A 50,882-nucleotide genomic window follows, 5' to 3' on the forward strand; every position below is an offset into this window, starting at 1 on the left:
CCAGGGCATCGACAAGGCCTACGGAATGAACAAGCTCGCCGAGCTCACGGGCATCCCGCTCGACGACATGATCTTCGTGGGCGACGAAGGGGGCGAGGGAGCCGCGGTCGGGGCCGGCGGCGGCCCATTCTTGGGCGGCGGCGACGAGGGCGCTGGTGAACGAGTACGCGATGGTGCGGGGGAGAAGGGCGGCGGGGTCGAGCCCGAGGCGAACTCCGGCGAAGGTCGCGAGGATGCCCGCCCAGCGCGTGAAGCGGGCGAGTGCTGACGCCTGCACTTCGCCGACGGCACCGATGAGGGGGTGTTGGGTGAGGATCCAGGGCACTCGTGACGGACCGAACTCCGCGGCAACCGTGGTGAGGGCTCCGCAGAGGGCATCGGTGACGGGATCGGCGGCGGGGCGGGCATCCAGAGCCGATGTCAGGGCAGCGAAGGTGGAGTCGACGTCGACCCAGAACACGTCGCTCTTGCCTTCGAAGTAGTTGAAGAAGGTGGTGCGGCCGACGCCCGCGCGCTGCGTGATCTGGTCGATGGTGGTCTTGGCGTAGGTGTTCTCGAGAAAGAGCTCGAACGCGGCGTCTTCGAGCAGCTCGCGCGACGACGACCGCGGGCGGCCCCTCGACGGCTTCGGATTCTGGTGCACGAGCAAAGTCTACGAGCGACGAGGGGCGTGTAAGATTGCTGCCAAAAGACTATGAGCCGGTCATCACCGGGGAGTCGCCGGAAGAACGGTTGAGCCGCAAGGTTCAGCCCAGTAGAACCGGCCGGGTCTGGCCCGTCACAGCCAAAGAACAAGCGATTCGCCGGGCCGAGAGGTACGGGGAGTAAGCGGGCTGGTACCGCGCCGCGCACGAGAGTGTGGTGGCGTGCTCGTGGAACAGGCAGCAGCAGAAACAGCCTTCCAGGAGAATCATGACCTACCCCAAGCAGTCACCCGCATCGGCCTTCGGCCGCGCCGCCACGAACGGCCCCGCCGCCGCAGCCGCCCCACAGCCCGTCACCCCGAGCCCCAGCTTCCCCGCCATCGAAGAGCAGGTGCTCGCCTTCTGGAAGGCCGACGGCACCTTCGAGGCATCCCTTGCCGAGCGCGAGGCGCAGAATGCCCCCGAATGGGTCTTCTACGATGGCCCTCCCTTTGCGAACGGTCTGCCGCACTACGGCCACCTGCTCACGGGTTACGCCAAAGACCTCTTTCCCCGTTTTCAGACCATGCGCGGCAAGCTCGTGCACCGCCGGTTCGGCTGGGACACCCACGGCCTGCCGGCCGAACTCGAAGCCATGCGCCAGCTCGGCATCACCGAGAAAAGCGAGATCGAGGCGATGGGCATCGCCGAGTTCAACGCTGCCGCGCGACAGTCGGTGCTGCAGTACACCGGCGAGTGGGAAGACTATGTCACCCGCCAGGCCCGCTGGGTCGACTTCGAGAACGACTACAAGACGCTCGACACCACCTTCATGGAGAGCGTGATCTGGGCATTCAAGCAGCTGCACGACAAGGGACTGGCGTACGAGGGCTTCAGGGTGCTGCCCTACTGCTGGCACGACGAGACCCCGCTCAGCAACCACGAACTGCGCATGGACGACGACGTCTACAAGATGCGCCAAGACCAGACCGTCACAGTCACCTTTCCCCTCGTGGGCACGAAAGCCGAGGCGCTCGGCCTCACCGCCGTGCGCGCCCTCGCCTGGACCACTACCCCGTGGACCCTGCCCACCAACCTCGCCCTCGCCGTGGGCCCCGGCATCTCGTACGCCGTCGTGCCCTCTGGCCCGAACGGCACGCCCGACGCCGAAGTTCAGCGCGAGACGGCGACTCCGGATGCCCTGACCGACGTGCTCGGTGCCGAGTACCTTCTGGCCGAAGACCTGGTGGGCAACTACGCCAAGGAGCTGGGCTACGACTCGGCTGACGAGGCCCGGGCATCCATCAGCCGCACGATCACCGGCCGCGAGCTCGCGGGCGTGAAGTACGACCGGCTGTGGGACTACTACGCCGACGTCGAGGCCTACGGCACCGAGAACGCGTGGCAGGTTCTGGTGGCCGACTACGTGTCGACCACCGAGGGCACCGGTATCGTGCACCAGGCGCCGGCCTACGGCGAGGAAGACCAGAAGATCTGTGAGGCCGCCGGTATTCCGGTGATCATCTCGGTCGACGAGGGCGCCCGGTTCTTGCCGAACATCACCGAGGTGGCGGGGCTGCAGGTGTTCGAGGCGAACAAGCCGCTCACGCAGCTGCTGAAGGCGAACGGCCGCCTGCTTCGCCAGGCGAGCTACGAGCACTCGTACCCGCACTGCTGGCGCTGCCGCAACCCGCTGATCTACAAGGCGGTCTCGAGCTGGTTCGTGCGCGTCACCGAGATTCGCGACCGCATGGAGGAACTCAACGAGCAGATCGAGTGGGTGCCCGAGAACGTGAAGTACGGCCAGTTCGGCAAGTGGGTCGGCAACGCTCGCGACTGGTCGATCTCCCGCAACCGCTACTTCGGCTCGCCCATCCCGGTGTGGAAGAGCGACAACTCCGAGTACCCGCGCATCGACGTCTACGGCTCGCTCGACGACCTCAAGAACGACTTCGGCACCCTGCCGCTGAACGCCGAGGGCGAGCCCGACCTGCACCGCCCCTTCATCGACGAGCTCACCCGCCCGAACCCCGACGACCCCACCGGGCAGTCGACGATGCGCCGCATCGATGACGTCTTCGACGTGTGGTTCGACTCGGGCTCGATGCCCTTCGCCCAGGTGCACTACCCGTTCGAGAACCGTGACTGGTTCGACAGCCACAGCCCCGCCGACTTCATCGTCGAGTACATCGGCCAGACCCGCGGCTGGTTCTACACACTGCATATTCTCTCCACCGCCCTGTTCGATCGCCCTGCGTTCAAGAATGTTGTCAGCCACGGCATCGTGCTCGGCAACGACGGCCAGAAGATGTCGAAAAGTCTGCGCAACTACCCCGATGTGAGCGAGGTGTTCGATCGCGACGGCTCGGATGCCATGCGGTGGTTCCTCATGAGCTCACCCGTGCTCCGCGGCGGCAACCTCGCGGTCACAGAGGAGGGCATCCGCGAGTCGGTGCGCGCGTTCCTCCTGCCGCTCTGGAACACCTATTACTTCTTCACCCTCTACGCCAACGCCGCCGGCCCCGACGGCTACGAAGCCACCTGGCGCACCGACTCGACCGACGTGCTCGACCGCTACCTGCTGGCCAAGACGCGCGAGCTCATCCGCGACGTCACCAGTGACTTCGAGGCCCTCGATTCGACCACCGCCGCCGCGAAACTCCGCGACTTCGCCGACGTGCTCACGAACTGGTACGTACGCCGCTCACGCGACCGCTTCTGGTCGGGTGACGGCACCAGCACCGAGAGCCGCGAGGCATTCGACACCCTGTACACCGTGCTCGAGACCCTCACCCGGGTGGCGGCCCCGCTGCTGCCGTTGATCGGCGAGAACATCTGGCAGGGCCTCACCGGCGGCCGCAGCGTGCACCTCGAAGACTGGCCGAACGAGAACGGCTTCCCGGCCGACCCTGGCCTCGTGCACACCATGGACCAGGTGCGTGCCATCAGCTCCACGGCCCTGTCGCTGCGCAAGCAGAACGGTCTGCGCGTTCGGTTGCCGCTCGCCCAGCTCACCATCGTCACCGAGAACACCGAGGCCCTCGCGCGCTTCGAGTACATTCTGCGCGAAGAGCTGAACGTGAAAGCCGTCACGCTCGTCGAGCAGAGCCCCACGAGCGCCGCCGACTTCGGCATCACCTCGAAGCTCACGGTGAACGCCCGCGCCGCTGGCCCCCGCCTCGGCAAACAGGTTCAGCTGGTCATCAAGGCCGCCCGCTCGGGCGACTGGAGCGAAGAGAACGGCGTCGTCACAGCCGGCGGCATCGCCCTCGAACCGACCGAGTACGAGCTGGTGCTCGAGACGGGTGCGGCGGGCCCCGGGCATCCTGAGCCAGCTGATTCGTCGGCTCCGGATGCCCAGGCCCCTGCCCTCGCACTCGCCCTGCTGCCCGGCGGAGGTTTCGCCCTGCTCGACACCACCACGACACCCGCTCTCGAGGCAGAGGGCCTGGCGCGCGACGTGATTCGCGCCGTACAGGAGACCCGCAAGTCGGCCGGCTTCGACGTGAGCGACCGCATCACGCTCGACCTCGTGTTCTTCGCCGACGCCGATGCCGCCGCGGTGAAGAGTGCCCGGGTCGTCGCCATCGACGCAGAGACCCTCGCCACCCGATTCACCGTGGTTTCACCCCGCGACTTCAGAAACCTCGAGCAGTATCGTGGAGTCTTGGTTTCGGAGTGGATCGGCCGGCTCGTGTCGACCGCCCCCGAGCACTACGCCCTGATCGATGCGGGCCGTTACGCCAACACCGATGCGTTCATCGTGGCCGTGAGCCGCGCAGGAGGAGTTACCAATGTCTGATCCCACCAACACCGACGGTGACGACGCTGCCCTCGACGGCGGCCGCCCGCCCCGCAACCCCGACGACGAGCTCTTTCAGCTCTACGACGAGTCGCCGGTGAACGAGGGCTACGGCGACGACCCGGGCGACGGTGTGCACCGCGACCGCAGCACGAAAGACCGCAGCGAGCAGGGCGACGGTGAGGGCGACGGCGACGAGTACTCCGACGACGAGCTCTTCGCCGACGACCGCACCGAGTTCGAGATGGCCGACGCCTACGACGAACAGCTCGTGACGGGTGCTGGCGACGGCGAGAACGCTGACCAAGACGACCTGCCCGACGAGTTCGTCGAGGCCGGAGACGAGGTGTACGCCGAGCTGCTCACGCGCCTCGGCGAAGCGGCTCCGCAGCCCCGGCTCTCGGCCACGCGCAAGGTGGTCGAGCTGCTCGGCGACCCGCACCACGCGTACCCGATCATCCACATCACCGGCACGAACGGCAAGACCAGTACGAGCCGCATCACCGAGGGCATCCTGCGCGCCTACGGGCTGCGTACCGGCCTGTTCACGAGCCCGCACCTCGAGCGCCTGAACGAGCGCATCGTCATCGACGGCAAGCCCATCAGCAACGAGGCGCTCGCCGCGAACTGGGCCGACATCAGTCCTTTCATCGGGCTGGTGGATGCTGAACTCACCGGTGCCGGCGAACCCCGCCTCACGTTCTTCGAGGCCCTCACTGTTCTGGCGTACGCGTCGTTCGCCGACGCGCCGATCGACGTGGGCGTCATCGAGGTGGGCATGGGCGGCGAGTGGGATTCGACCAACGTAGCCGACGGCCAGGTCGCGGTGTTCACCCCCATCTCGCTCGACCACACCGCGCGCCTTGGCAACACCGTCGCCGAGATCGCCCGCACCAAGTCGGGCATCGTGAAGCCGGCGGCACAGGTGGTCACGGCCCGTCAGGAGCCAGAGGCCTTCGCCGAACTGAAACGGGCCGCCGAGCTCAGCGAGTCGAACCTCGTCGCCGAGGGCGAGAACTTCAGTGTTCTCTCGACCAGCGTGGCCGTGGGCGGCCAGATGGTGTCGATCAAGGGCATCGCCGGCACGTACCGCGACATCTTCCTGCCGCTGTACGGCAGCCACCAGGCCCAGAACGCGGCGGTGGCGGTTGCCGCTGTCGAGTCGTTCCTCGGCGGAGGAGCGACCGCGCTCGTCGACGACGTGCTGGTCGAGGCGTTCGCCACGGCCACGTCGCCCGGCCGCCTGCAGCTGGTCGGCACCGAGCCGACGGTGCTGGTGGATGCTGCACACAACCCGGGCGGAGCGATCGCGCTCGCGGCGGCGGTGAAGGAGTACTTCTCGTTCGAGAAGGTCGTTGCCGTCGTCAGCGTGCTCGACGACAAAGATGCCGAGGGAATCATTCGAGCGCTCGAACCCGTCGTGAACGAGTTCGTCGTCACCCAGTCGGGCTCCGACCGGGCGATCGACGCCGACGAGCTGGCGTCGATCGTTGTGGGCATCGTCGGCGCCGAGCGGGTGGTGGTCGAACTCGACCCCCGCGTGGCGGCCGAGCTGGCGAGGGAGTCGGCGGGGGCATCCGATCGCGGAGCGGTGCTCGTGACCGGGTCGATCACGCTCGTGGGCGAGATCATCACGCTGGCCCGTGACGAGGGGTGGAAGCCGTGACCGAGCCGCTGCCTGCCGGCGAGCCGCACGACGGTGGCGAGCCTCATGCGCCAGCCGCGCCGCGCCGCGGTGGCCGCCAGCAGCGCCAGCGCCGCCAGCGCACCGTTCGCGAGAGCCTCGCGTCGATCGTGCTCGGGTTCGAGTCGGTCATCATGTTCTTGGCCACGCTCGCCATCTTCGGCCTGAAGGCGCTGCCCTGGCCGGTCGCGCTCGGCGGGGGAGCAGCGCTCTGCGTGCTGCTGCTGGCGACCATCCCGTTGCTGAACCGGCCGCTCGGCATCGCTCTCGGCTGGGCCCTGCAGATCATCATTCTCGCGTCGGCCCTGCTGGTGCCGCTGATGCTGATCGTTGCCCTGCTGTTCGGCGGAATGTGGGTGTTCTGCATGATTCGCGGCAGCAGAATCGACCGTGACAACGCCGAACTCGCACGCAACGCCTGATTCGCCGGCACGTGCACGTGCACCTGCACCCGCACCACCAACAACCTCAATCGCAACCTCAAACCCCAGAAAGCAGAAGACTGTGACCGTGAACGTCGAAGAAACCCTCGTACTCGTCAAGCCCGACGGCGTGGCCCGCAACCTCATCGGCGAGATTCTTCGTCGCATCGAGACCAAGGGCTACCAGCTTGTCGACATCAAACTGTTCGAGCCCGAGCGCAGCCTGCTCGCTGCCCACTACGAAGAGCACGAGGGCAAGCCGTTCTACGAGCCGCTGATCGAGTTCATGGAGTCGGGCCCCGTTCTCGCCGTGCGTGTCGCCGGCAACCGCGTCATCGAAGGCTTTCGCTCACTGGCCGGCACGACCGACCCGAGCACGGCTGCTCCCGGCACCATCCGCGGTGACCTCGGCCGCGACTGGGGTCTGAAGGTTCAGCAGAACCTCGTTCACGGTAGCGACTCGCCCGAGTCGGCAGCCCGCGAACTCGCTCTCTGGTTCAGCTGAGCCTGCGGGTCACACACTCACGGTTCGGGATGCTCAACTGTTCGTGAGCGACGCGATCGCGTCGAGGCGCAACTGCGCCAGCACCGCGATCACGAGGTACGACAGAATCACGAGCATCCAGATGAACGGATAGAAGAGGGCCACGACGTTTCGTACCGCAACCGGTACGGGAATGTGGCCCTCTTTGAGGTTGTAGGCGGTGACATACCAGAACAGCGGAATCACCGTGACCCACACGACCATGCAGTACGGGCAGAGCGTGCCGAGCACGAAGATGCTCACGCTGATCAGCCAGATCACGAAGACCAGGGCGAGCGCGATGCCCACGTTGAACAGCACCCAGAACCACTTTGCGAAGCGCGCGCCGGCGAGGATGCCCACCCCCACCACAATCACGGCGACGAAGCATGCCACCCCGATGATGGGGTTCGGAAACCCGAAGAGCGAGCCCTGGGCGCTGGCCATGTTCGGCCCACAGCTGACCAGCACCGAGATGTTGCACGAGGGTACGTAGCTCGGGTTGATGAGGGTCTCGATCTTCTCGAGCGTGAGCGTGAACGAGGCCACCCAGCCCACGACCCCGGCAACAATGAGAAAGATCGCCAACCCGATGGGGCGGCGTTGGAGCGCTGTTTCTGGCATCACTGTGGCATTCTCGCACACCGGTTTGCCCCCTCATCTGGGAATGCGTGCGATAATTGAGCCATGCCAGACGGGCCGCGCCCGAATGACAGCAAAAAAGCTTTTCGAGCCTGCCTGAACCGGGCGCTCGAGTAAAAGAAACACACGAATGATCGACCAGAGCTCAAGCCGGTCGGTTGCGTGAAGGATTTGCGAGTCTCACGAAGGTGAGAATTCGCACGAGAGAGTACCCGGGTAGGCGGCGCGGTCGCCTCACCAGGGCTAGGAGTGCACCAGTAATGGTGGAAGACAATACCCACAGTGAGCAAGATCCCCCGGTCAAACGACGGTCACGGCTGTTCGGTGGGCGGAAGGCTGCACGCAAGGCGGCAGAGAGCTCAGCTCTCGCCCTGCCTGTGACGGGCGAGGCCCGTACGCCAGCCCTGCCCGATCCGACGTCTCCCGGCACCGTCGACCGCCCGGCCACGCGAGCGGCTGCAGACTCCTCTGCGGCCCCGAACGGCCAGGCGACGACCTCAACAGATGTGAAGGTTTCCGTGAACGATTCAACAGGTTCAGACACTACGACGGGCGAGAACATCGAGGCGGGTTCGGGTGAGCCGTGGCTCGAGCCCGAGCTGAGCCAGGCTCCGGCCGCTCCGCAGACGCCGGCGCCGCGCACGACCACGTCGCTGCTCTTCCAGGCCCCCGACATCCAGCCGCTGCCGCCGCGCGCCGGCTCAGGCCGCCGCGACCGCGAGTTCGACGACGATTTCGACGACTACGACCGCCGCGACGGTGCTGCCGCTGGTGGCCGAGAGGGCCGCGACGCGAACCGCGACCGTGACCGCGACAGTCGTGACAACCGGGATCGTGACAGCCGCGACCGCGACAGCCGTGACAACCGCGACCGCGACAGCCGTGATCGTGATCGTGACAACCGCGACCGTGACTCGGCTCGCGACAACCGCTCCGGCGGCCGCGGTGACAACCGTTCAGACACCCGCAGCGACAACCGCGCCGACAACGGCGACTTCGACGACGACCGTGCCGCCCGCGACAGCGATGCCGACACCACCGTCAGGCGCCGCACCCGCCGCCGCAGCGGTGACGAGAGCCGGCTGCCGGATGATCTGCCGCCGAACACCGTCGTCAAGGTTCGCCCGCCCCGCCAGGTGCAGGCCCCCGAGCTCATCACCGAGCCGCAGCGCATCAAGGGTTCGACCCGCCTCGAGGCCAAGAAGCAGCGCCGCCGTGACGGTCGCGATGCAGGCCGCCGCCGCCCCGTCATCACCGAGGCGGAGTTTCTCGCCCGGCGCGAGTCGGTCGACCGCAGCATGATCGTGCGCTCGAGCCATGACCGTATTCAGATCGGCGTGCTCGAAGACGGCGTTCTGGTCGAGCACTACGTGGCCAAGGCTGCCGAAGCCTCGCTCATCGGCAACGTCTACCTCGGTCGCGTGCAGAACGTTCTGCCCAGCATGGAAGCCGCCTTCGTCGACATCGGCCGCGGCCGGAACGCCGTGCTCTACTCCGGCGAGGTCGACTGGGATGCCGCCGACACGGGCAACCAGCCCCGCCGCATCGAACTCGCACTGAAGCCGGGCGACACCGTGCTCGTGCAGGTCACCAAAGACCCTGTCGGTCATAAGGGCGCCAGGCTCACGAGCCAGCTCTCGCTGCCGGGCCGGTACCTCGTGTACGTGCCGAACGGCAACATGAACGGCATCAGCCGCAAGCTCCCCGACACCGAGCGCGCTCGCCTGAAGAAGATCCTCAAAGAGGTTCTGCCCGAGAACGTGGGCGTCATCGTGCGCACCGCCGCCGAGGGTGCGAGCGAAGAGCAGCTCACGCTCGACGTGAACCGTCTGATCAGCCAGTGGGCGGCCATCAGCACCCAGGTGAAGACGCTGCAGGCTCCCGCGCAGCTGCACGGCGAGCCTGACCTGCTCATCAAGATCATTCGTGACGTCTTCAACGAAGACTTCCACAAGCTGGTCATCAGCGGTTCAGACGCCCGCAGCACCATCGAGACCTACCTGGCCCAGGTTGCTCCCGACCTGGTCGACCGCATCGAGGTCTACGAGGGCCAGAACGACATCTTCGACCAGTACCGCATCAGCGAGCAGATCGAGAAGGCGCTCGACCGCAAGGTCTGGCTGCCCTCTGGCGGATCGCTGGTCATCGACCGCACCGAGGCCATGACCGTGGTCGACGTGAACACCGGCAAGTTCGTCGGCTCGGGCGGCAACCTCGAAGAGACCGTCACCAAGAACAACCTCGAGGCGGCCGACGAAGTAGTGCGCCAGATGCGCCTCCGCGACATCGGGGGCATCATCGTGGTCGACTTCATCGACATGGTGCTCGAGTCGAACCGCGACCTCGTGCTGCGCCGACTCGTCGAGTGCCTCAGCCGCGACCGCACGAAGCATCAGGTGGCAGAGGTCACCTCTCTCGGTCTGGTTCAGATGACCCGCAAGAAGCTGGGCCTCGGCCTGCTCGAGTCGTTCAGCGAGCCCTGCGAGGTGTGCGCCGGTCGCGGTGTGATCGTTCAGCACGACCCCTCCTCGAAGCACCGCGGCCAGCAGCAGACGCCGCAGCCCGAACGTCGTGCCCGCTCGAAGGGCGGCAACGGTGGTAATGGCGGTGGCAACAGCGGCAACGGTTCGAACGGCAACGGCAACGGCAATGGCAATAGCAACGGATCCAACGGCAACGGCTCCTCGTCGTCGAACGGCTCCTCGCACGCCCCCGGAGTGACGCACAGCATCACCCCCGCCGCCCAATCGGCTCTCGCGAAGATCGCGGCCAGCACCATCGCCGCGGCCAACGGCGTGAAGCCCGAGCACGCACATGGCGCCGCTTCGACCCCGGCCACCGATGCCGCCCTCAGCGAACTCGTCGCGACGCTCGAAGAGAGCGTCAGCATGGGCTCGAATGCCGACCATGCTGCTCCGGATGCCGCACCGGCCTTGTCGGCCGACGCATCCGCTGCCCGTGCCGATGTGGCTCAGGGTACTGGCGAGCCGTCGTCAACCGCAGAGCCGACCGAGCCCGCCCCGGAGCAGGCTTCGGCCGAGCCGTCGCAGCGTTCGCGCCGCAACTCGCGCCGGTCACGCAGCCAGCGTGCAGCAGCAGGAGCCGACGCTCAGCCCGCTGAGGGCGTTGTCGCCACCGAATCGGCAGCAGTGTTCGCCGAGTCGGCACCGGCTTCCTCCGGTGCGGCGACAGCGCCCGTGACCTCGGCGCCCGCCGAGTCGACGCCGGTCACATCGACGGCCCCGGCATCCGGTGGGCACACCGAACTCCCGCTGTTCGACATCCCCGCGGCGGCAGCGCCCCAGCGCCGCAAGCGCGAGGATGCGGCCAAGATGCTCGACTCGGTGCTCGAAGCGCTTCCTGAGCCTAAGCAGCCCGGGCAGGGCCGTTCGCGCAGCCGCAGGGTCTCCACGGCGGCGCTCAGCGCCCCGGTGACGCCCACCATCGACAAGAAGACCGACTAGCGACTGTCTCCGATCTGCCGGCCGCGCGCTTCAGCGTGCCGGCAGATCAGGGGCGCGTGATCAGACGCAGGCAGTCGCGCACATGAGGCGGCCACTGTGCGGCCGTCTCACTTCGCGGGTCGGTCACGCCCAGCGACACGCAGGCCGCTGGTGCGGAGCGCGAGTACGATCTCGCGCATGGTCGCGGGCCGGGCGCCCGCTGCCACCAGTTCGTCGTACCGGGCCTCCGGTACGTCATAATGGTCTAGATCGAACCCGCGGCGGGGAATACCCTGACCGGCCGCGAACCGGTGCAGCTCGTCGAGCGACGTGTCACTCACCAGGTGTGACCACAGAGTGTTGTGGGCAGGCCAGCGTGGCACATCGATGAGCACGGTCATCCCGTCAGTCTACGAACGTCACGCGGCAGCCAGCCACGGCAGCACGACCAGCCACGCCGGTGCGTTTGACCGGGGTAGCCGCATCGGCTAAAGTAGACCGTTGGTGCGCGCACGGCTTTGCCCGCGCAACCGATACAAGTTTTTTGCCCCTGAATCGCAGGGGCTACTGTGGCTAATTGGCCTTTTTAGAGAATAGGTACGTGAAGTGGTTTACGCAGTTGTGCGCGCCGGTGGTCGGCAAGAAAAGGTAGAGGTCGGCACTATCGTCACCCTCGACCGAATCAAGGCCGACAAAGACGGCAACATCCAGCTGGCAGCGGTGTTGCTGGTCGACGGTGAGAAAATCACGTCTGACTCGGCGAAGCTTGCCAAGATCACGGTCACGGCTGAGGTTCTCGAAGACCTCCGCGGCCCGAAGATCGTCATCCAGAAGTTCAAGAACAAGACCGGATACAAGAAGCGCCAAGGCCACCGCCAGGAGCTCACTCGTGTCAAGGTCACCACGATCAAGTAAGGGCAGGTAGAACAAATGGCACACAAAAAAGGCGCGAGTTCTACTCGCAACGGTCGTGACTCCAACGCTCAGCGTCTCGGCGTGAAGCGCTTCGGCGGCCAGGTCGTCTCCGCCGGCGAGATCATCGTTCGCCAGCGTGGCACCCACTTCCACCCCGGCGTGAACGTCGGCCGTGGCGGCGACGACACTCTGTTCGCTCTCGAAGCGGGCTCCGTGCAGTTCGGCCAGAAGGGTGGCCGCAAGGTCATCAACATTGTGGTTCCGGTTGCCGAGGCTGTCGCGGTTTCCGCCTAGTCAGGTATCTCTTGTTTTGGCAGGGGCGGGCTTCGGCTCGTCCCTGTTTTTTTTAGTTCGGCCTGTTTTTTTTAGTTCGGCCTGTTTTTTTAGTTCGACAAGTCTTTAGAAGGAGAGCAAATGGCAACGTTTGTTGACCAGGTGACCCTCCATCTGCGTGCCGGCGACGGCGGCAACGGGTGTGTCTCGATCAAGCGCGAGAAGTTCAAGCCGCTGGCCGGCCCCGACGGTGGCAACGGTGGCAATGGCGGCGACATCGTTCTCGAGAGCTCGCCGCAGACCACGACCATCCTCGACTTCCACCGTCGGCCGCACCGTTCGAGTGAGAACGGCGGCCCCGGCATGGGCGACCACAAGAGCGGCTTCACGAGCGGTGAGCTCGTGCTGAACGTTCCCGTGGGCACCGTGGTCAAAGACGCCGACGGCACCGTGCTCGTCGATATGGACGAACCGGGAATGCGCATCGTCGTCGCCCCGGGTGGCCAGGGCGGCCTCGGCAACGCGGCGCTCGCCTCCAGCAAGCGCAAAGCCCCCGGTTTCGCTCTGCTCGGCACGCCGGGCTGGGAAGGCGACGTCTTTCTCGAACTGAAGACCGTTGCCGACATCGCGCTCGTGGGCTACCCCTCCGCCGGCAAGTCGAGCCTGGTTGCAGCCATGTCTGCGGCCAAGCCGAAGATCGCCGACTACCCCTTCACCACCCTGCACCCGAACCTCGGTGTCGTTCAGGCCGGCGAGACCCGCTACACGGTCGCAGACGTTCCCGGCCTCATCGAGGGTGCCAGCGAGGGCAAGGGCCTCGGGCTCGAGTTCCTCCGCCACGTCGAACGCTGCAGCGCCCTGCTGCACGTGCTCGACTGCGCCACGCTCGACCCCGGCCGCGACCCCATCAGCGACCTCGACATCATCTTGGTCGAGCTTGCGGCCTACCCGGTTCCGGATGGCCAGCTGCCGCTGCTCGAACGCCCCCAGCTCATCGCGCTGAACAAAATAGACGTACCCGAAGCGCGTGAACTCGCCGACTTCGTGCGCGCCGACCTCGAGGCGCGCGGATACCGTGTCTTCGAGATCTCCACCGCCAGCCACGAGGGCCTACCGGCACTGTCGTTCGCGCTGGCCGAGATCGTTGAGAAGGCCCGTGCAGAAGCCGCTGACGACGCGGCCAAGCCCCGCATCGTCATCCGCCCGCAGGCCGTCGACACAACCGATTTCGTGGTCAAGGTCGAGGGTGGTTCGTTCGGCAACATCTACCGTGTGCTCGGCCAGAAGCCGCAGCGCTGGGTGGCCCAGACCGACTTCACCAACGAAGAGGCCATCGGCTTCCTCGCCGACCGCCTGGCGAAGCTGGGCGTCGAAGACGAACTGTTCCGCGCCGGCGCCGTGGGCGGTTCGACCGTGGTCATCGGCCCGGGCAACGGCATCATCTTCGACTGGGAGCCCACGCTCACCTCGACCGCCGAACTGGTGACCGCACCCCGCGGCACCGACCCGCGCATCGACCAGAACAACCGCCGAACCAACCAGACCCGTCGTGAGCGTTACGTCGAGATGATGAACGCCAAGTCTGAGGCCCGCGCCGAACTCGTGCGCGAGAAAGAGGCCGGTCTCTGGGGCGACGAGGAGGCCGATGGCCTCACCGTGCCCGACTACGACAGCGAGGGCCGCACCGGCGACACGGGCGACAGTTCTGCTGACAGCAGTGCTGCTGCAGATGTGACTGCGGATGCCGTTTCCGCGGATGCCGCTGGCGAGAGCTCGCGGGAAGACGCGTGAACCGAGGCCCGATCGCGTCGCGCGAGCAGATCCCCAGCGCACGCCGCGTGGTCGTGAAGGTCGGCTCGTCGTCGATCAGCGGGGAGAACGCCGGCCAGATCGGGCCGTTGGTCAGTGCCTTGGCTGAGGCTCACGGGCGAGGCGCGGAGGTCATCCTCGTGTCGTCCGGTGCCATCGCCACGGGTATGCCCTACCTGCAGCTCGACTCGCGACCGACCGACCTCGCCACCCAGCAGGCCGCGGCCGCAGTGGGCCAGAACGTGCTCATCTACCGCTACCAAGACAGCCTCGACCGCTTCGGCATCGTGGCGGGCCAGGTTCTGCTGACGGCCGGCGACCTCGAGAACCCGAGCCACCGCATGAACGCCCAGCGCGCCATGGAACGCCTGCTCGGCCTTCGCATCCTGCCCATCGTGAACGAGAACGACACCGTCGCCACGCACGAGATCCGGTTCGGCGACAACGATCGCCTCGCCGCGCTTGTATCGGTGCTGGTGAAGGCCGACCTGCTCGTGCTCCTGTCCGACGTCGACGCGCTGTATACGCGGCCGCCACAGGAGCCCGGCGCCGTGAAGATCGTCGATGTGACGGTCGGCGACCTGCTGGCCGATGTCACGTTCGGTGATGTGGGCGCGGCCGGTGTGGGCACCGGGGGAGCTGCGACGAAGGTCTCGGCCGCCCGCTTGGCTGCGGATGCCGGTACCGCCGTTCTGGTGACCTCGGCCACTCTCGTGAGTGAGGCGCTCGCCGGGCATCCGATCGGCACCTTCTTCGAGCCGGCCACCGCCTGACCGCTCACTTCGGTCGTACCGGGCGCTGTGTCGTACCGGGGCCGTAGAATTTGAGCATGCCGCACACGACGCTCGACGCCCCCACGCTCACCGAGAAGCTCGTCGCCGCCCGCTCGGCCTCGATCACGCTCGCCACGGCCAACGCCGACCTCAAAAATAGTGCTCTCGATGCCATCGCCCGCGCCGTCGCAGGGGGAGCCGACGTCATTCTGCCGGCTAACGAGCTCGACCTCGCCAATGGCCGCGAGAACGGCCTCTCGCAAGCGTTGCAAGACCGCCTGTCGTTGACCGAGGCGCGGCTGAGCGCCCTCGCGGCGGCCGTGACCGAGATCACCGCGCTGGTCGACCCCGTGGGCGAGACCGTGCGTGGGCGGGTTCTGCCGAACGGAATCCGCATCGACCAGGTTCGGGTGCCCTTCGGCGTGGTCGGGGTCATCTACGAAGCGCGGCCGAACGTCACGGTCGACATCGCGGCCCTCGCCCTGAAGAGCGGCAACGCCGTGGTGCTGCGGGGCGGTTCGGCGGCCCAGAACACGAACGCGGTGCTGGTCTCCCTGATTCAGGATGCCCTGGCCTCGGTGGGGCTACCCCCCGAGTGTGTGCAGACCATCGATGAATTCGGGCGCGACGGTGCGCGCGAACTCATGCAGGCCCGCGGGTTCGTCGACGTGCTCATTCCGCGGGGCAGCGCGTCGCTGATCAACACGGTCGTGGCCGAATCGAAGGTGCCGGTGATCGAGACCGGCGCCGGCGTGGTGCACGTTTTTCTCGACGAGTCGGCGAACCTCGACTGGTCGGTCGACATCGTGCAGAACGCGAAAGTGCAGCGGCCGAGCGTGTGCAACGCCCTCGAAACGCTGCTGGTGCATCGGGGGGCGGCCGCGCGGGTTCTGCCCGCGGTGCTCGGGCGGCTTCGGGAGTCGGGCGTGGTCATCCATGCCGACGATGAGACCAGAGCCCTGTTCGCCGACGCCGTGCCCGCCACCGAAGACGACTGGCAGACCGAGTACATGAGTCTCGACCTCGCCGTGCGCGTGGTCGCCGACATCGACGAGGCGATGCAGCACATCCGCACGTATTCGACTCACCACACCGAGTCGATCATCACGAACGACCTCACAAACGCTGAACGTTTTCTCAACGAGGTCGACTCGGCCGCGGTCATGGTCAATGCGTCGACGCGGTTCACCGACGGCGGCGAGTTCGGCTTCGGCGCTGAAGTGGGCATCTCGACACAGAAGCTGCACGCGAGAGGCCCCATGGGGCTGCCCGAGCTCACCAGTACCAAGTGGCTGGTGCGCGGCAGTGGCCAGGTCAGGCCGTAGCGATGCCGGGCCATAGAGATACACTGGTATCGCGCCACGCTCTAACCTCAATCCGGGAGAATCAATGTCAGTTGTGACAAGTGCCATCGTTTTGTCAGAAGACGTTGTCAACCAGCTGCCCATTCCCGGGTTCTTCTTCGGTTTGATCGCGTTCGTCATTTTTCTGGCGCTCGGCCTCGTCATGTGGAGCTACCGTGACGTGGCGAACCGCCACCCCAAGAAGTCGGCCGAGTTCGCCCAGTCGCACAACCTGCACGGTCACGGCGACCGCACCGGGGCCGACCACTAGAGAGCCCATCAGGCCCCCAGGCTCTGAGCCTGTGAGCTCTGTGGCACTCCACCGACCATGACGGCCATCACTTCGGCGCTGCCCGGCGCACCACGGCGCCCACGCATCGGCATCATGGGCGGTACGTTCGACCCGATTCATCATGGGCATCTCGTCGCCGCGAGCGAAGTCGCCCAGTTCTTCGACCTCGACACGGTGCTGTTCGTGCCCACGGGGCAGCCCTGGCAGAAGACCACGGCAACCGAGGCCGAGCACCGGTATCTCATGACGGTGATCGCCACAGCATCCAATCCCCGGTTCACCGTGAGCCGCGTCGACATCGACCGCGACGGCCCCACGTACACCATCGACACGTTGCGCGATCTGAAGGCAGCCAACCCCGATGCCGACCTCTTCTTCATTTCGGGAGCCGACGCCATCGCTCAGATTCTGGGTTGGAAAGACTCGACCGAACTCTGGTCTCTCGCCCATTTCGTCGCGGTCTCCCGGCCCGGCCACACCCTCGCCATTTCCGCTTTGCCGCGACAAGACGTAAGCTATTTGGAAGTTCCGGCGCTTGCGATATCGTCAACCGATTGTCGCGGGCGGGTTGGCCGGGGATTCCCAGTGTGGTACTTGGTACCCGACGGTGTAGTTCAATACATCACCAAGCATCACCTATATCGGAGTGTTGAATGACTGTGCCTCACGACGAGCAGCCGCTGACCAGGCGGCAGCTCCGTGACCTCGAGCGTCAAAAACCGCGCAAGCAGCAAAAAGAAGAGGCCAAAGCCCTCGACGAAGCTGAAGCGCAGCGCAAGGCTGACGAGGCCACCGCAGCGGCTCGCGACAAAGCGGAGTTCGACGCCCAGGCCGCAGCCGCCGTCTCGAACACGCCCGCGCCCGCTGTTGAGACCATTGAGCCTGAGCCTGTTGAAGTTGAGTCAGAATCGGTCACCGGCGAGCACATTCTGCCCGTCTCCGATGCTGACTCAGACGGCACCGATGTGAGCGGCACCGAGGCAAGCGTCGTCGATGCAGACGTCGTCGATGCCGAGGTTGTCGACGACACCGGTTCGCACTCCTTCGACGATGTGCTCACGGGTGTCGCCACCATTGCTCCCGCTCCGAACCTCAGCCGTCGGGCCCGCCGTGCACTCTCCGCCGATCACCCGTTCGCGGGCACCGATGCCGATACGAGCCGCGATGCAGACGAGCATCCGGTACCAGCTGGCGAAGCTGCCCCGGCCACCGGCCCCATCATCGCCGAGATCGTGCCTGAAGACCTCAGTGCCGGCTTCGGTGCCGACCTTGCGACCGACGCGAACACGATCATCCAGCACGACGACGATGCCGACCATGCCAGTGTCGAGCCCACCGAAGAGCCTGAAGCCGAGGCGCCCGCGCCGGTGATTGAAGAGCTCATGGTGGTCGACGAGGTGCAGCCCGCCGACATCTCGGCCGCCGAAGAAGACGAGCTCGCCGAGATCGACGACACGCCGGCTCCGGATGCCGTACACATCATCACCATCGACGACGGGTCGAGCGCGCCCATTCTCGCGCCGCTCTTCCAGGCTCCAGCCGAGCGCGAGGTCGTAGCCTCTGACCCCACCCTCGCCTCGTTCGACGACCTCATCGCCTCGCGCGGTGTCGGCTCGTCGAACATCGCCTCGACCAGCGCTCTCGTGCTGCCGTCGGTGCCCAACCACGGCGACGTGGGAACAGCGCTCGACGAGACCGGTGAAGTCATCATCACCGGCTCGATCGACCTGCCCATGAGCCTCGGCTCGACGGGCGCGGCTCCGGCCGACGGCCTCGAATCAGCCGAACTCGACGCTTTTCTCGACTCAGACGCCGAAATCGGTTCTGATGTCGCCCCCGTGAGTGCCACGCGTGCCATCAGCACCCACGGCACCAACTCCGGACTGGTCGCTCCGCCCAAACGCCGTGGAGCAACCGCTCCCGTCGTGTTGGCGGTCACGGCCGGTGTGCTCGCCATCGGGGTCGTCGGCCTCCTGCTAGCCGCATTCGTTTTCCGTATCTTCTAGACCCGTTTGGTAACCCACACTTCGTGACTGCAACTCCTCGCTCCATAGAAATCACCCAGATCGCTGCCGCGGCAGCCGACTCGAAACAGGCCGCCGACCTGGTCGCCCTCGACGTGACCGGCCCGCTGCCCCTCACCGACATCTTTCTCATGGCCTCCGGTCGAAACGAACCCAACGTTCGCGCCATCGCCGAAGAGATCATCGAGAAGGTCGAAGAGTTCGGTGCCCCTCTGCTTCGCCGTGAAGGCCTCTCTGAGGGCCGCTGGGTACTGCTCGACTTCGGCGACGTCATTGTGCACGTCTTCCACGATGAAGACCGCATGTTCTACTCGCTCGAGCGGCTGTGGAAAGACTGCCCGGTCGTGCCACTGAGCATCTCGGTCGACCAGGCGCACTAGATTCACTCGGTCTACTGGGTGCTCCTTCCCAACCTGAAGCCGTCTCGGTTTCGTGAGAGGGCCAGCATGTAGTAGCCTAAACAAGTTGTTTCGGGCCGAAAGGTTTGAGATTTCGGGGCTGTGGCGCAGTTGGTAGCGCACCTGCATGGCATGCAGGGGGTCAGGGGTTCGAATCCCCTCAGCTCCACCACACAGAACAGGCTCACCCGAAAGGGTGGGCCTGTTCTTTCGTTCAGGGGCACACTGAACCCGGTTTTATTGCACCCCGGGCGAGCAGATTCCGTGCTGAGCTGCCGGTGTTCGCCCCCTCCGTCGGCCGCCCGCGTGCTTCGCGCCGACACGTGTTGTGCCGAGGTGTCGGTTTGGGGCGCGGGTGTGACGGTTAGGCGCAAAGCGCCCGCGATGGCTGGGAGGTCGGTGGTGGCGGACTGTTCCACGTGAAAGGTGACCTCGGGGTTCGCGACGAGGTTCGCATACCAGGAGCGCGGCCGGTTGGGCGTGCCCGTGATGTAGTAGATCCTTTCCACGACGACAGAGGGCACCTGTTTTTACCGAAAAGCGCTACTTTGTCACAACTCCCGTGCACGTCGGCGGGTTTTCGCTACCATGTGCTTAGCGGGGGCATGGGGCAGATGCAATTTATTGCGCTGGTTTCACTGGATTTGCCAGCGCCGCCGTCGTAACAACGTTTATTCGATCGATTCTGAACCTCTGAGGAGAACCTCGTGACTATTCCCCCCGCGCCACCGGCGCCGCAGTCGAACGCGTCGTACAAAGAGGGCCCCGTTCCTCTGTGGGCGCCCTACTACAACGCCCCCCTCGGCGAGGCCGTGCGCCGCTTCTTCAAGAAGTACGCGACGTTCACGGGTCGCGCGAGTCGAGCTGAGTACTGGTGGTGGGCTCTCGTGGCCGCGGTGATCGGCATCGTGGGCGAGATTCTTCTCGTTGCGACCGGCGCCGGCATGGTGAATTCTGACGGCACCGTGAACTCGATCAGCCCCGGTTACGTCATCGTGGCCATCGTTTTCTCGCTCTATGGGCTCGCTACGATCATCCCGACCCTCGCACTGATTGTGCGTCGCCTGCACGACGGAAACTACGCCGGCTGGTTCATCTTTCTCGGCCTGATTCCGTTCGTGGGCGGCATTATTCTGCTGGTGTTCGTGCTGCTGCCCCCGAAGCCAGAGGGCGCACGTTTCGACATCGCCGCGTAGCAGAGACAACTTCGCCGGTTGACGCGAAGAAGCCCGCCGGTCGTCAAGACGGTCGGCGGGCTTTCGGGTGCCGAATGTTCTTCGTCGTCAGTACTTCGAGGTGTAGCCGGATGTGTGCCCGGCGGTACTGAAGAGTATGACGATGAACACGATGTAGGCGATGACGCCCAGAATGGCGAGCCCAGTGAAGGCGTAGCCCATGATGGTGCCGGCCAGGGCGAGGCCGCGGCCCGACTCCCCAGACTTCTTGATCTGGCTGAGAGCGATGTGGCCGGTGACAATTCCGCCGATCGGTACGACGAAGCCCAGCACGAGGGCGATGATGGCGAGCACGTTGGTGCTCGCGGTGCCGGGCTGTGCGCTGGCGCTGGACCCCGCGCCATAGCCGTAGGGTGCTGCGGCGGGAGTAGAAGTACTTGCGTACGGGTTCGCCGGGTGCTGGGTGGGCGGTGCGGGAGGTGCCGAGGAGATGAGCGGAGGCGGGTACTGCCCGGGCTCGAAGGTGGGTTGGCTTTTCGGCGGGTACTGGCCGGGGGGCGGGTACTCCGCGGGCTGGGAGGGTTCTGCACCAGCGGGGTGCTGCACGGGAGGAATCGGGTTCGGGTCGCTCATCGGTCATCGCCTTCCGACTGCCGATCGGTTCTGTGCAGCCTGCACCGATTCTATCGAGCAGGTGTTTCGGTACCGGTGCACAATCCCTTTCGAAGGGGAGTACAGCCCGGTACCGTTCGATCATGCCCACAGATGAAGAGAAACCCGAACGATCGGATCGCGAAGAACAGCTCATGACGGCACCGAAAGCCGACGCATCCGATGCCGCGCCCCGCATCGATGTGACCGAGCGACCCGACGGGGTGACCCGCATCAACGTTCGCGACGACGCGAAATACCGGCCGGGCCGGGCCTAGTGCGGCTTCCGCGGCTTCTGAGGCTGAAGATCGATGGCTACGAACTGCGGGTACGCACCGAGTGGCCGCCGGCGGGAGGGCGGCACGCCCGCGTTGTAGCCGCAGGGCCGCCGATGGTGCTACTGCACGGGGTGGGGTCGTCTCATCGCTACCTGATTCCGCTGCAGTACGAGCTCGCCTCGGCATCAGTGGTGCACTCGTTCGACCTGCCCGGGTTCGGCGGCACGGCGAAGCCGACGCGACCCTTGTCGATTGCCGAGTACGGTCGGCTCATCGGTCGGGCCCTTGATCGGCTCGCCGAGCTCGAGTCGCGCGACGCGCCGCGTTCGATCGACGTGCCCGATGCGCGCCACAAGCGTGCCTCGCCGGTGGGCGAGGGGGTGACGCCGGTGGAGCCGTCTGGTGCAGCGTGCGCCGTGGTGGTGGCACACTCGATGGGAACCCAGTTCGCCGTCGAACTGGCGCGTCACAGGCCCGAGCTGGTTTCGGGCCTCGTACTGATGGGGCCGGTGAGCGACCCGCGGCGTGCATCCCTCGCCCGGTCGGGATTCGAACTGCTGCGCGACACACTGGCCGAGCCTGTGCAGGTGAAACGGGTGCAGGGTGGTGATTTCCTGCGCTGCGGTCTCGCGTGGTTCGTCGCCGAGTCGCGCGTGATGCTGGCCTACCCCCTTCTCGAGCGCATGGCGGATCTCGGATGCCCGGTGCTGGTGTTGCGCGGGAAGCACGACCCCATTGCGCGGGCCGACTGGTGTGGCAGGGTTGCCGCGAGTGCGCGGGCCGGCTCGGCTCGTTCTGCATCGGCCGTCGTTGAGGTCGAGGGGCAGCGGCACGTGGTGCACCTGACCGCGCCAGGGCGGGTTGCGGGGGCGATCCGTGCGTTTGTCGCTGATCTGCTGCCAGGGGAAACGCTGCCGGAGTCCGACGAGGCCGACGGGCGCGACGGGCGCGACTGGCGCGACGAGCACGATCAGCAGGACGAGCACGACGAGCGCGCAACGTGACGGCGGTTCTGCAGAAGGCGTGGTGGTGGGCGCTCGACTACGGGTACGCGGTGGGATGGCAGATGCGGGCGGTCGTCTCGAGGGTGGATGCCAGCACGTATGCGAGCGGGAGTTTGCGCCCGGTGGTGGTGATTCCGGGCATCTACGAGAACTGGCAGTTCATGAGGCCACTCGTGGAGGAGCTGCACGCGGCCGGGCATCCGGTGCATGTGGTCGCGATGCTCGAACGCAACGACCGGCCTCTCGCCGAGGCGGCGCTCGCCGTGTGCGTGTACCTCGAAGGCGCGGGGCTCGAGCACGTGGTGATCGTGGCGCACAGTAAGGGCGGGCTCATCGGTAAGACGGTGATGCTCGACCCGGTGGCGGGGCGCCGAATCGACAGCATGATCGCGGTGAGCAGCCCGTTCTCGGGGTCGCGGTACGCGCGCTTTCTTCCGATGCGTGCGCTGCGGGCGTTCTCTGTGCGTGACGCCGGGCTGCTGCGGCTGTCGGCCGAGCGGGACGTGAATGCGCGCATCACCTCGGTGTATGCGTCGTTCGACCCGCATATTCCGGGCGGCAGTCAGCTGCCGGGTGCCACGAACATCAGGGTGGCGACGGGCGGGCACTTTCGGGTACTGGCAGACCCGGATGCTCGGCGCGCCGTGCTCGATGGCGCTCGCTGAGTGACCGAATGCTTTCGCGGGACTCACAGGCACCGAAAATAGGCTGTGCGGGTGACGGTTGATGATGGTGCGACGGGCGAACCCGACGGCGACGGCGACGGGTACGCGGACGGGGGTAGCGGTGGCGAGGGCGAGGGCGAGGGCTTGACGATGAGGGTTGGCGAGGCGGGCACTGCGCGCGAGCGCCGCGGGGGAGCTGTGTGGCTGCTCGGGGTGGTGTGCGTGGTGCTGCTGGCGGGGGTGGTGGTGTTCGCGGGGGTTCGCGGGGCATCCGGAGCCGCCGACAGAGCGGCCCAGACGCAGGCAGCGGTGGTTCAGAGCGCTGTGAGCGCGGCGCAGCTGGCGGGCGAGGCGGCGTCGATTCCGGCGAGCCCGGCGACGACAGCGATCGGCGAGGCGGTGCCAGCGCCGTGGGCGGCGCCCGCAGACCCGCGAGTGCGCGCGGCGATGGCGGGTTTCGGCCTCCTCACGACCGAGGGCACGGCGCTGCACATCCACGCGCATCTCACCGTGACGGTGAACGGAGTGAGAGAGACGGTGCCGGGGGAGGTGGGCATCGATCAAGTAAGTGGGCTGGTGTCACCCCTGCACACCCACGACACCACGGGAATTCTGCACATCGAGTCGCCGGTGCAGGCCGACTTCACGCTGGGCCAGTTCTTCACCGAGTGGAACGTGGCACTCGACGGCTCGCGTGTCGGCTCCTACGGGCCAACCGACGGCAGCGTTCTGACCGTGTTCGTCGACCGGGTGTCGACCACGGCAGACCCGGCGAGCATCGTCTTCACCAACAAAATGGACATCGACCTCGTCTACGGCCCTGCCTCCACCCCTGCCGTGCCCCCCACCCCCTTCGTCTGGCCCGCCCAGTACTGACCCCCGTCGCATCCGGCCCGCGCCCGTCCGGCCCTCCCGCCCCGCCTCCCGCCTCGCCCCCGTCATCGAGAGGGCCGGCGGCGGCTCAGGCGGCGGCGCCGCGCTCGGCTGAGACGAAAGCGGTCCACATGGCGGCGTAGCGGCCGCCGGCGGCGAGAAGGTCGTCGTGCGATCCGACCTCGGCGATGCGGCCGGCGTGCAGCACGGCGATGCGGTCGGCGGCCCGCGCGGTCTGCAGGCGGTGCGCAATAACGATAGTGGTGCGCCCGGCCGATACCCGCTGCATGGCCGCCGTGACGCGCGCCTCGGTGGCGAGGTCGAGGTTCGAGGTCGCTTCGTCGAGCAGCAGGATGGCCGGATCCACCAGCTGCGCCCGCGCCAACGCGATCAGCTGGCGCTGACCCGCTGACAGCGACCGGCCCCGCTCGCTGAGCTCGTGCAGGTACCCACCCGCGAGCTCGACGATGAATTCGTGCGCTCCCACATCGTGGGCAGCGGCCTCAACGTCGGCGTCGCTCGCGTCGGGGCGCCCGTACGCGATGTTGTCGCGCACCGACCCTGTGAAGAGGAACGCCTCCTGCGGAACATAACCGAGCTGCTTTCGGAACGCCACGAGGTCGAGCGAGCGAACATCGAGTCCGTCGGCCAGCACCGCGCCGGATTCGACGTCGTAGAACCGGGCGAGCAGCTTCATGACCGTCGATTTGCCGGCGCCGGTCTCCCCGACGAGGGCGACGGTCTCGTGCGGGGCGATGACGAGGTCGATTCCGCGCAGCGCCTCGGGTGGGCGGCGAACGGCCGCGTCGGCGCTGACCAGCTCGCGGGTGTCGGCGGGGCCTCGCCGCGCGGCGGTCTTGGGGCGCGGGGAGCCCGGCCGGGCATCCGGAGCCGCGGGGTAGGCGAAGTGAACGTTCGACAGCACCAGGGAACCGGTGAGCCGCCCGGCGCTCACCGGGTTCGAAGCGGCGGGGGTGAGCGTCTCGAGTTGCATGAGTTGCGCGATGCGCCCCACCGAAACGCGGGTCTGCTGCCATGAGTCGAACACTTGCGAGAGCTGCTGAATCGGCGAGAAGAACATGTCGATGTACAGGATGAACGCGATGAGCGCCCCCGAGGTGAGCTGCCCGCTCGCAATGAGGCCTGCCCCCACACCGAGCACGATGGCGTCGGCCACCCCCGAGAGAAAGCCGACGAACGGAAAGTATGTGGCCACCAGCCTCTGCGCCGCCACGCGCGACTGCAGGTACTGCCGCCCGAAACCGTGGAAGCGCTTCATGGTCTCGGCCTCGTGCACGAACGCCTGCGACTCGCGCACGCCAGAGAGACTCTCTTGGAAGTCGGCGTTCACCACGGCGATGCGGTCGCGCGACTCGTCGTACAGCCGCGACGACCGGTTGCGAAACCAGACCGTGGCGATGGCTAGCGGAATCACGACCGAGAGCGTGCAGAGCCCGAGCTCGAGGTTCACCGTGAGGAGCGCAACCCCCACCCCGACGAACGTGACCACCGAGACGAGCGCCGAGAGCAGCCCGTTCTGAATCAGCGATTCGAACTGGTCGACGTCGGTGGTCATGCGGGTCATCACTCGCCCGGCCATCTCGCGTTCGTAGTAGTCGAGTGAGAGGCGCTGCAGCTGCGACCAGATGCGAACGCGAAGCGAGAGCATCACGCGCTGGGCGATGCGGCCGGTGACGAAGGTCGAAGCGATCTGATCGAGCAGATCGGCGAGCACCACGATGAGATAGAGAGCGGATGCCCCAAAGAGCACGGCCGCGCTGCCGGCCTGCACGCCGTTGTCGATGCCGGTCTTCACCAGAACCGGCCCGAGCAGCCCCGCCACCGCGTCGATGACCACCAGCACGAGCCCGAACGCGAGCGGACGCTTGAACTCCCGCAGCAGCCGCCCCAGGCTGAAGCGCGCATCACGCCGGGTCTCGTGGTCGAGGTCGAGCGAGGGAACATCGGTGACCGGCCCGAGCGCCGCCACGCTGGCGAGCAGCTCGGGGGTCGGTGCGAGAAACGAGACCGCACCGCGGCCACCGCCGCGGCCGCCGAGCCCGGCACCGAGGCTGCCGCCTCCGCCGGCCGCGCCGCCGGATGCGTGGGCGTGGGCTGCGCTGCCGCCGGGCTTCCGCCACGCAGACTCGGTGAGCGCGGGCCCGCCACCCCCGGTGGCCGCCCCCGCGCGGGAGTCGCGGGCCTCGTCGCCGAGTTCGGTGTCGTCGTCGGAGCGGATCTCGTCGCGCGCGGCAAGCCCCGCCAGAACCTCGATGCGCCCATCGGCGGCGCCCGCCGCAGCGGCAGCGGAGTCGTCGTCGAGACCCGAGAGCAGGCTGCGGTACGTGGCGCTCCGTTCGAGCAGTTCGTCGTGGCTGCCGCTGTCGCTGACGCGCCCGTGTTCGAGAACCACGATGCGGTCGGCCAGGTGCAGCGTCGATTCGCGGTGCGCGATGAGCAGAACCGTGCGGGTACCGAGGGCGTCGCGCAGCCCGTCGTGGATGAGTTCTTCGGTCTTCGCGTCGATGGCGCTCGTGGCATCGTCGAGAATCAGAATGCGGGGGTCGTAGAGAATCGCCCTGGCCAGGGCGATGCGCTGGCGCTGCCCACCGGAGAGGCTCAGCCCGCGCTCGCCCACCACGGTGTCGTAGCCACGCGGCAGTCGGGCGATGAACCCGTCGGCCTGGGCGATGCGGGCCGCCGCCTCGATGTCGGCCTGCGACGCATCCGGCCGGCCGTACGCGATGTTCGAACGCAGCGAGTCGGAGAACAGGAAGCTCTCGTCGAACACGACCCCGACCTGCCGGCGGAGCGACGCGAGAGTGAGGGCGCGCACATCGATTCCGTCGACGCGCACAGCACCTGCGGCGGGGTCGTAGAAACGCGAGATGAGGGCGGCGACGGTCGACTTGCCGCTGCCGCTCGGGCCCACGATGGCCACGCGCTCGCCGGCGGCGATGTGCAGATCGAAGTGGTCGAGAACGGTGTGCGGCGCGGTAGCGGCGCCCACGTCAGTGCCAGTGCCACTCGCTGCGTCGGCGGCGGTGGCACTGCTCGAAGTGCCGGCGCCGGTGGCACCGCTCGAAGTGCCGTACGCGAACCGAACGTCGTCGAAGTCGATCGACCCGCCAGCACCGGCGGGCAGGGCGACGGCGGTGGGGGCATCCTGAATCGCCGGCCTGCGATCGAGCAGCTGGAAGATGCGCTCGACCCCAACCCGCGCCTGCTGGCCGATGGTCAGAATGCCGGCGAGCTGCCGGGCCGGCGCCATCAGTTGGGCGACATAGGCAGAGAAGGCGAGAAAGGTTCCGATGGTCAACTGGTTGTTCAGGGCGAGCCAGCCGCCGAACGCGAGCACGGCCACTTGCGCGAGGGTCGGCACGGCTTCGAGCAGCGGCTGGTAGCGCGACTGGATGCGCACCGCCCGCATCTGCGACCCGTACAGCGAGCTCGACGCGGCCACCATACGGTCGACCTCGTGCTTCTCGCGGCCGAACGCTTTCACGACCCGCACGCCGGTGACGTCTTCGTCGACGATCTGGGCCACGTCGCCCTCGTGCTGCTGGGCGTCCCACGTGGCCGGGAACACCTTCAACCGCATGCGGTACGAAATGAGGAAGAGCAGCGGCGTCACCACGAGGGCGACGAGTGCAAGCGGCCACGACAGAATGAACATGACCACCAGCGAGAGCAGCATGAGAATCACGTTGCCACTCACGATGGGCAGCATCATGAGCAGCCCCTGCACCAGCGCCGAGTCGGAGTTCGCCCGCGAGACCAACTGCCCGGTCGAGAGTGTGTCGAGTGTGGCGAAGTCGATGGACTGCAGGTGGTCGTGCATGTCGTTGCGCAGGTCGTTCTGCACCTCGAGCGCCACCTGCCCGCCGCGGTACCGGCGGAGGTACGCGAAGCCGAAGGTGGCCGCGGCGAGGGCCAGCAGCAGAATGAGCCAGGGCAGCAGGGGAGTGCTGGGCGTCAGAATGACGTTGTCGACGATCTGCCGCGCGACGAGTGGCACCACAACCTGGCAGGCGCTGCCGAGCAGGGCGCCCGTGAGGGCGAGGGTGAGGCTCAGCCGATGGCGCAGCATGTACGCCCAGAGCCGGGCTACCCAACCGCGCTCGGGGGCAACGGTGGAGGCGGGAGGCATTACCTGATTCTACCGTTCGCCGAGGCCGGGGCGGCCGGTGTCAACCGCCTCCGAAGCACCTCGCGTCGCCCGGGTGAGGCTCGTAGGCTGTGACGCACGAACCCTGACGACACACAAGACCCACGAAGACGAGGCACCCACCCATGGCCGGCTCCGACACCACCCTGCTGTTCATTCTCGCTGCCGACCACCGCGACAGCCTCGAGCGTGACCTCTACAAGCTCACTGCCCCAGCCACCCCCACCGAGGCCGCGCGCATCGTGGCCGACAAGCTGCTGATCTACGAAGCGGTGCTCGCCGCGTCGGCCGAGCTGCCCGACGGCGTTCAGGCGGGGCTGCTGATCGACGAGCAGTACGGCGCTTCGGCGGCGGAGCTGGCCGCCGGGTCGGGTGGCGCCGTGGCGTTGACGATGCCGCTCGAGGCCAGCGGGCATCCGTGGTTCGAGTTCGCATACGGCGACCAGTGGCAGGCGCACGCCGAGTTCTTTCGCGCCACGCACAGCAAAGTTCTGGTGCGCGACAATCCGGCTCTGGATGCCGCCGACCGCGCTGCACAGGCCGAAAAGCTCGCCGCGGTGTCGGCCTGGGCGGCCAGCGCGGGGCGGCCCCTCATTCTCGAGCTGCTCGTTCCGGCTGGCGACGCCGACCTCGCGCGGGTCGACGGTGACACTGAGCGGTATGACCGGGAGCTGCGCCCCGCGCTCACCGTCGAGGTGATGGAGTACCTGCAAGACCGCGGGGTCGAGCCGGCGCTCTGGAAGATCGAAGGGCTCGACGAGACGGCCGGAGCCGAAGCCGTGGCCCGTGCCGCCGTGCGCGGGGGCCGCTCGGCGCAGTGCATCGTGCTCGGAAGGCACGCTCCCGCCGAGAAGCTCGATCACTGGCTGAACGTTGCGGCGCCCGTGCAGGGCTTCGTCGGCTTCGCGATCGGGCGGAGCATCTGGTGGGATGCCCTCGCCGAGCACCTCGCCGGCACGGTGTCGGCCGATGAGGCGCGCACCCGCATCGCTGACGCGTACCTCGGGTTCGCCCGGGACTATCTGGCGGCCCGGTGACGACGTACACCTCGGCGGCTGCGCGTTCGCTGATAGTGTGGCGGCTATCGTGAAGCTGCTTGTCTAGCACAAAGGAAAAAATGACGTCTCGCACGCCGCGCTCTCTGACAGCACCCCGCAGAACCGCACTCGCGCTGGCCGCTGCCGTGGTGGCTGTCTCCGTGCTGGCGTTGGCGCCGACCGCGACGGCAGCGAGTCTGCCGGGCGCAGCAGTCGCAACGGTTCGCACCGATGCCAGTGCGCTGCCGACCGCGGGGCTGAACTACGTGGCTCTCGGTGACTCGTACTCGTCGGGGCTCGGCATCGAGCCAGAGACGACGTCGCTGCCCGGCTGTGGCCAGGCACAGCAGAACTTTCCGCACCAGGTGGCCGCCACTCTGGGTCTGAACCTCACCGACGTCACCTGCAGCGGGGCGCAATCGAAGAACGTCGTCAGCGACGCGCAGGTCGTGACAGACCCCGCGACGAGCACCAGCTACGCGGTGCCGGCGCAGATCGGTGCCCTCTCTGCGTCGACTGACGTCGTCACGATCACCGTAGGTGGCAACGACAGTCTCACGTTCGCCTCGGTGGCCCAGGGCTGCGCTGCAGCTTCGGCAGACAAGGGGCCGCTGCTCTTCCCCCCGGCCGCAGTTCCGAATGCGACGGCGTGTGCGCCGGTGTATTCCAAGCTGATCGGCTCCATTGCCGGCTCGCTCGCCAGCACCATCGCCGACACCTACAAAACCATTCGCAGCGCAGCGCCCAACGCCAAGATCTTCGTTCTCGGCTACCCGAGCATCGCGCCCGATGCGGCCAACACGCCCGCTACGCCGACGGCGTGTTTCACTGACATCACTCACCCGAACAGCTTTCCTTTCGGCATCACCGACACCGTGTTCCTCCATCAAGTCGAGACCGCGCTGAACACGGTGACCGCCACCGCGGCGGCGGCCGCAGGGTTCACCTTCGTGCCCGTCTTCGAAAACTCGCTCGCGCACACCGCCTGTGCCACTGTCGATCCGTACGTCAACGGCGTCACCGTCGATCTCGTGACCAAAGTGATCGCCCCCACCTCGCTGCACCCGAACCCAGCCGGTGTCGCATACATGGCCGGCCTGCTCGAGCCGCTCATCGCGGCAGCGTTCCCGGCAGTCGTGGCCCCCGTGCTGACGCCAGACCCCGTGTTGTCACCAGACCCGGTGTTGTCACCAAACCCCGTGCAGTCAGGAGCGGCAACAGTCGCCGCCACCTCGGGGCTGGCCGCAACAGGTCTTTCGGAGACATTCCTCGTGGGTGGCGGCGTGCTTGCACTTCTGCTCATGGTCGCCGGTGCCGGAACCGTGTATCTGCAACACCGCCGGCGTTCTGACACACCGAACGACTGAGCAGGTTCAGGCGCGCTGCGGCTGCCGTGCCCGTCTGAGTCGGCGGGCCTTGCTCGCTGTGAGAACGAGCCCCACGAGTACCCCGACCGTTGCACCAGAGGTGTTCGATACGACGTCGCGCACGTCTGACACGCGCCCCGGCAGAAAAAGCTGGGCTGTCTCGATCGACACCGTCATGAGAAACCCGACCAGAATGGCCAGCCACCATTGCCGCCGGCCGAACAACAGCAGCAAAAACAGCCCGACCGGCACGAACATGGCGATGTTGGCGATGAACTCCACCCGGTCGTAGGTGATCCATTCTGTCGGAGTGTGACGGCTGAACACTCTCAACACCTGGTAGAGCAGCCCCTGTGCTTTGTCGTCGAGCGGTTGCGGGCCGAGAGTCACCCACGCGACCACGCCCAGGTACGCGAGGGTGATCGCGCTGAGAACGGGATGCCGACGGAACATCTCCTCAGAATGCCCGAGACTGCTGGGTGTTCACCCTGCGCCTGATGTCGGTCACGGGGTCGGCGTGGGAGTCGGCGTGGGTGTCGCTGTGCTGGCCGGGGTGTTCTTCGTGTACGTATCACTGACGAACGTGCCGAACGCGGTGGCGTCGCTCAGCGCTCCCGTGTAGGTCGACCCGTCGACGATCACCGTGGGGGAGGTCGTGACGGCCGTGATGTCGGCATTCGGGATGCCCGCCTTCGCCCGCGCCGAGGCATCCTTCACCCAGCTGTCGTACCGGTTCGACGTGATGCATGAGCTGACAGCCGCGTCGGTCACCCCCGCCTTCGTCACCAACGTCACCAGATCGGAGTCGCTCACCCCGGCGCTCGCGATGGTGGCCTGGTCGGCGATCAGTGCGTTGTGCACCGTGAGCACGCTGTTCGGCGAGGTCTCTGCGACACAGGCGATAGCGTTCGCGGCCCGAGTCGACGCATCGTTGCCGTCGGTGCTGCTGAGCGCAACGGGGTGCAGCTCGAGCGTTGCGTAGCCCGAGGTCACCCAGCCCTGCACGGTCGTGGCGTTCGCCTTCTCGAAGGTTGCGGAGTCGGCGCTCGCGTAGTCGACATAGAGCACCACGGTCAGCACCCCGCTGGTGGGGTTGAAGGTGGTCGCCGTGGGCTGCTGGCCGGCCTGCAGGGCAGCGCTTGTGGCGGCGGTCGTATTCGTGCCGTCGCCGCTGAACACGATTCCGTCGCTGGCCATGTTCGCCGGCCCCACGAGCCCCGCGCGAACGGTGTTCACGATGACCAGTGCGGCGACCGCGAGCAGAACGACCCCCACTGTGATGAGACTGGTGCGCCGGATGATCGTGTTGCGCTTCTTTCGCCGGCGCTCGTCTTCGCGCTGAATGCGCGCAATCTCGCGGGCCAGCGCCTTGCGCTCCTTCTTCGGCAGACCGCGCAGTTGCTCTTCGTAGACGTTGACCGGCACGCACGACCCCTTCGTTCACTGACCCGTCGACGCTAGGAGGCCGAGCTATGAGTGGGCTATCGAGCGACTGTGTGTTGGGTCAATGCTGGTGCCGGGCACCCGGTCGCCGGCTCTTCTGACGACGGCTGTCGTGCGCTCCACTCACGGCCGCAGAGACGGCCAGAAGAACCCAGCAGGCCCCGTACAGAAGGGTCGACTGGGGCAGAGCCGTGAAGCATGCGGTAACCATCAGCCCGTAGACGAGCACGAACAGAATGACGAACCCGGTGGAGTACCGATCAATGCGCGGCAAATGAAGCAGGTAGGCGTACAGCCGCCTTCCGGTCGTGCGGCGCAGGCGCACCAGGTCGATCACCACCGCGGCGGCCGAGACGACGGCCACCAGTAGAAGACTGCACTGAACCACCAGCTGAGCCTGTTCGGTGAGAGGAGGCTCAAGAAGCAGAATGACCAGGGCGTAGCCGGCGAGCGTCGTGGCGATGGCGAAGAGTCGGAAGAGCCGCGAAAGGGCGTTCGACGAAGCGGCACGCACGTTCTGCAGGGCAAGGGCGAAGGTCGGGTCGGTGGCGAGAACGTCGAGAAAGCCTCCGGCGGCGTCTGCAGCCCTGCCGCTTCTCAGCATGACCACCGACAGATTGTTGCGGGCCGCGGTGTGCTGCGGATTCAACCGGAGGGTGGTGCGGTACGCCGACTCGGCGCCCTGCAGGTCGTTCTTGGCCAGCGCCACATTGGCGCTCATGAAATGGGCGTCGGGTTCGAGGGGTGCCAGCCGCACTGCTTCGATGGCAGCCGCGTCGCCGTCGGGGGTGATGCACTGGGCGAAGACGTCGACCTGCGCGAGGCTGAGGTGTGCCAGCCACGAGGCCGGAGCGAGGCCCTGCGCCACCGAAGAGGCCTCGCGGGCGTCGTCGAATCGGCCGAGTTTTGCCAGCGCCGAGGCGACGAGCCGCCAACTCCACTCGTTCTCGGGGTTCAGCTGGAGGGCCCGTTCGGCCGCGCGGAGTGCCCGCTCGGGGTCACCGCTGCCGAGAGCAGCCTGGCTTGCAAGGCAGAGTGCGCGCTCGCTGTCGGCGTGACCGGCGAGATACGGGCCGAGAAGTGCCAGCGCCTCCCGGTGCCGACCGGCCGAGACGTAGGCCGCCGCCAGCTCGAGTACGCGTTCGGTCTCGCTCGTCTCACGGCCGGTCTCGCCATCCGCGCCGCCCGGCACGCCGCCGGCCTCGTCGCCGGTCTCGTCACCCGTTCTGTCGACCACCGCTCTGCCCGCCCGGTTTCGCCTAGTTCGCCGTTCGGGCCCGGCTGCGGCGGGCCACGACCACGAGAGAGCCGGCCACCAGAAATGCGCCGGCCAGCAGATACAGCAACTGGGCCACGTAGACCGAGGTGAAGCATGCGGCCACCATCAGGGCGAAGTCGGCCACGAGCAGACCCGCCCATGCGGTGAGAAGTCGATCGATGCGCGGCACGCTCTGTACGAACTGGGCGAATCGTGCGCCCGCAGCCCGGCGGAGACGTACGATGTAGACGACCACGAAGATGCCCGCGACCACCGCCACGAGCGCCAGAAAGTCTGTCCAGACGAGCCCGTAGACGGCCGAGTCACCCGGATCACGGTTGCCGCTGAAGGCTACCGTCACCACCGCGAAGGCCACCCAGAGAATGAAGTGGATGCGCCTGAGGGCCACCGCAGCGACCGCGCGCAGGTTGCGAACGGCCACGGCCGAGCCGGGGTCGGCCGCCAGAATGTCGACGAACCCCGCCGCCGCACTGCCGGCCCGCCCCTGCCGCAGCATGACGAGCGAGAGATTGTTGCGTGCGGCCGCGTGCTCGGGTGCCAGTGTGAGTGCCGCCCTGAACGACCGTTCGGCGTCTGCCCACTGCCTTTTGGCCAGAGCGATGTTGCCCACTGTGAGGTGCGCATCGGGTTCGAGGGGAGCGAGCTCGACGGCGTGCCGGGCCGCCTCTTCGGCCGCCGGGGTGATGTGCCGGGCCGCGATGTCGACCTGCGCCACCTGGGCGTGCGTCACCCAGAGTTGCGGCGCCAGCCCGAGGGCGGTCTGGGCGGCCTGCCGGGCGTCGTCGTGCCGGCCCAGTTTCGAGAGAGACAGTGCAATCAGACGCCACGCCCATTCGTTGTCAGCGCTGAGTTCAGCGGCCGACTGGGCTGTCTCGAGTGCCCGGGCGGGTTCGCCGGCTACGAGGTGCGCCTGGCTCGCGAGGCAGAGGCCCCGGTCGTCGTCGGGATGGGTCGCGAGGTGTGCGGCCAGAGCTCGCAGGGCCTCGACCGGCTTGCCGATCGACAGGTACGTGCGGGCGTGGGCCAGCGCGGCGTCTTCGCCGATCACAGGCGCTTGGCTTTCTTCAGGTAGGCCTTCAGTTCGGCGTACGTTCCGTCGTCGTCGCCGAACAACACCACGTTGCGAGCGCTGTCGAGCCAGCTCGACGTTGAGGGGGCCACTTCTTTCAGTGCACCCTGCACGTCGGCCATGGTGATCATGCGCACCGTTCCGCTGGCGGCGCTGTCGATGAGTGCACGTTCGGCCGCGACCTCGCACACGTAGGCGATATCAGCTCCCGACAGACCCCCGGATGCCCGGGCCAGAGCCTGCAGCTCGATGCCCTCCACCGGTCGGTGCTGCAGGTGGTAGCGAAAGATGCTCTCCCGCGCTTCGAGGTCGGGCGGCAGCACCAGCACCGTGCGGTCGAACCGGCCCGGCCTCCGAAGCGCTGGGTCGACATCCCACGGCTGGTTGGTCGCGGCGAGAACGAAGACACCCTCGTTCTGGTCTGCGACCCCGTCGAGTTCGGTGAGCAACTGGTTCACGGTTCCGCGAAGGGCGCTGTTGCGGGTCTGGCTGCGGCGCTGGCCGAGAGCGTCGATCTCGTCGAAGAAAATGACACACGGTGCCTCGCGCCGGGCCAGTTCGAACGCTTCGTGCACGTTCTGCTCGCTGTTGCCGAGCATCGGGTCGAGAATGTCGGCGAGGCCCACCGAGAGAAAGTGGGCGCCGAGTTCACCCGCCACCGCGCGGGCGATGAACGTCTTGCCACAGCCGGGCGGCCCGTACATGAGCAGGCCGCCCTTGAGGCTCTTGGCGTAGAGCTTTCGAAGCTCGGGGTTCTTCAGCGGAGCCAGAAATGCCGCGTTGAGGCGGTCTTTGATCGACTTCATGCCGCCCACATCGGCGAGGGTGATCACCGAGCGCTCGATGTCGAACGAGGTGCCGGGGGCCACGGTGGGGGAGCTGTCGACGAACATCGGCTGGGCGAGGTCGTGAACGTCGTTCTCGGCGGCGCTCCAGTCGAAGTCGGGGGGCGTGATGGGAGCGGCGGGTGTTGCGTGTTCAGTGGCGAAAGGGGTTGCCGCGTCTGCGGCGGAGGGATCAGTGCGCGCGGGTTCAGCTGCGGCAGGGCGATCGGCTTCGGGCGACGGCGACGGCGACGGCGAGGGGGTAAGGGCGCCGGGTGGCGCCGACACAGAAGCAGTCGTGGGCGCGATCGGAGCCGAGGGGACAGGCTCGGGGTCAACCGCGGCCGCGGGGCTCGGCGCGACGTTCGCTGGGTAAGCGAGCGCATCGGTCATGAGCTGCCGAGCATCCGTATTCTCGGGCGCCAGCTGCAGAACGCTGGCCGCCATCGTGATGGCTTCGGCCGCGGCCCCGCTCTTCAACAGCAGCTGACCGAGATGCAGTCGCAGGTGAACATCGTTCGGCGATGAGTCGATCGCGCGGCGCAGCGAGCTGAGAAGTGGCTCATCCATGAGGCGAGTTTAGTGCGGGCAGGCTGACCGCTGGCCCTGCATTTTCGGTCAGCTTTCGAAGGGTGGTCGCGCGCGCATGCGATTGTTGCGGGGGTCGTGCGTGAGTTCGGCGAGCCCCAGCGCTTCGAGCAACGGCGGCAGGTAGAGGCCGAAACGGCCCCGGTACCCTTTTCGCAGCCCGTACCAACCACCGAGCGGGTTATCGGATGCCCGGGCCCATGCCTCGACGGTGCCCTCCTTGGCGGACTTCTGCTCATCGGCCGCCCCCAGGTCGACCCAGTCGCCCTTCTCCACCAGCCAGGCGTGCAGATCGTCGATGGCGCGTGCATCGTACGAGAGCTTCGTCGAGCCCACCGTGCACACCAGGGCCGGGGGTGTCGCCTCATCGTCGCGGTACATCGTGTAGGCGGAGCTCCCGGGTGGCGTGACGAGCTGCCAGGGTTCTGCTGCGGTGCCGTTCCCGGTCATGAGGGCCTCCCAGATGTGCGTGCGGCAGTACGTTCGCTCGTCGTCGAGGCGGGCGCTGCCGTCACCGCATTATGGCAGGCTGGGCGCATGACTTCACAGATCAACATCGATGTCGTGCGCGTCTTCACCGACGACTCCGGGGCGTTCGGCAACGAACTCGGCATCGTGCGATCGAGTTCTGATACTGCCGGGCGCGAGCAGGCCATTGCGGCGCGGCTGGGCTTCAGCGAGACCGTCTTCATCGATGCCCTGCGGGGCGACGCGTCGCTCGGGGTGGCCGCGGTGATCCGCATCTTCACGCCGGCCGCCGAGCTGCCGTTCGCGGGGCATCCGAGCGTCGGGGCAGCGTGGTGGCTGGCACGCGAGGGCTTGCCGGTGGCCGTTCTGGCCGAGGGCGCGGGCGATGTGGCCGTGCGTTACGACGGCGAGGTCACCTGGATCACAGGCCGCGCATCCTGGGCACCCGAATTCGAGTGGGTGCCCGTCGAAACCCCGGCGGCCGTCGACGCCATTCGGGCCGAGCACTTCACCTCGGGTCACCATTACGTCTGGTCGTGGGTCGACGAGCCGAACGGCGTTCTGCGCTCACGTATGTTCGCACCCGACATGGGCATCGTCGAAGACGAGGCCACGGGTGCGGCTGCCGTGCGCATCACGGCGCTGCTCGGGCGCGGCCTCGACATTCGGCAGGGGCGGGGCTCGCGCATCGTGACGCGGCTCGTCTCCGAGGCCGACGGGCGGGTCGGTGTGGCGGCCGACATTCGGGTAGAGGTCGGCGGGCGCGCGGTGTTCGATCGCATGATTGCGCTCGACATCGAACCCGGCGCAGGCCCTTCGATCGACGTGTGACGCCCGCGCCTGCCGAGCGGGTGGCAGAGAGGGGGGCAGCTCTGTGAACCGGGCCGTAACTTCTTCTCTCGTCGCCGTGTACGTGGCCGACATGAGGGATCTCGCTGGGGCGCAGGGTGGGTCGCGTGACGGGCTCGGGACGAGCCGGTTCGAAGGCCTGCTGAGCGACGGTGAGCGTGAGCGGGCCGGGTTGCTGGTCGACGCTGCCGATCGAAGCAGGTTCGTCGCGGCCCACGCACTGTTGAGGCTCGCGACCAGCGCCGAGCTCGAATTGCCGCTCGGCCGGTTCTCGTTCGACTTCACCTGTGCCCGTTGCGGCGGAGCGCACGGTCGGCCCCGGCTGATCGTCGGTGGCGAAGCGTTGCCCGTCACCGGTGGATACACGGTGTCGCTGTCGACCTCGCACGACCTCGTGGCGGTGGCGGTGGCGGTGGCGGCAGGGGCGGTGGCGACTCCGCCGGCAGCGGGGGAGGCGGGTGCCGACGCCGGAACAGCTCGGGAGGTCGGCGTCGACGTGCAGCTCGTGTCTGCGACGGAGTTCGGCGGGTTCGATGAGGTCGCCCTCACGGAGAACGAGGTGGCGGGCATTCGGAGCCGTGACGACGCCGAGATGCAGAGGATGCGCGGCGTGCTCTGGGCGCGCAAGGAGGCAGTTGTGAAGGCGCTCGGCCGCGGGCTGCGGGTCGACCCGGCGACGATCGACGTCAGCGTCACCGGCACCGTGAGCGGCACCGGGAGCGGCATCGTGAACTGCGAGGGGCTAGCCGTGCGGTGGGCCGATGTGCCGCTCACCGTTGTGGGTGGTGCAGCGCGCTATGCCTCAGCCGTCGCGTTGATGGGTTCCGGTGACGTCGAGGTGGTCGTTAAGAACGGCAGCGACCTACTGCGACGCTACTGACGAATCGTCGGCAGGCGCACCGAGTGCAGGCATATCGATCCGTTTGACTGTCGCACCGATTTGGCGGCTCACCGAATCGAAGGCTCGGCTCAGAGCGCGCCGAGCGGGCTCTCGTCGAGGCCGGCGAGGAGGGCAGCCGCGTCGTCGTACACCGCGACCGCACCCGCGTCGAGCAGCGCAGCCCGCCCGACTCCGCCACTCAGAACTGCTACGCAACGCACGCCCGCACGGGTCGCCGCCTCGATGTCCCACACGGTGTCACCCACCATCACGGCTTGCCCAGCCGCAACCCCCGCCTTCTCGAGAGCGACAGTGATCAGGTCGGGTTCGGGCTTCGCCGTCTCGACGTCTTCTGACGAGGTGACCGCGTAGAGCGCGTCGTCGCTGTCGAGCACGGCCCGCAGGTTCTCGAGTTCGTCTTCGGGTGCGCTGGTCGCGAGCACGACACGCACACCGCGCGCTGAGACGGCAGCAAGCAGTTCGCGGGCGCCCTCGAACGGTCGCAACTCGTCGGTGAACTTCGAGTACTGCTCGGTGTGGGCGTCTTTCGCGCGGCTGCCAAGCTCGTCGCTGTCGTCGCCCAGCAGTGCTTCGAGCAACTTCGACGAGTCCATGCCGATTGCGGCATGTACTCTCCAGTCGTCAACCGGATGCCCGAGCGAGAGCAGCGCGCGAGACCACGCGAACACGTGCAGATAGTTCGAGTCGACCAGCGTTCCGTCGATGTCGAAGAGAACCGCCCCGGGAGAGCGCATCAGGTAACTGGTCGAGTGACCGAGGGTTCTACATCGGCCGAGAACGATTCGATGGCACGCTCGAAGTCTGGGTAGTACAGCAGGTTGCGGGGAGACGACAGCTTCATGACTTCGTAGAAGGTGTCGGTGAGTTCGACGTATCCGAGCACACTCTCGGCGTTGGTCTCAGGAATGCGGCGGTCGCAGATGCACCATTCGTGGTCAGACAGAATGCAGATGCGGATGTCGGTAGCGTGCGGTGAGTTGCGAGGTGAGTATTCACTCAGTTGCGCAGACACATCAACCTCCTTTGGTTTCGTGCGTGAACCTAATTGAACACTGGCCCCCTCACGCGGGCAAGGGCTTGACACCTGCCTATGAACTGGCCGGGAAGTGGGCGATACTACAGACGTGGATTCGGTAGATGTGGTCGTCGTCGGTTCGGGCCCGAACGGTCTGGCGGCCGCCGTCACGATGGCGCGCGCTGGTCTGTCTGTGCGGGTCTACGAGCGGGCGTCGACCATCGGCGGAGGAGCTCGAACGGGCGAACTCACGCTGCCCGGGTATCTGCACGATCTGTGCTCAGCCGTGCATCCGATGGCCCTCGCATCAGATTTCTTTCAACGGTTTCAGCTCGCCTCGCGGGTCGAGTTGCGCCAGCCCGAGGTGGCCTACGGTCATCCGCTCGAGGGCGGCCGGGCGGGGCTGGCGTATCGCGACCTCGACGAGACGGCCCGCAGGCTGGGTGTCGATGGTCCGGCGTACAAGCGACTGCTTGCGCCGCTGGTCGAACACTGGCGCCAGCTCGCGCAGTTCACGGGTGGGTCGCTGCTGCGTGTGCCTCAGCACCCTGTGCTCGTGGCGCAGTTCGGTCTACGCGTGCTTGAGCAGGGTAGCCCGCTGTGGGGGCTGCGATTCGAAAGCGACGTTGCGCCGGCCCTGCTCAGCGGGGTGTCGGCGCACGCGAATCTGCCGCTTCCGGGTCTCGCGCCCGCGGCGGCGGGCCTGCTGCTCGCCACGTACGCGCACGGGGTGGGCTGGCCCATTCCGGTGGGCGGCAGCCAATCGATCGTGAACGCGATGGTGGATGACCTGCTGCTGCACGGCGGCCAGATCGTCACCGACACCGACGTCACCTCGCTCGATGACCTGCCGCAGAGCAGGGCCGTGCTGCTCGATGTGAGCCCGCGCGCGCTCGCCTCGATCGCCGGCGACAGCCTTCCGCCTCGATACGCCCGGGCCCTCAGCCGCTTCCGGTACGGCAACGCTGTGGCGAAGCTCGACTTCGCCCTGTCTGACCCTGTTCCCTGGAGCAATGCCGAACTGCACCGCGCCGGCACCATTCACGTGGGCGGAACCCACGCCCAGATCGCTCGCGCCGAAGCCACCGTCGCCTCGGGGCGCCACGCCCACAAGCCGTACGTACTGGTCTCACAGCCGTCGACCTTCGATGCATCGCGGGCGCCGGAGGGGCGTCATGTTCTGTGGGCGTACGCCCATGTGCCGAGCGGCTCCGACATCGACCAGAGCAACGCCATCATCGGCCAGATCGAGCGGTTCGCTCCCGGTTTTCGTGACACGATCCTCGCGCAGCACTCGAGCACCTCGGTCGAGGAGGAGGCCATGAACCCGAACTACGTGGGCGGCGACATCTCGTCGGGGGCGGCGACCGTCGGGCAGCTCATACGGCGGCCCACCCTGGCACGGTACCCCTGGCAGACACCGGTGAGGGGGCTGTACCTCTGTTCGGCATCCACGCCCCCCGGCCCCGCCGTACACGGCCTCGGAGGCTGGCACGCTGCTCGCAGGGCGCTCGCCGTGGAGTTCGGCATCACGCGCGCGCCAGACCTGCGCATCTAGCGACGCAGGTAAGGCGAGGCCCGTGCCCGGCCGGCGCCCGTGCGCGTTATCGTCGACAGGCGTGCCTCGCACCCGGGCGCCCTTTCCGTAGACTGGAACTCATGTCAGCACACTCGTCAGACACCTCCGCTGGCACGCCAGTACCGCCCGCCGCTCCCGTGGCCCGTCGCGTTCCCGCGCCGCGCCGCGACATCGTCGTAGCCGCCGTATTCGACGTGGTTCTGGTGCTCGTCTTCGTGCTGATCGGTCGCAGCAGTCACTCCGAGGGGTTCAGCCTGGCGGGTACGCTCACCACGTGGTGGCCGTTCCTCATCGGCCTCGCTGTGGGCTGGGCCGTGTCGCGTGCGTGGCGCCGCCCGTTCGGTATCCGGCTTCCCGGCCTCTCGATCTGGCTGCTCACCGTGCTCGTGGGCATGCTGCTGCGCACCGTCAGCAGCCAGGGCGTCGAGGTGAGCTTCGTCATCGTGGCCACCATCGTCATCGGCGTCTTCCTGCTCGGCTGGCGCGCCATCGCGGCGGCTGTTGCTGCCCGGCGCCCGCGCCCCCGAAGCTAGCGCGAGACGCGCCGCGGCCTTACCACTGCGACGGGGTGTAGTCCTTCAAGAAGACACCGCACAAGTCGACGCCGGCCTCACCCTGAACCACTGGGTCGTACACGCGCGCGGCGCCGTCGACAAGGTCGAGCGGGGCGTGAAAACCCTCTTCTGCCAACCGCACTTTCGTGGAGTGCGGGCGCTCGTCGGTGATCCAGCCCGTGTCGACGCTGGTCATCAGAATGCCGTCGGTCAGCATCTCTTTGGCGCTGGTGCGGGTGAGCATGTTGAGCGCCGCTTTCGCCATGTTGGTGTGCGGATGCCCGGGGCCCTTGTACCCCCGCGCGAACACTCCCTCCATGGCCGACACATTCACCACGTAGGCGCGCTCAGAGCGGGCAGCCGCGGCGGCTGTCGCCATCGACGGTCTGAGTCGTGACACCAGGAGGAACGGTGCCGTCGTGTTGCAGAGCTGCACCTCGAGCATCTCGAGCGGGTCGACGTCTTGAACGGCCTGGGTCCAGCTGTTCTCGTCGTGCAGGTCGGGTACGAGCCCGCCCGCGTCGATCGCGGTTCCCGCAGCGAGCCGCTCGAGCGACGACGAGCCGGCGGCCAGGGCCATCGAGGTCAGCTCGTCGGCGTTCAGCGGAACCCCCGTGAGGGTGGCCGTCTTCAGCAACGGGTGCGATGCCACCGACGCCGCAAGGGCCTGCGGGTGCGCATCGTTCGTATGGCCGAACGTGATCATCGCGGGCAGAGGCCCGTCGGGCAGCGGCGACAGTTCGGCTTCGGCGAGCGGAGCGTACGACCCGGGCGAACGCCGCACGGTCTGCGCAGCATTGTTGATGAGAATGTCGAGCGGCCCTGCAGCAGCCACGGCATCAGCCAGGCCGATGACCTGGGCCGGGTCACGCAGGTCGATGCCCACCACGGTGAGTCGGTGAAGCCACTCGGCCGAGTCGGGTAGCCCGGCGAACCGCCGCACCGCGTCACGGGGAAAGCGCGTGGTGATGGTGGTGTGCGCCCCGTCGCGCAGCAATCGCAGGGCGATGTACATGCCGATCTTGGCGCGACCGCCGGTGAGCAGGGCACGTTTGCCGGTGAGGTCGGTTCGGGCATCCCGTTTCGTGTGGCTCATCGCTGCGCAGGTGGGGCAGAGCTGGTGGTAGAAGGCGTCGACCTGCGTGTAGTGCTGCTTGCAGATGTAGCAGGGGCGCGACTTGATGAGCGTGCCCACGGTGGGTGCGGCGGTGATGGCGGCGAGCGGAATGCCGCGCGTCTCGTCGTCGATGCGGTCGGGGGCGCCCGTTGCGGTGGCGGCGATGACACTGCGGTCGGCGCTCGCGATGGCGTCGCGCTTCTCATCGCGCCGGTTCTTCTTGACCGACTTGAACATCTTCGCGGTGGCCTGGCGCACGGTGACGAAATCGGGATGCTCGTCGTCGAGCTCGTGCAGGCTCGCGAGTACGCGGAGGGCCGTTGCGAGCTCGGCGGGGTCGATGCCGCCGGTCGTGGACACCGTCGTGGGCGCCGTCGAGGAGCCTTCGGTGGGCGCGGCTGTAGGGGGCGAAGTGTTCTGAGTCATGGGCACATCAATGCTACCCGCCCGTGGTGGCAGGTAGGCAGGCTGGCGGTGGGCAGCAGCAGCGCTCAGGCGAGCACCGGCAGCAGCGCCGGCGCGATGCGCTCCCGCACGATGCGCAGAATGCGTTCGTGCGAGGCGACCGCTCCGTTCGCGGGCAGGGTGACCATCAGCTGGCTGGCGTGGGGGAGCGCGCGGTCGGCCAGGAGGGCATCCACGATCTCGTCGGGGTGGCCCGCCAGAATGCGGCTGAACCGCAGCGGAACGCGCGGGTCGAGCGGGCGCCCGTCGGCACCCATGCCCGACTCGTAGCCTTCGATGAACTCGCGGTGCACGGCCCGGTCTTCGTCGGTCAGCAGCGGCACGATGATGCGGCCCGCGGCGATGCGCGGCACGCGGGCGGCCGAAATGGTTCCGGCGGCCTGCCCGGCGGCGAACGCCTCTTTGTACGCCAGGATCTGCTGCAGTTGGCCCTCGTCGAACGAGACGCCCGTCTCTTCGCCGTTCAGCGTGGAGACCTGAAGGTCGAACCCCTGTGCTCCGGTGCGCCGGGCCCCGGCGACCGTTCCTGAGCCGTACCAGAGCCGTTCGGCGAGCCCGGGAACGGGCGGCGACAGAGTGAGGTCGGTGTGCGGCGGAATGCTCATATACCCCTCACCGCTGTTGATGAGTGCATCGCCGGCCAGTACCGCGCGCAGTCGCAACGCACGCTTCTGCGCCTCGGCCGAGAAGCTCAGTTCGCTCGGCCCGAACACCGGGTCGAGCATCGACTGGGTGGGAATACCGCTCGAGAGCCCGAGTTCGAGCCGCCCGCCGCTCATCAGGTCGAGCGTTGCGGCGTCTTCGGCCACGCGGATGGGGTCTTCGTACCGCATGGGCAGCACGCCGGTACCGAAGTGCAGGGAACTCGTGCGCTGTGCGACGGCCGACAGAAAGACCATCGGGCTCGACAGGTACGGCTCGAAGTGCCGCACGCGCACCCAGCCGGTGTCGTAGCCTTCGCGCTCAGCGGTCTGAAAGAGGCGCACGCCGTCAGCGAGCGAGGCGGCCGCGCCGCGCGGCCCACCGTGGTTCGGAACGAACGAGAGAAAACTGAGCTGCATGTGCGGGCCTCTGCTGAAATGGTTGTAGCTACATCTTATCTGAGGTAGGGCATGATCGAAGCATGACGGATGCCCTCCCCACCCCCCTCGCATCTCTGGTCAACTACCTCCCCGACGTGCCCGCTGCGGGGGCCAGCGCCGACCCCGACCTGCTCTTCGAACGCTTCACCGAGTGGAGCGCCTCCCGCGGCCTCACGCTCTACCCGGCGCAAGAAGAGGCGATCATCGAGATCGTCTCGGGAGCCAACCTCATCCTGAGCACCCCGACGGGCACAGGAAAGTCGCTCGTGGCCATCGCCGCCCACTTCGCGGCCCTCGCCGACGGCCGCCGCACCTTCTACACCGCGCCCATCAAGGCGCTCGTCTCCGAGAAGTTCTTCGCCCTGGTCGAGATCTTCGGCCCCGCGAACGTGGGCATGGTGACCGGCGACTCGAGCGTGAACCCCGACGCACCCATCATCTGCTGCACGGCCGAGATTCTCGCCAACATCGCCCTGCGGCACGGCGCAGATGCGCCGGTCGATCAGGTCGTGATGGACGAGTTCCACTTCTACAGTGACCCCGAGCGCGGCTGGGCCTGGCAGGTTCCCCTGCTCACGCTGCCCGACGTGCAGTTCATTCTCATGTCGGCGACCCTCGGCGACGTGAGTTGGCTCTCGAAAGACCTCACGCGCCGCACCGACCGCGAGACCGCGGTGGTCACGGGGGTTGAGCGGCCGGTTCCGCTCAACTACTACTACGCCACGACACCCGTGCACGAGACGGTCGAAGACCTGCTGAACACGGGCCAGTCGCCCATCTACATCGTGCACTTCTCCCAGCTCGCGGCACTCGAGCGCGCCCAAGCCCTCTCGAGCCTCAAGATCGTCAGCCGTGAACAGCGCGACCAGATCGCCGACGCCATCGGTGAGTTCAGGTTCACCACGAACTTCGGGCGTACGCTCTCGCGGCTCATCCGGGCCGGCATCGGCGTGCACCACGCCGGCATGCTGCCGAAGTACCGTCGCCTGGTCGAGCAACTGGCCCAACAGGGCCTGCTGCGGGTCATCTGCGGCACCGACACGCTCGGCGTCGGCATCAACGTGCCGATCAGAACCGTGCTGCTCACCGCCCTCACCAAGTACGACGGCACGAGAACCCGTCAGCTCACTGCCCGCGAGTTTCACCAGATCGCCGGCCGGGCGGGCCGTGCCGGGTTCGACACAGCCGGAACCGTGGTGGCGCAGGCCCCCGAACACGAGACCGAGAACGCCCGGCTCATCGCGAAGGCCGGCGACGACCCGAAGAAGCTGAAGAAGGTTGTCAAGAAGCGTGCGCCAGAGGGGTTCGTCTCGTGGGGCGAGCCGAGCTTCAACCGCCTCATTGCGGCCGAACCCGAGACCCTCACGTCGAGCATGCAGATCAACCACGCCATGCTGTTGAACATCATCGGCCGCGGCCACGGCAGCGACGGAAAGTCAGACGCATTCGCCGCCACCCGCTCGCTGCTCGAAGACAACCACGAGCCGCGCAGCCGCCAGCTCGAACTCGAGCGCCAGGCCCTCGCCATCTACCGAACGCTGCGCACGGCCGAGATCGTCGAGCAGCTGCCGCCCGACGAGAACGGCCACGTGGGCATCCGGCTGACCGTCGACCTGCAGCCCAACTTCGCTCTCAACCAGCCGCTGTCACCGTTCGCGCTCGCCGCCTTCGACCTGCTCAACACCGACTCGCCCACCTACGCCCTCGACATGGTCTCTGTGCTCGAGGCGACTCTGGATGACCCCCGCCCCGTTCTCTCGGCCCAACAGTTCGCCGCGAAGGGTGAAGCCGTCGCCGCCATGAAGGCCGAGGGCATCGAGTACGACCAGCGTATGGAACTGCTCGACCAGATCACCCACCCCAAACCCCTCGAAGAGCTGCTCGACGCGGCCTTCGAGATCTACAAGGCCTCTCAACCCTGGGTCGGCGACTTCGAGCTCAGCCCGAAAACGGTTGTTCGCGACATGTACGAACGCGCGATGACCTTCAACGACTACATCGGCTACTACAAGCTGAACCGGTCGGAAGGGCTCGTGCTGCGGTACTTCTCCGACGCCTTCAAGGCTGCCCGGGCGACCATCCCCGACGAGGCGAAGACCGAAGACCTGCTCGACCTCATCGAGTGGCTGGGCGAACTGGTGCGCCAGGTCGACTCGAGCCTGCTCGACGAGTGGGAAGAGCTCACGAACCCCACCGACGTGCAGGGCGAGGCCGACCTGGTGGCGTCGCACGGCCGCGGGGTCACCGCTGTGCTGCCGCCCGCGCCGCGCAGCGTGGTCTCGAACCTGCGCGCCTTTCGAATCCTGGTTCGCAACGAGCTGTTCAAGCGAGTTCAGTTCGCCGCGCTCGACAAGGTCGACGACCTGGGCGAACTCGATTCACCGCTCGGCTTCAGTCGCGACCAGTGGGCGGATGCCCTCGACGGCTATTACGCCGAGCACGACTCCATCGGCACGGCCGGTGACGCCCGCAGCGCCAGCATGCTCACCGTCACAGAGGGCCCGCACGTCTGGGTTCTGCGGCAGACGTTCGACGACCCCGCCGGTGACCACGACTGGGGCATCGACGCCGAAGTCGACCTCGCCGAATCGGCCGAACAGGGCGTGGCGGTCGTGCGGGTGACGGGCGTGAGCCGGCTCTGAGCCGGCTCTGAGTCGGCTCTGAAACGAGAGGGTTCGTGCCGCGCGACACCGGAGCACGGGCATCCGGAGGCCGCGAAGCCGCGGAGCCGCGCTACGCGATCACGCGGGAACCGCTGAGCGCCAGCAGCAGTACGTCGACCAACGCGCTCGCGATGATGAGCTGAAACAGCAGGCGGCCTGGCGGCTTCGTGAGCACCAGCCACGCCCCGACCGCCGAGAGCACCACGCCGACGGCGAAGCCCACCAGCCCGACCACTGAAGGCGGCAGGCTGGGGTCTGTCAGGGTCGCTCCGAACGCCACCAGCGCCGAGGCGCCCAGCAACGCGCCGAACGCTGACAGGCCCGATGCGGTTCTTCCCATTCGGTGCGGCAACCCGCGCACCCCGGTCGCGGCGTCGTCGGCGAGGTCGGGCAGCACATTCGCAAAATGCGCACCCAGCCCGAGCAGTGACCCGGTGGCAACGACCCACCAGGCAGCGATCGGTGCGCCCGGTGCTGCCAGCGTCACGACGAGCGGAAGCAATCCGAAACTCACGACGTATGGCAGGCCGGAGAGCGCCGTCTTCTTGAAAAGCACGTTGTAACTCAGCCCCGACACGGCCAGCACGATGCTCGCCACCGCGGCGGGTGGCCCCAGCAGCAGGCTGAGCGCAACGACGGCCATCGCAGACACGATGAACGCCGTGCGTACGGTCGACGCTGAGATCGCTCCCGTGGCGACGGGTTTGTCGGTGCGCCCCACTTCGATGTCGCGGCGCGCGTCGAGCCAGTCATTCGACCATCCGATGGCCAGCTGCCCCGCGAGAATGGCGGCAGCTACCAGCAGAACGCCAAGCGGCGAGAGCCCAGTGGCAATACCGAGCACCACGGCGAGCAGCGTGACCGCGGCGGTGGGGCCGGGGTGGCAGGCGGCGACGAGGGCGCTCGCGACTGCACCGAATCTTCTGTCAGATGGCATACTTCGCGGCACGCCTTCAGGTGCACCCCCCGTAATGGGGGTTTCAGCCTCGTACATAGAAAACTCCCAGACGCTACGGTGAAGTCGTGCAACGGCGAACATTCCTGAGCTTAACTGCCGTGGGGGCAGTTGGCTTTCTCACCTCCTGTGCGGGGAGCCCCGATACTCTCGGTCTGCCCTCTGCCGGGCCCTCGTCGACGACTGCAGCAACGCTCACGCCGGCACCGACGGTGCCGCCCAAACCGATCGTCACGCCCACGCCTACCCCTACCCCCACCTCGACACTCCCGCCGCCGTTCTCGGCTCCGAGCCTCACCAAGGTGGCCATTCCCGACGGCGTCATGACCGACCTGCCCGGCGACGGCAAACTGCTCGCGTGGACCGTCGACGACGGCTCGAGCAGCGAAGTGATTCAGAAATACATCGAATTCGCCAAGGCGACCGGCATGCGCCTCACGTTCTTTCTGAACGCAACCTACGACGGCTGGAGCACCCACGCCGACCTGCTGCGGCCCCTCGTGAAGAGCGGCCAGATTCAACTCGGCAACCACACCTTCAGCCACGCCGACCTCACCTCGCTCTCTGACGACCAGGTCATCGCCGAACTGCAGAAGAATCACGACTTCATCGAGAAGACCTTCGGGGTGGATGCCCGGCCCTACTACCGACCGCCCTACGGGTACCGCAACCACCGTACAGACCGTCTCGCCGCCTCGATCGGCTACACGACACCGGTGCTCTGGTACGGATCGCTCTCCGACTCCGGGCTCATCACCGATCAGCAGGTCGTCGACTTCGCCACACAGTGGTTTCTGCCGCAGCACATCGTCATCGGGCACCTCAACTTCTTACCGGTGACGGAGGTCTTCGGGCAGCTGGAGCAGATCATCCGGAGCCGTGGGCTTCAACCGGTGACGCTGAACGACGTGTTCGACAAACCCGCCTGAGCGGTTCAGTACCAGTGCGGGTTGGTGTTCTGTGAGTGCGCCCAGGCCCCGCAGGGAGTGCCGTACGACCTCGTGATGTAGTCGAGGCCCCAGTTGATCTGCGTCTGCGCGTTCGTGCGCCAGTCAGAGCCGGCCGACGCCATTTTGCTGCCCGGCAGCGACTGCGGAATACCGTACGCACCGCCGTCTTGGTTGTAAGCGTTCACTCGCCAGCCCGACTCGCGGTTCCACAGGTTCACGAGGCACGCGAACTGGTCTGAACCCCAGCCGCGCGCCGAAACCTGGCCCTGCGCGTACGCTTTGGCTCCCGCTGTGTCGACGACAACCGAGCCGGGCGGAAGGCCCGCGCTGCTGTCGCTGCCGCCACTACTGCCGCCGCTACTGCCGCCACTGTTGCCTCCGCCGCCCGAACCTGACGAGCTCGAGGCCGCACTTGCCGCTGCGGCGGCCGCGGCTGCAGCAGCGGCTTGGGCTGCGGCGGCCGCAGCCGCCGCCTGGCCCTGCCGGTACGACTCCTCGACCTGAGCCGTCGTGTCTTGAAGCGTTGCGAGCTGGGCGTACAGTACGTCGCTCTTCGCCTTCTGGTCGACCACCTGCGCATCGGCCGCTTCCTGGGCTGCCTGCGCATCGGCGGCGGCCTGCTGGGCTGCGCTGGCGAGTGTGGCTCGGGCTGACTCGGCGACACCGGCCTGCGCGTTCAGCGCCGCGGCCTGGTTCTGCGTGCTCGTGGCCAGCTCGTTCAGCTGGGCCGACTGCTCGGTGAGCTTGCTCATCGCGCCGAGCTGGTACAACAGAGAATCGGCCTTCTGCCCGCTCAGCAGCAGACTCGCGCTCTGGTTGCCGCCCGAACGGTAGAGCTCGACAGTCAGCTGCCCGAACTGCTTCTTCGCCGCGGCAGCCTTCTTCACTGCATCAGAGGCCCTCGTCGTGGCATCGGCCGCCACCTGCGTTGCGGCCTGCAGCGCAGACTGAGCAATGAGATACTCGTTGCCCTTCTTCACTGCTTCGTCACCCAGCTGGGCCGCCTGGGCCTCGAGGCCCGACAGCAGGCTTGTGATGTTGCTCACCTCGGCCTGCTTCGCCGCCTCATTCTGCTTCGCGGCGTTCACGTCATTCCAGCTGGGGTAGTCGGTGCGCACCGCCGTGAACTGCCCTGCGGCACCGGATGCCCCGCTGCTCGGCTGCGCGCTGACAACGCCGGTCGGAGCCGACCCTGCGGCCGCCGTCAGAGGCGAGGCGAGGCTTGCGGCGACAACCAGCACAGCCCCCACAACGAGGCGCGCCGAACGAATCATGCCCCTACGCTATGTGACGATCGCGCAAAATGCAGGTAAGGCACTGCAGATTCACCGAATGCGTGCATCTGACCCGCCGATGCGTGTTTCGTCTCTCAATCGAAAATCGGCTCGCGGGTACGGCTGCGCTTCAGCTCGAAGAAGCCGTCGTAGTTCGCTGCGGCGACCACGGCGTCCCACAAAGCCAGCGCCTGCTCGCCCTTCGGGGCAGGAGAGATGACCGGGCCGAAGAATCCGACCCCATTCACCGCAATCACCGGCGTACCGACGTCTTGCCCGACGAGATCGATTCCCGCGAAATGCGACGCGCGCAGCTCGTCGTCGAAACGATATGGGTTCGCTTCGGGGTCGGCCGGGGCATCCTGAATCAGCTGGGCAGGAAGGCCGACCTCGGCCAAGGCCTCGCTGATCACAGCATCGACGTCGGTGCGTTGCTGAAGATGGATGCGCGTTCCGAGTGCGTCGTACAGCGGCTTCACCACACCGTCACCGTGTAACTCCTTGGCCGCGGCGACTACTTGGGCGTATCGAAGGGCCCGCGGGAAGAAGGCGCGGTAACTCTCAGAAACATCATTGTTCTCGTTCAGAATCGCCAGACTCATGATGTGCCAGTTGACATCGAGGTCACGATGAGAGGCGACTTCGTCGACCCATCTGCTTGTCATCCATGCCCACGGGCACGAGGGATCGAACCAGAAGTCGACACGTGTAGTTGTATTAGCCATAACCAAATGTTCTCACTTGCGGAATAAAGTTTTGCCTTGATGCATTTGTATGAAGTAACGTTGTATCTACAAGTAATGTCTTCGAGAAACGAGAAATCATGACCGACACGTACGAGATCCCCGGACACAAAGCTGGCACCTGGACCATCGACCCCTCACACAGCGAGGTCTCCTTCAGTGTTCGCCACCTGCTCATCAGCAAGGTCAAGGGCAAATTCGAGAAGTTCGACGCCACCTTTGTGACCGGCGAGAGCCCCCTCGACACCAAGCTCACCGCCACCGCCGAGGTCGAGTCGATCAACACCGGTGACGCCAACCGCGACGGCCACCTGCGTACCAACGACTTCTTCAACGCTCCCGAGTTCCCCACCCTCTCGTTCGTTTCGACGAGCGTCGCACCCAAGAAAGACGACCTCGAGGTCACGGGTGACCTGACCATCAAGGGCGTCACCAAGTCGGTCGTCTTCGACGTCGAGTTCGGCGGCTTCGGCAACGACCTCTACGGCAACTACAAGCTCGGTCTGACCGCCAAGACGGTCATCAACCGCAACGACTTCGGTGTCAACTGGAACGCTCCGCTCGAAGCTGGCGGAGTTCTCGTCGGCGACGACGTCACCATCACCATCGACCTGCAGGCTTCGCTTCAGGCGTAGCTTTTCACGTTTCTCCGGCCGCCGATCAGATCACTCTGGTCGGCGGCTTTTTCGTGCCCGGGTGCGGGTTGGGGGGTCTGCGGGTCGGGTGTCGAAAAGAATTTTGAGATTCTTTTCTGTGGGGGTCGTTATGGGCCTGATTTGTTGAGTGAATGTCAGTGGTTGGTGGTTGACTTGGGTCATGAATGAATCGCCCACCACTTCGCCTGCTGCTGACGGGGCTGCCTTTGATGAGGTGGTTGGTG

45 protein-coding genes, 1 tRNA gene and 2 pseudogenes are annotated in these 50,882 nt (G+C 66.9%); 30 read left to right on the top strand and 18 right to left on the bottom strand.

Features of this window, described 5'->3' with window-relative positions; genetic code table 11:
* Nucleotides 1-85, top strand: a pseudogene (locus tag D4765_RS19730) (HAD family hydrolase); the annotation flags it as partial.
* A gap of 87 nt (nt 86-172) precedes the next feature.
* On the opposite strand, the pseudogene D4765_RS13030 reads toward D4765_RS19730, so the two are convergent.
* Nucleotides 173-643, bottom strand: a pseudogene (locus tag D4765_RS13030) (TetR/AcrR family transcriptional regulator); the annotation flags it as partial.
* A gap of 269 nt (nt 644-912) precedes the next feature.
* On the opposite strand from D4765_RS13030, the gene ileS reads away from it, so the two are divergent.
* The 4 genes from ileS to ndk all read left to right on the top strand — a co-directional run bounded on the left by ileS (nt 913) and on the right by ndk (nt 7,036).
* Nucleotides 913-4,425, top strand: a complete 3,513-nt coding sequence (gene ileS / locus D4765_RS13035; RefSeq protein ID WP_136642742.1) for an isoleucine--tRNA ligase — start codon at nt 913-915, stop codon at nt 4,423-4,425.
* Complete coding sequence (locus D4765_RS13040) at nt 4,418-6,091, top strand: bifunctional folylpolyglutamate synthase/dihydrofolate synthase (protein WP_237280425.1); 1,674 nt, start codon at nt 4,418-4,420, stop codon at nt 6,089-6,091. Before ileS ends, D4765_RS13040 begins: the two co-directional genes overlap by 8 nt.
* Nucleotides 6,088-6,531, top strand: coding sequence for a DUF4233 domain-containing protein (locus D4765_RS13045; protein ID WP_136642743.1), 444 nt, complete (start codon nt 6,088-6,090; stop codon nt 6,529-6,531). Before D4765_RS13040 ends, D4765_RS13045 begins: the two co-directional genes overlap by 4 nt.
* Before the next feature lie 88 nt (nt 6,532-6,619).
* A complete protein-coding gene (gene ndk, locus D4765_RS13050) occupies nt 6,620-7,036 on the top strand; it encodes a nucleoside-diphosphate kinase (protein ID WP_136642744.1) in 417 nt (138 codons plus the stop codon).
* Nucleotides 7,037-7,069: 33 nt separating this feature from the next.
* Here the strand turns inward: ndk and D4765_RS13055 are convergent, their stop codons facing one another.
* The gene (locus tag D4765_RS13055) at nt 7,070-7,678 is read right to left on the bottom strand and encodes a vitamin K epoxide reductase family protein (RefSeq protein WP_136642781.1); all 609 of its coding nucleotides are present in this window, start codon (nt 7,676-7,678) and stop codon (nt 7,070-7,072) included.
* Between the two features lie 278 nt (nt 7,679-7,956).
* On the opposite strand from D4765_RS13055, the gene D4765_RS19735 reads away from it, so the two are divergent.
* Nucleotides 7,957-11,160, top strand: a complete 3,204-nt coding sequence (locus tag D4765_RS19735) for a ribonuclease E/G (RefSeq protein ID WP_237280426.1) — start codon at nt 7,957-7,959, stop codon at nt 11,158-11,160.
* A 107-nt stretch (nt 11,161-11,267) separates the two neighbouring features.
* On the opposite strand, the gene D4765_RS13065 is transcribed toward D4765_RS19735, so the two are convergent.
* Nucleotides 11,268-11,540, bottom strand: coding sequence for a DUF4031 domain-containing protein (locus D4765_RS13065; protein WP_136642745.1), 273 nt, complete (start codon nt 11,538-11,540; stop codon nt 11,268-11,270).
* Nucleotides 11,541-11,745: 205 nt separating this feature from the next.
* Between D4765_RS13065 and rplU the strand changes: the two genes are divergently transcribed.
* The 11 genes from rplU (at nt 11,746) to D4765_RS13120 (ending at nt 20,162) form a co-directional block, all read left to right on the top strand.
* Nucleotides 11,746-12,054, top strand: a complete 309-nt coding sequence (rplU, locus tag D4765_RS13070) for a 50S ribosomal protein L21 (RefSeq protein WP_136642746.1) — start codon at nt 11,746-11,748, stop codon at nt 12,052-12,054.
* Between the two features lie 15 nt (nt 12,055-12,069).
* Nucleotides 12,070-12,348 (top strand): 50S ribosomal protein L27, encoded by a 279-nt coding sequence (rpmA, locus tag D4765_RS13075; RefSeq protein WP_136642747.1) that lies wholly within the window; start codon nt 12,070-12,072, stop codon nt 12,346-12,348.
* Nucleotides 12,349-12,468: 120 nt separating this feature from the next.
* Nucleotides 12,469-14,118, top strand: a complete 1,650-nt coding sequence (gene obgE / locus D4765_RS13080) for a GTPase ObgE (protein WP_136642748.1) — start codon at nt 12,469-12,471, stop codon at nt 14,116-14,118.
* Nucleotides 14,115-14,909, top strand: coding sequence for a glutamate 5-kinase (gene proB, locus D4765_RS13085; protein WP_420824537.1), 795 nt, complete (start codon nt 14,115-14,117; stop codon nt 14,907-14,909). Before obgE ends, proB begins: the two co-directional genes overlap by 4 nt.
* A gap of 56 nt (nt 14,910-14,965) precedes the next feature.
* Nucleotides 14,966-16,234 (top strand): glutamate-5-semialdehyde dehydrogenase, encoded by a 1,269-nt coding sequence (locus D4765_RS13090; RefSeq protein ID WP_136642749.1) that lies wholly within the window; start codon nt 14,966-14,968, stop codon nt 16,232-16,234.
* A gap of 64 nt (nt 16,235-16,298) precedes the next feature.
* Nucleotides 16,299-16,523, top strand: coding sequence for a hypothetical protein (locus D4765_RS13095; RefSeq protein WP_136642750.1), 225 nt, complete (start codon nt 16,299-16,301; stop codon nt 16,521-16,523).
* Nucleotides 16,524-16,580: 57 nt separating this feature from the next.
* Nucleotides 16,581-17,201: a nicotinate-nucleotide adenylyltransferase gene (gene nadD, locus D4765_RS13100; protein ID WP_136642751.1), complete on the top strand. Its 621-nt coding sequence runs from the start codon at nt 16,581-16,583 to the stop codon at nt 17,199-17,201.
* Nucleotides 17,198-18,550 (top strand): hypothetical protein, encoded by a 1,353-nt coding sequence (locus D4765_RS13105; RefSeq protein ID WP_136642752.1) that lies wholly within the window; start codon nt 17,198-17,200, stop codon nt 18,548-18,550. The genes nadD and D4765_RS13105 overlap by 4 nt, the downstream gene beginning before the upstream one ends.
* 23 nt (nt 18,551-18,573) lie before the next feature.
* Nucleotides 18,574-18,948, top strand: coding sequence for a ribosome silencing factor (gene rsfS / locus D4765_RS13110; protein ID WP_136642753.1), 375 nt, complete (start codon nt 18,574-18,576; stop codon nt 18,946-18,948).
* A gap of 114 nt (nt 18,949-19,062) precedes the next feature.
* Nucleotides 19,063-19,138 (top strand) — tRNA-Ala (locus D4765_RS13115).
* Nucleotides 19,139-19,673: 535 nt separating this feature from the next.
* The gene (locus D4765_RS13120; protein WP_136642754.1) at nt 19,674-20,162 is read left to right on the top strand and encodes a DUF805 domain-containing protein; all 489 of its coding nucleotides are present in this window, start codon (nt 19,674-19,676) and stop codon (nt 20,160-20,162) included.
* 87 nt (nt 20,163-20,249) lie between these two features.
* Here the strand turns inward: D4765_RS13120 and D4765_RS13125 are convergent, their stop codons facing one another.
* Entirely contained in the window at nt 20,250-20,774 is a 525-nt protein-coding gene (locus D4765_RS13125; protein ID WP_136642755.1) for a DUF4190 domain-containing protein, read from the bottom strand.
* A gap of 122 nt (nt 20,775-20,896) precedes the next feature.
* On the opposite strand from D4765_RS13125, the gene D4765_RS13130 reads away from it, so the two are divergent.
* The 4 genes from D4765_RS13130 to D4765_RS13145 all read left to right on the top strand — a co-directional run bounded on the left by D4765_RS13130 (nt 20,897) and on the right by D4765_RS13145 (nt 23,615).
* A complete protein-coding gene (locus D4765_RS13130) occupies nt 20,897-21,070 on the top strand; it encodes a multidrug transporter (protein ID WP_136642756.1) in 174 nt (57 codons plus the stop codon).
* Nucleotides 21,071-21,183: 113 nt separating this feature from the next.
* On the top strand, nt 21,184-22,074 hold the full coding sequence (locus D4765_RS13135) for an alpha/beta fold hydrolase (protein WP_136642757.1): 891 nt from the start codon (nt 21,184-21,186) through the stop codon (nt 22,072-22,074).
* Nucleotides 22,071-22,739, top strand: a complete 669-nt coding sequence (locus tag D4765_RS13140) for an esterase/lipase family protein (RefSeq protein ID WP_237280427.1) — start codon at nt 22,071-22,073, stop codon at nt 22,737-22,739. The genes D4765_RS13135 and D4765_RS13140 overlap by 4 nt, the downstream gene beginning before the upstream one ends.
* Before the next feature lie 51 nt (nt 22,740-22,790).
* Complete coding sequence (locus D4765_RS13145; RefSeq protein ID WP_136642758.1) at nt 22,791-23,615, top strand: hypothetical protein; 825 nt, start codon at nt 22,791-22,793, stop codon at nt 23,613-23,615.
* An 85-nt stretch (nt 23,616-23,700) separates the two neighbouring features.
* Here D4765_RS13145 and D4765_RS13150 read toward each other — a convergent pair whose 3' ends face one another.
* The gene (locus D4765_RS13150) at nt 23,701-27,762 is read right to left on the bottom strand and encodes an ABC transporter ATP-binding protein (protein ID WP_201799317.1); all 4,062 of its coding nucleotides are present in this window, start codon (nt 27,760-27,762) and stop codon (nt 23,701-23,703) included.
* Between the two features lie 143 nt (nt 27,763-27,905).
* Here D4765_RS13150 and D4765_RS13155 point away from each other — a divergent pair, with 143 nt between their 5' ends.
* Both D4765_RS13155 and D4765_RS13160 read left to right on the top strand, forming a co-directional pair.
* The gene (locus tag D4765_RS13155) at nt 27,906-28,817 is read left to right on the top strand and encodes a 2-deoxy-5-keto-D-gluconate 6-phosphate aldolase domain-containing protein (RefSeq protein WP_136642759.1); all 912 of its coding nucleotides are present in this window, start codon (nt 27,906-27,908) and stop codon (nt 28,815-28,817) included.
* An 80-nt stretch (nt 28,818-28,897) separates the two neighbouring features.
* The gene (locus tag D4765_RS13160; protein ID WP_136642760.1) at nt 28,898-30,184 is read left to right on the top strand and encodes an SGNH/GDSL hydrolase family protein; all 1,287 of its coding nucleotides are present in this window, start codon (nt 28,898-28,900) and stop codon (nt 30,182-30,184) included.
* A gap of 6 nt (nt 30,185-30,190) precedes the next feature.
* Here the strand turns inward: D4765_RS13160 and D4765_RS13165 are convergent, their stop codons facing one another.
* The 6 genes from D4765_RS13165 to D4765_RS13190 form a co-directional block, all read right to left on the bottom strand.
* The gene (locus D4765_RS13165) at nt 30,191-30,637 is read right to left on the bottom strand and encodes a VanZ family protein (RefSeq protein WP_136642761.1); all 447 of its coding nucleotides are present in this window, start codon (nt 30,635-30,637) and stop codon (nt 30,191-30,193) included.
* A 51-nt stretch (nt 30,638-30,688) separates the two neighbouring features.
* The gene (locus D4765_RS13170; protein ID WP_136642762.1) at nt 30,689-31,609 is read right to left on the bottom strand and encodes a DsbA family protein; all 921 of its coding nucleotides are present in this window, start codon (nt 31,607-31,609) and stop codon (nt 30,689-30,691) included.
* Between the two features lie 79 nt (nt 31,610-31,688).
* Entirely contained in the window at nt 31,689-32,864 is a 1,176-nt protein-coding gene (locus D4765_RS13175) for a tetratricopeptide repeat protein (RefSeq protein WP_136642763.1), read from the bottom strand.
* A 22-nt stretch (nt 32,865-32,886) separates the two neighbouring features.
* Complete coding sequence (locus D4765_RS13180; RefSeq protein WP_161580443.1) at nt 32,887-33,954, bottom strand: tetratricopeptide repeat protein; 1,068 nt, start codon at nt 33,952-33,954, stop codon at nt 32,887-32,889.
* Nucleotides 33,951-35,369: an AAA family ATPase gene (locus tag D4765_RS13185; protein ID WP_136642765.1), complete on the bottom strand. Its 1,419-nt coding sequence runs from the start codon at nt 35,367-35,369 to the stop codon at nt 33,951-33,953. Before D4765_RS13185 ends, D4765_RS13180 begins: the two co-directional genes overlap by 4 nt.
* Nucleotides 35,370-35,417: 48 nt before the next feature.
* On the bottom strand, nt 35,418-35,837 hold the full coding sequence (locus tag D4765_RS13190; protein ID WP_136642766.1) for a DUF6855 family protein: 420 nt from the start codon (nt 35,835-35,837) through the stop codon (nt 35,418-35,420).
* Between the two features lie 87 nt (nt 35,838-35,924).
* On the opposite strand from D4765_RS13190, the gene D4765_RS13195 reads away from it, so the two are divergent.
* A complete protein-coding gene (locus tag D4765_RS13195) occupies nt 35,925-36,686 on the top strand; it encodes a PhzF family phenazine biosynthesis protein (protein ID WP_136642767.1) in 762 nt (253 codons plus the stop codon).
* A 43-nt stretch (nt 36,687-36,729) separates the two neighbouring features.
* Nucleotides 36,730-37,584: a 4'-phosphopantetheinyl transferase family protein gene (locus tag D4765_RS13200; protein WP_136642768.1), complete on the top strand. Its 855-nt coding sequence runs from the start codon at nt 36,730-36,732 to the stop codon at nt 37,582-37,584.
* Nucleotides 37,585-37,673: 89 nt separating this feature from the next.
* Here the strand turns inward: D4765_RS13200 and D4765_RS13205 are convergent, their stop codons facing one another.
* Together D4765_RS13205 and D4765_RS13210 are read right to left on the bottom strand one after the other, a co-directional pair.
* Nucleotides 37,674-38,339 (bottom strand): HAD family hydrolase, encoded by a 666-nt coding sequence (locus tag D4765_RS13205; RefSeq protein ID WP_136642769.1) that lies wholly within the window; start codon nt 38,337-38,339, stop codon nt 37,674-37,676.
* Entirely contained in the window at nt 38,339-38,617 is a 279-nt protein-coding gene (locus tag D4765_RS13210; RefSeq protein WP_136642770.1) for a hypothetical protein, read from the bottom strand. The genes D4765_RS13205 and D4765_RS13210 overlap by 1 nt, the downstream gene beginning before the upstream one ends.
* A 94-nt stretch (nt 38,618-38,711) precedes the next feature.
* Here D4765_RS13210 and D4765_RS13215 point away from each other — a divergent pair, with 94 nt between their 5' ends.
* Together D4765_RS13215 and D4765_RS13220 are read left to right on the top strand one after the other, a co-directional pair.
* Nucleotides 38,712-40,178 carry a phytoene desaturase family protein gene (locus D4765_RS13215; RefSeq protein ID WP_323512940.1) on the top strand — a complete coding sequence of 489 codons (1,467 nt, stop codon included), beginning with the start codon at nt 38,712-38,714 and terminating at the stop codon, nt 40,176-40,178.
* Between the two features lie 101 nt (nt 40,179-40,279).
* On the top strand, nt 40,280-40,732 hold the full coding sequence (locus tag D4765_RS13220; protein WP_136642772.1) for a DUF3054 domain-containing protein: 453 nt from the start codon (nt 40,280-40,282) through the stop codon (nt 40,730-40,732).
* A 19-nt stretch (nt 40,733-40,751) separates the two neighbouring features.
* Here the strand turns inward: D4765_RS13220 and D4765_RS13225 are convergent, their stop codons facing one another.
* Nucleotides 40,752-42,296 (bottom strand): SDR family oxidoreductase, encoded by a 1,545-nt coding sequence (locus D4765_RS13225; RefSeq protein ID WP_136642773.1) that lies wholly within the window; start codon nt 42,294-42,296, stop codon nt 40,752-40,754.
* 65 nt (nt 42,297-42,361) lie between these two features.
* The gene (locus tag D4765_RS13230; RefSeq protein WP_161580444.1) at nt 42,362-43,396 is read right to left on the bottom strand and encodes an LLM class flavin-dependent oxidoreductase; all 1,035 of its coding nucleotides are present in this window, start codon (nt 43,394-43,396) and stop codon (nt 42,362-42,364) included.
* A gap of 62 nt (nt 43,397-43,458) precedes the next feature.
* Between D4765_RS13230 and D4765_RS13235 the strand changes: the two genes are divergently transcribed.
* Nucleotides 43,459-46,059: a DEAD/DEAH box helicase gene (locus tag D4765_RS13235; protein ID WP_136642775.1), complete on the top strand. Its 2,601-nt coding sequence runs from the start codon at nt 43,459-43,461 to the stop codon at nt 46,057-46,059.
* A 91-nt stretch (nt 46,060-46,150) separates the two neighbouring features.
* Here the strand turns inward: D4765_RS13235 and D4765_RS13240 are convergent, their stop codons facing one another.
* On the bottom strand, nt 46,151-47,017 hold the full coding sequence (locus D4765_RS13240) for a UbiA family prenyltransferase (RefSeq protein ID WP_136642776.1): 867 nt from the start codon (nt 47,015-47,017) through the stop codon (nt 46,151-46,153).
* A gap of 119 nt (nt 47,018-47,136) precedes the next feature.
* On the opposite strand from D4765_RS13240, the gene D4765_RS13245 reads away from it, so the two are divergent.
* Nucleotides 47,137-47,964, top strand: a complete 828-nt coding sequence (locus D4765_RS13245; protein WP_201799318.1) for a polysaccharide deacetylase family protein — start codon at nt 47,137-47,139, stop codon at nt 47,962-47,964.
* A gap of 5 nt (nt 47,965-47,969) precedes the next feature.
* Here the strand turns inward: D4765_RS13245 and D4765_RS13250 are convergent, their stop codons facing one another.
* Nucleotides 47,970-49,259 (bottom strand): aggregation-promoting factor C-terminal-like domain-containing protein, encoded by a 1,290-nt coding sequence (locus D4765_RS13250; RefSeq protein WP_136642777.1) that lies wholly within the window; start codon nt 49,257-49,259, stop codon nt 47,970-47,972.
* Nucleotides 49,260-49,354: 95 nt separating this feature from the next.
* A complete protein-coding gene (locus D4765_RS13255) occupies nt 49,355-49,984 on the bottom strand; it encodes a mycothiol-dependent nitroreductase Rv2466c family protein (RefSeq protein WP_136642778.1) in 630 nt (209 codons plus the stop codon).
* Between the two features lie 98 nt (nt 49,985-50,082).
* On the opposite strand from D4765_RS13255, the gene D4765_RS13260 reads away from it, so the two are divergent.
* Nucleotides 50,083-50,637, top strand: a complete 555-nt coding sequence (locus D4765_RS13260; protein WP_136642779.1) for a YceI family protein — start codon at nt 50,083-50,085, stop codon at nt 50,635-50,637.
* Nucleotides 50,638-50,882 lie beyond the last annotated feature (245 nt).

Source organism: Subtercola vilae, assembly GCF_004923255.1.
In the GTDB taxonomy this organism is placed as follows: domain Bacteria; phylum Actinomycetota; class Actinomycetes; order Actinomycetales; family Microbacteriaceae; genus Subtercola; species Subtercola vilae.

Coding starts and splice junctions, on each gene's coding strand:
- D4765_RS13225 (WP_136642773.1), bottom strand. CDS start 42,296: ATGACTCAGAACACTTCGCCCCCTACAGCCGCGCCCACCGAAGGCTCC.
- D4765_RS13090 (WP_136642749.1), top strand. CDS start 14,966: ATGCCGCACACGACGCTCGACGCCCCCACGCTCACCGAGAAGCTCGTC.
- D4765_RS13165 (WP_136642761.1), bottom strand. CDS start 30,637: ATGTTCCGTCGGCATCCCGTTCTCAGCGCGATCACCCTCGCGTACCTG.
- D4765_RS13055 (WP_136642781.1), bottom strand. CDS start 7,678: ATGCCAGAAACAGCGCTCCAACGCCGCCCCATCGGGTTGGCGATCTTT.
- D4765_RS13220 (WP_136642772.1), top strand. CDS start 40,280: ATGTCAGCACACTCGTCAGACACCTCCGCTGGCACGCCAGTACCGCCC.
- D4765_RS13195 (WP_136642767.1), top strand. CDS start 35,925: ATGACTTCACAGATCAACATCGATGTCGTGCGCGTCTTCACCGACGAC.
- D4765_RS13160 (WP_136642760.1), top strand. CDS start 28,898: ATGACGTCTCGCACGCCGCGCTCTCTGACAGCACCCCGCAGAACCGCA.
- D4765_RS13230 (WP_161580444.1), bottom strand. CDS start 43,396: ATGCAGCTCAGTTTTCTCTCGTTCGTTCCGAACCACGGTGGGCCGCGC.
- D4765_RS13105 (WP_136642752.1), top strand. CDS start 17,198: ATGACTGTGCCTCACGACGAGCAGCCGCTGACCAGGCGGCAGCTCCGT.
- ileS (WP_136642742.1), top strand. CDS start 913: ATGACCTACCCCAAGCAGTCACCCGCATCGGCCTTCGGCCGCGCCGCC.
- D4765_RS13095 (WP_136642750.1), top strand. CDS start 16,299: ATGTCAGTTGTGACAAGTGCCATCGTTTTGTCAGAAGACGTTGTCAAC.
- D4765_RS13235 (WP_136642775.1), top strand. CDS start 43,459: ATGACGGATGCCCTCCCCACCCCCCTCGCATCTCTGGTCAACTACCTC.
- D4765_RS13130 (WP_136642756.1), top strand. CDS start 20,897: ATGCCCACAGATGAAGAGAAACCCGAACGATCGGATCGCGAAGAACAG.
- rpmA (WP_136642747.1), top strand. CDS start 12,070: ATGGCACACAAAAAAGGCGCGAGTTCTACTCGCAACGGTCGTGACTCC.
- D4765_RS13185 (WP_136642765.1), bottom strand. CDS start 35,369: ATGGATGAGCCACTTCTCAGCTCGCTGCGCCGCGCGATCGACTCATCG.
- obgE (WP_136642748.1), top strand. CDS start 12,469: ATGGCAACGTTTGTTGACCAGGTGACCCTCCATCTGCGTGCCGGCGAC.
- D4765_RS13250 (WP_136642777.1), bottom strand. CDS start 49,259: ATGATTCGTTCGGCGCGCCTCGTTGTGGGGGCTGTGCTGGTTGTCGCC.
- D4765_RS19735 (WP_237280426.1), top strand. CDS start 7,957: ATGGTGGAAGACAATACCCACAGTGAGCAAGATCCCCCGGTCAAACGA.
- D4765_RS13135 (WP_136642757.1), top strand. CDS start 21,184: ATGGTGCTACTGCACGGGGTGGGGTCGTCTCATCGCTACCTGATTCCG.
- D4765_RS13155 (WP_136642759.1), top strand. CDS start 27,906: ATGGCCGGCTCCGACACCACCCTGCTGTTCATTCTCGCTGCCGACCAC.
- D4765_RS13205 (WP_136642769.1), bottom strand. CDS start 38,339: ATGCGCTCTCCCGGGGCGGTTCTCTTCGACATCGACGGAACGCTGGTC.
- nadD (WP_136642751.1), top strand. CDS start 16,581: ATGACGGCCATCACTTCGGCGCTGCCCGGCGCACCACGGCGCCCACGC.
- D4765_RS13125 (WP_136642755.1), bottom strand. CDS start 20,774: ATGAGCGACCCGAACCCGATTCCTCCCGTGCAGCACCCCGCTGGTGCA.
- D4765_RS13190 (WP_136642766.1), bottom strand. CDS start 35,837: ATGACCGGGAACGGCACCGCAGCAGAACCCTGGCAGCTCGTCACGCCA.
- D4765_RS13150 (WP_201799317.1), bottom strand. CDS start 27,762: ATGCCTCCCGCCTCCACCGTTGCCCCCGAGCGCGGTTGGGTAGCCCGG.
- D4765_RS13255 (WP_136642778.1), bottom strand. CDS start 49,984: ATGGCTAATACAACTACACGTGTCGACTTCTGGTTCGATCCCTCGTGC.
- D4765_RS13065 (WP_136642745.1), bottom strand. CDS start 11,540: ATGACCGTGCTCATCGATGTGCCACGCTGGCCTGCCCACAACACTCTG.
- D4765_RS13240 (WP_136642776.1), bottom strand. CDS start 47,017: ATGCCATCTGACAGAAGATTCGGTGCAGTCGCGAGCGCCCTCGTCGCC.
- D4765_RS13040 (WP_237280425.1), top strand. CDS start 4,418: ATGTCTGATCCCACCAACACCGACGGTGACGACGCTGCCCTCGACGGC.
- D4765_RS13260 (WP_136642779.1), top strand. CDS start 50,083: ATGACCGACACGTACGAGATCCCCGGACACAAAGCTGGCACCTGGACC.